The 57,671-nt window shown below is 47.3% G+C and carries 50 protein-coding genes, 1 tRNA gene, 1 other RNA gene, 2 pseudogenes and 1 riboswitch (1 of these 55 running past the window's edge); of the genes and pseudogenes, 39 read left to right on the forward strand and 15 right to left on the reverse strand.

The annotated features are described in order from the left end of the window. The first annotated feature begins 382 nt into the window (after positions 1–382). The 10 genes from OCV63_RS13070 to OCV63_RS13115 all read left to right on the forward strand — a co-directional run bounded on the left by OCV63_RS13070 (position 383) and on the right by OCV63_RS13115 (position 12,093). On the forward strand, positions 383–1,024 hold the full coding sequence (locus OCV63_RS13070; protein WP_158364546.1) for a hypothetical protein: 642 nt from the start codon (positions 383–385) through the stop codon (positions 1,022–1,024). A gap of 16 nt (positions 1,025–1,040) precedes the next feature. Further along, the gene (locus tag OCV63_RS13075; protein ID WP_158364548.1) at positions 1,041–2,480 is read left to right on the forward strand and encodes a DUF5677 domain-containing protein; all 1,440 of its coding nucleotides are present in this window, start codon (positions 1,041–1,043) and stop codon (positions 2,478–2,480) included. Between the two features lie 23 nt (positions 2,481–2,503). After that, positions 2,504–3,571, forward strand: a complete 1,068-nt coding sequence (locus OCV63_RS13080; RefSeq protein WP_158364550.1) for a hypothetical protein — start codon at positions 2,504–2,506, stop codon at positions 3,569–3,571. A gap of 31 nt (positions 3,572–3,602) precedes the next feature. After that, positions 3,603–6,557: a TOTE conflict system archaeo-eukaryotic primase domain-containing protein gene (locus tag OCV63_RS13085; protein ID WP_158364552.1), complete on the forward strand. Its 2,955-nt coding sequence runs from the start codon at positions 3,603–3,605 to the stop codon at positions 6,555–6,557. 393 nt (positions 6,558–6,950) lie between these two features. Further along, on the forward strand, positions 6,951–7,307 hold the full coding sequence (locus OCV63_RS13090; protein WP_158364554.1) for a hypothetical protein: 357 nt from the start codon (positions 6,951–6,953) through the stop codon (positions 7,305–7,307). Then, positions 7,292–8,545, forward strand: a complete 1,254-nt coding sequence (locus OCV63_RS13095) for a S1C family serine protease (protein ID WP_158364556.1) — start codon at positions 7,292–7,294, stop codon at positions 8,543–8,545. Before OCV63_RS13090 ends, OCV63_RS13095 begins: the two co-directional genes overlap by 16 nt. A gap of 149 nt (positions 8,546–8,694) precedes the next feature. Further along, complete coding sequence (gene clpX, locus OCV63_RS13100) at positions 8,695–10,122, forward strand: ATP-dependent Clp protease ATP-binding subunit ClpX (RefSeq protein ID WP_158364558.1); 1,428 nt, start codon at positions 8,695–8,697, stop codon at positions 10,120–10,122. Positions 10,123–10,125: 3 nt separating this feature from the next. Then, positions 10,126–11,106 carry an acyltransferase family protein gene (locus OCV63_RS13105; protein WP_158364560.1) on the forward strand — a complete coding sequence of 327 codons (981 nt, stop codon included), beginning with the start codon at positions 10,126–10,128 and terminating at the stop codon, positions 11,104–11,106. Continuing rightward, complete coding sequence (locus OCV63_RS13110) at positions 11,107–11,406, forward strand: hypothetical protein (RefSeq protein WP_158364562.1); 300 nt, start codon at positions 11,107–11,109, stop codon at positions 11,404–11,406. Positions 11,407–11,418: 12 nt separating this feature from the next. Then, positions 11,419–12,093 carry an NUDIX hydrolase gene (locus OCV63_RS13115; RefSeq protein WP_158364564.1) on the forward strand — a complete coding sequence of 225 codons (675 nt, stop codon included), beginning with the start codon at positions 11,419–11,421 and terminating at the stop codon, positions 12,091–12,093. A gap of 97 nt (positions 12,094–12,190) precedes the next feature. Here the strand turns inward: OCV63_RS13115 and OCV63_RS13120 are convergent, their stop codons facing one another. The 4 genes from OCV63_RS13120 to OCV63_RS13135 form a co-directional block, all read right to left on the reverse strand. Then, the gene (locus OCV63_RS13120) at positions 12,191–12,823 is read right to left on the reverse strand and encodes a bifunctional 4-hydroxy-2-oxoglutarate aldolase/2-dehydro-3-deoxy-phosphogluconate aldolase (RefSeq protein ID WP_158364566.1); all 633 of its coding nucleotides are present in this window, start codon (positions 12,821–12,823) and stop codon (positions 12,191–12,193) included. 18 nt (positions 12,824–12,841) lie between these two features. Further along, positions 12,842–13,789 (reverse strand): sugar kinase, encoded by a 948-nt coding sequence (locus OCV63_RS13125; protein ID WP_158364568.1) that lies wholly within the window; start codon positions 13,787–13,789, stop codon positions 12,842–12,844. 185 nt (positions 13,790–13,974) lie between these two features. Continuing rightward, positions 13,975–14,268, reverse strand: a complete 294-nt coding sequence (locus OCV63_RS13130; protein WP_158364570.1) for a hypothetical protein — start codon at positions 14,266–14,268, stop codon at positions 13,975–13,977. Positions 14,269–14,294: 26 nt separating this feature from the next. Then, entirely contained in the window at positions 14,295–14,801 is a 507-nt protein-coding gene (locus OCV63_RS13135; protein WP_158364572.1) for an aminotransferase class I/II-fold pyridoxal phosphate-dependent enzyme, read from the reverse strand. Between the two features lie 373 nt (positions 14,802–15,174). Here OCV63_RS13135 and OCV63_RS13140 point away from each other — a divergent pair. The 7 genes from OCV63_RS13140 (at position 15,175) to OCV63_RS13170 (ending at position 21,310) form a co-directional block, all read left to right on the forward strand. Beyond that, positions 15,175–15,248: transfer RNA gene (locus OCV63_RS13140), tRNA-Pro, on the forward strand. Positions 15,249–15,581: 333 nt separating this feature from the next. Further along, positions 15,582–16,928, forward strand: a complete 1,347-nt coding sequence (glnA, locus tag OCV63_RS13145; RefSeq protein WP_158364574.1) for a type I glutamate--ammonia ligase — start codon at positions 15,582–15,584, stop codon at positions 16,926–16,928. A gap of 46 nt (positions 16,929–16,974) precedes the next feature. After that, a complete protein-coding gene (locus OCV63_RS13150; protein WP_158364576.1) occupies positions 16,975–17,523 on the forward strand; it encodes an ANTAR domain-containing response regulator in 549 nt (182 codons plus the stop codon). Between the two features lie 15 nt (positions 17,524–17,538). Next, a complete protein-coding gene (dapF, locus tag OCV63_RS13155; protein ID WP_158364578.1) occupies positions 17,539–18,402 on the forward strand; it encodes a diaminopimelate epimerase in 864 nt (287 codons plus the stop codon). A gap of 46 nt (positions 18,403–18,448) precedes the next feature. Further along, the gene (locus tag OCV63_RS13160) at positions 18,449–19,663 is read left to right on the forward strand and encodes an LL-diaminopimelate aminotransferase (protein WP_158364580.1); all 1,215 of its coding nucleotides are present in this window, start codon (positions 18,449–18,451) and stop codon (positions 19,661–19,663) included. 243 nt (positions 19,664–19,906) lie between these two features. Next, positions 19,907–20,851 (forward strand): carbohydrate kinase family protein, encoded by a 945-nt coding sequence (locus OCV63_RS13165; RefSeq protein WP_158364582.1) that lies wholly within the window; start codon positions 19,907–19,909, stop codon positions 20,849–20,851. 27 nt (positions 20,852–20,878) lie between these two features. Further along, positions 20,879–21,310 (forward strand): VOC family protein, encoded by a 432-nt coding sequence (locus OCV63_RS13170; RefSeq protein WP_158364584.1) that lies wholly within the window; start codon positions 20,879–20,881, stop codon positions 21,308–21,310. A 59-nt stretch (positions 21,311–21,369) separates the two neighbouring features. Here OCV63_RS13170 and asnA read toward each other — a convergent pair whose 3' ends face one another. Continuing rightward, positions 21,370–22,380 carry an aspartate--ammonia ligase gene (gene asnA, locus OCV63_RS13175; protein WP_158364586.1) on the reverse strand — a complete coding sequence of 337 codons (1,011 nt, stop codon included), beginning with the start codon at positions 22,378–22,380 and terminating at the stop codon, positions 21,370–21,372. A gap of 562 nt (positions 22,381–22,942) precedes the next feature. On the opposite strand from asnA, the gene aspS reads away from it, so the two are divergent. From aspS to gatB, 4 genes are all read left to right on the forward strand, one after another. Next, positions 22,943–24,274: an aspartate--tRNA(Asn) ligase gene (gene aspS, locus OCV63_RS13180; protein WP_158364650.1), complete on the forward strand. Its 1,332-nt coding sequence runs from the start codon at positions 22,943–22,945 to the stop codon at positions 24,272–24,274. Positions 24,275–24,426: 152 nt separating this feature from the next. After that, entirely contained in the window at positions 24,427–24,720 is a 294-nt protein-coding gene (gene gatC / locus OCV63_RS13185) for an Asp-tRNA(Asn)/Glu-tRNA(Gln) amidotransferase subunit GatC (RefSeq protein ID WP_158364588.1), read from the forward strand. Positions 24,721–24,733: 13 nt separating this feature from the next. After that, positions 24,734–26,197 (forward strand): Asp-tRNA(Asn)/Glu-tRNA(Gln) amidotransferase subunit GatA, encoded by a 1,464-nt coding sequence (gatA, locus tag OCV63_RS13190; RefSeq protein ID WP_158364590.1) that lies wholly within the window; start codon positions 24,734–24,736, stop codon positions 26,195–26,197. 15 nt (positions 26,198–26,212) lie between these two features. Further along, positions 26,213–27,646, forward strand: a complete 1,434-nt coding sequence (gatB, locus tag OCV63_RS13195) for an Asp-tRNA(Asn)/Glu-tRNA(Gln) amidotransferase subunit GatB (RefSeq protein WP_158364592.1) — start codon at positions 26,213–26,215, stop codon at positions 27,644–27,646. A 201-nt stretch (positions 27,647–27,847) separates the two neighbouring features. Here gatB and OCV63_RS13200 read toward each other — a convergent pair whose 3' ends face one another. Continuing rightward, entirely contained in the window at positions 27,848–28,048 is a 201-nt protein-coding gene (locus tag OCV63_RS13200) for a cold-shock protein (RefSeq protein ID WP_158364594.1), read from the reverse strand. Positions 28,049–28,248: 200 nt separating this feature from the next. Here OCV63_RS13200 and OCV63_RS13205 point away from each other — a divergent pair, with 200 nt between their 5' ends. Beyond that, the gene (locus tag OCV63_RS13205; RefSeq protein WP_158364595.1) at positions 28,249–29,124 is read left to right on the forward strand and encodes an amidohydrolase family protein; all 876 of its coding nucleotides are present in this window, start codon (positions 28,249–28,251) and stop codon (positions 29,122–29,124) included. Between the two features lie 93 nt (positions 29,125–29,217). Here OCV63_RS13205 and OCV63_RS13210 read toward each other — a convergent pair whose 3' ends face one another. After that, positions 29,218–29,688: a hypothetical protein gene (locus tag OCV63_RS13210; RefSeq protein ID WP_158364597.1), complete on the reverse strand. Its 471-nt coding sequence runs from the start codon at positions 29,686–29,688 to the stop codon at positions 29,218–29,220. Positions 29,689–29,779: 91 nt separating this feature from the next. On the opposite strand from OCV63_RS13210, the gene truA reads away from it, so the two are divergent. Next, complete coding sequence (gene truA / locus OCV63_RS13215; protein ID WP_158364599.1) at positions 29,780–30,520, forward strand: tRNA pseudouridine(38-40) synthase TruA; 741 nt, start codon at positions 29,780–29,782, stop codon at positions 30,518–30,520. A 167-nt stretch (positions 30,521–30,687) separates the two neighbouring features. Next, entirely contained in the window at positions 30,688–31,164 is a 477-nt protein-coding gene (locus tag OCV63_RS13220) for an ABC transporter substrate-binding protein (RefSeq protein WP_158364601.1), read from the forward strand. A gap of 313 nt (positions 31,165–31,477) precedes the next feature. Here the strand turns inward: OCV63_RS13220 and OCV63_RS13225 are convergent, their stop codons facing one another. Then, positions 31,478–32,449 carry a DUF3644 domain-containing protein gene (locus tag OCV63_RS13225; RefSeq protein WP_158364603.1) on the reverse strand — a complete coding sequence of 324 codons (972 nt, stop codon included), beginning with the start codon at positions 32,447–32,449 and terminating at the stop codon, positions 31,478–31,480. A gap of 456 nt (positions 32,450–32,905) precedes the next feature. Then, positions 32,906–33,439 carry a hypothetical protein gene (locus OCV63_RS13230; RefSeq protein WP_262670870.1) on the reverse strand — a complete coding sequence of 178 codons (534 nt, stop codon included), beginning with the start codon at positions 33,437–33,439 and terminating at the stop codon, positions 32,906–32,908. A gap of 543 nt (positions 33,440–33,982) precedes the next feature. Between OCV63_RS13230 and OCV63_RS13235 the strand changes: the two genes are divergently transcribed. The 9 genes and pseudogenes from OCV63_RS13235 to OCV63_RS13275 form a co-directional block, all read left to right on the forward strand. After that, on the forward strand, positions 33,983–34,177 hold the full coding sequence (locus OCV63_RS13235) for a helix-turn-helix domain-containing protein (RefSeq protein ID WP_158364605.1): 195 nt from the start codon (positions 33,983–33,985) through the stop codon (positions 34,175–34,177). A 113-nt stretch (positions 34,178–34,290) separates the two neighbouring features. After that, positions 34,291–36,902: pseudogene (locus tag OCV63_RS13240) on the forward strand (type I restriction-modification system subunit M). Beyond that, positions 36,896–38,143 carry a restriction endonuclease subunit S gene (locus OCV63_RS13245; protein ID WP_158364607.1) on the forward strand — a complete coding sequence of 416 codons (1,248 nt, stop codon included), beginning with the start codon at positions 36,896–36,898 and terminating at the stop codon, positions 38,141–38,143. Before OCV63_RS13240 ends, OCV63_RS13245 begins: the two are co-directional and overlap by 7 nt. Positions 38,144–38,158: 15 nt before the next feature. Continuing rightward, positions 38,159–41,338 (forward strand): type I restriction endonuclease subunit R, encoded by a 3,180-nt coding sequence (locus tag OCV63_RS13250; protein WP_158364609.1) that lies wholly within the window; start codon positions 38,159–38,161, stop codon positions 41,336–41,338. Continuing rightward, positions 41,338–43,893 (forward strand): YgjP-like metallopeptidase domain-containing protein, encoded by a 2,556-nt coding sequence (locus OCV63_RS13255; RefSeq protein WP_158364611.1) that lies wholly within the window; start codon positions 41,338–41,340, stop codon positions 43,891–43,893. The genes OCV63_RS13250 and OCV63_RS13255 overlap by 1 nt, the downstream gene beginning before the upstream one ends. 52 nt (positions 43,894–43,945) lie before the next feature. Beyond that, on the forward strand, positions 43,946–44,980 hold the full coding sequence (locus OCV63_RS13260) for a virulence RhuM family protein (protein ID WP_158364613.1): 1,035 nt from the start codon (positions 43,946–43,948) through the stop codon (positions 44,978–44,980). 36 nt (positions 44,981–45,016) lie between these two features. Then, positions 45,017–45,277 carry a hypothetical protein gene (locus OCV63_RS13265; protein WP_158364615.1) on the forward strand — a complete coding sequence of 87 codons (261 nt, stop codon included), beginning with the start codon at positions 45,017–45,019 and terminating at the stop codon, positions 45,275–45,277. Positions 45,278–45,861: 584 nt separating this feature from the next. Next, on the forward strand, positions 45,862–47,811 hold the full coding sequence (locus tag OCV63_RS13270; RefSeq protein WP_158364619.1) for a recombinase family protein: 1,950 nt from the start codon (positions 45,862–45,864) through the stop codon (positions 47,809–47,811). After that, a pseudogene (locus OCV63_RS13275) lies at positions 47,786–48,358 on the forward strand (ABC transporter substrate-binding protein); the annotation flags it as partial. The gene OCV63_RS13270 and the pseudogene OCV63_RS13275, both read left to right, overlap by 26 nt. 349 nt (positions 48,359–48,707) lie before the next feature. Here OCV63_RS13275 and OCV63_RS13280 read toward each other — a convergent pair. Continuing rightward, entirely contained in the window at positions 48,708–50,156 is a 1,449-nt protein-coding gene (locus tag OCV63_RS13280) for a purple acid phosphatase family protein (RefSeq protein ID WP_158364621.1), read from the reverse strand. Between the two features lie 160 nt (positions 50,157–50,316). Here OCV63_RS13280 and OCV63_RS13285 point away from each other — a divergent pair, with 160 nt between their 5' ends. Both OCV63_RS13285 and OCV63_RS13290 read left to right on the forward strand, forming a co-directional pair. Next, complete coding sequence (locus OCV63_RS13285) at positions 50,317–50,613, forward strand: YerC/YecD family TrpR-related protein (protein WP_158364623.1); 297 nt, start codon at positions 50,317–50,319, stop codon at positions 50,611–50,613. Between the two features lie 11 nt (positions 50,614–50,624). Beyond that, positions 50,625–51,062 carry an RrF2 family transcriptional regulator gene (locus OCV63_RS13290; RefSeq protein WP_158364625.1) on the forward strand — a complete coding sequence of 146 codons (438 nt, stop codon included), beginning with the start codon at positions 50,625–50,627 and terminating at the stop codon, positions 51,060–51,062. Between the two features lie 54 nt (positions 51,063–51,116). On the opposite strand, the gene OCV63_RS13295 is transcribed toward OCV63_RS13290, so the two are convergent. Beyond that, positions 51,117–51,995, reverse strand: a complete 879-nt coding sequence (locus OCV63_RS13295; protein ID WP_158364626.1) for a homocysteine S-methyltransferase family protein — start codon at positions 51,993–51,995, stop codon at positions 51,117–51,119. 193 nt (positions 51,996–52,188) lie between these two features. Between OCV63_RS13295 and rnpB the strand changes: the two genes are divergently transcribed. Further along, positions 52,189–52,672, forward strand: an RNA gene (gene rnpB, locus OCV63_RS13300) — RNase P RNA component class A. 92 nt (positions 52,673–52,764) lie between these two features. On the opposite strand, the gene OCV63_RS13305 is transcribed toward rnpB, so the two are convergent. Continuing rightward, complete coding sequence (locus tag OCV63_RS13305) at positions 52,765–53,169, reverse strand: PH domain-containing protein (protein ID WP_158364628.1); 405 nt, start codon at positions 53,167–53,169, stop codon at positions 52,765–52,767. A 216-nt stretch (positions 53,170–53,385) separates the two neighbouring features. Between OCV63_RS13305 and pyrB the strand changes: the two genes are divergently transcribed. Together pyrB and OCV63_RS13315 are read left to right on the forward strand one after the other, a co-directional pair. After that, entirely contained in the window at positions 53,386–54,303 is a 918-nt protein-coding gene (gene pyrB / locus OCV63_RS13310) for an aspartate carbamoyltransferase (protein WP_158364630.1), read from the forward strand. Further along, positions 54,303–54,737, forward strand: a complete 435-nt coding sequence (locus tag OCV63_RS13315) for an aspartate carbamoyltransferase regulatory subunit (RefSeq protein WP_158364632.1) — start codon at positions 54,303–54,305, stop codon at positions 54,735–54,737. The genes pyrB and OCV63_RS13315 overlap by 1 nt, the downstream gene beginning before the upstream one ends. An 87-nt stretch (positions 54,738–54,824) precedes the next feature. Here the strand turns inward: OCV63_RS13315 and OCV63_RS13320 are convergent, their stop codons facing one another. The 3 genes from OCV63_RS13320 to OCV63_RS13330 form a co-directional block, all read right to left on the reverse strand. Beyond that, positions 54,825–55,898: a sensor histidine kinase gene (locus tag OCV63_RS13320; RefSeq protein WP_158364654.1), complete on the reverse strand. Its 1,074-nt coding sequence runs from the start codon at positions 55,896–55,898 to the stop codon at positions 54,825–54,827. A 46-nt stretch (positions 55,899–55,944) separates the two neighbouring features. After that, positions 55,945–56,646, reverse strand: coding sequence for a VanR-ABDEGLN family response regulator transcription factor (gene vanR / locus OCV63_RS13325; RefSeq protein ID WP_158364634.1), 702 nt, complete (start codon positions 56,644–56,646; stop codon positions 55,945–55,947). Positions 56,647–56,772: 126 nt separating this feature from the next. Continuing rightward, positions 56,773–57,165 carry a putative ABC transporter permease gene (locus OCV63_RS13330; RefSeq protein WP_158364656.1) on the reverse strand — a complete coding sequence of 131 codons (393 nt, stop codon included), beginning with the start codon at positions 57,163–57,165 and terminating at the stop codon, positions 56,773–56,775. 101 nt (positions 57,166–57,266) lie between these two features. Beyond that, a riboswitch (FMN riboswitch) is annotated at positions 57,267–57,393 on the forward strand. Positions 57,394–57,505: 112 nt separating this feature from the next. Here OCV63_RS13330 and OCV63_RS13335 point away from each other — a divergent pair. Continuing rightward, positions 57,506–57,671, forward strand: the 5' portion of a protein-coding gene (locus OCV63_RS13335) for an ECF transporter S component (protein WP_262670871.1). It continues 557 nt past the right edge of the window; 166 of the gene's 723 nt are visible here — the first part of the coding sequence; its start codon is at positions 57,506–57,508; the stop codon falls past the right edge of the window.

Raw genomic sequence — 57,671 nt, forward strand, 5'->3', positions numbered from 1 at the left:
CATAGCTGTGGCTTATTCACTGAGATATGAAAGGTTGAAAAACCTTGAATTTTCAATAAAAAACACTTGATTATATGAGGAGGAAAATATCAGGAGTTTGAAAAGAAAAAGGGAATGTCCCCAAGTGAATACTGTAAATCTGTTTTGAAAATGAAAAATGTGAAAAGTGTTGCGTTTGTTAAAGAATATTTTTCAGATATATTTGTGCTCGAAAAAAGTCTTCAGGAATACAAAAGATTATCTAAAGTTCGGAAAAATGAAAAAACAATATATGATCTGATTAAATAATAAAGGTTTTAATGGATCTAAGAATATAGTTTGACTTAATGAGGAAAACTATATCAAAGATGTTTATATTGTAGTGGATTGGAGTTGAAAAAGCATGAAAGTTTTTAAAGAAACAGGGTATATGGAGCAATCTGCACATTTTGGTTGGCAGAATAAAGATTTAGCATTGTATGGATTGAGAGAAGGATACAAAAATAGTGCAGATACTTTGGTGGAATATGTGTTACAGCACGGGGAAAATCCTAAAATATTGGATACGTATATTTTCCCTATTTTATTTTCATATAGACATTGTATTGAGATATCGTTAAAGCATATTTATCGAAGAGCCCTAGGGGAAATGCCATCAGGGGGTCACAATTTGTTGATTTTATGGGAAAATGTTAAAACTAAGGTTATAAATGAAATGATATGTTCAGAAGAGTTTTTGAAGTATATCAAAGAGTATAAAGAAAATTACATACATTATTCTCTTGATGGGATAAAATTAACGGAGATAAAAGCAATGTTAAAGGAGATACAGGAAGCTAACCAATACAGTGAAGAAATTAATCCTAGTAATAAACAAATAGATCAAAATGCAGAGGTATGGCGTTATTTAATTAGTACAGATGAAAATCTATTTTTTTCATGCGGACATACCATTGATTATACGGTGTTGAGAGATAGTATAAATCATATTTATGAAATTTTAACTTATTTGTATGATGTAGTAGATGAATATTTGAGTTGGTAAAATGGGAGGTTATTCGGTGGACAGGGTACAGCTTTCAAAGCACGTGAAGAAAGGGGACACATTATATACGCCATTTACTGATCCAGGAGGAATAGGTTCTACATTAAAATTATCAAGTTGGTCTCAGAAGAGCTTGCCAGAATTTTTATGGATAGGATTAATAATATTTAAACAAGGGCGAAAGCGTGGCTTAGAAAATTTATACAAAATTATTGATGAGTTGAATAATAATGAGATGTGTATTCCTCAATTTTCAAAAATACATAAGATGGAAAAAGCAAAGAAGGAAAAGTATTGGTCAATTGTCTTAAAATATGTTTCGGTAGAGGTATTAGCACCGTTTACAATCGTTGTAACACCAGATATAGATGATGTATTTTATAATGTTTTCTTTGATTCTGGCATGGAGATTGACAAGGGTATTTCGGAAATGTTTTCCATTGTTAAAGAGTGCAATAAGTTTCATGATGAGCTTACAACAGATATTTGTTTTGCAGTTGATTGGTTCTATGTGAAAAGAGGAAATGTATTTATTTCAAACAAAATAGATATACTTCCTAAAGCGCTAACTGATTACTATAAATATGAACATTTTGATGAAGAAATGAGAATGTATAGACCAGTAATCAGATCAACTTTTCAAGCTTTAGGTAATAGGGATTGCAGCAACGAGTTTTCGACGGTGGTATGGGAACGTTTGGGCGAAATATCAGAATGTAATCCATTGATGGTCCTGTGGAAAGAAAATGATGATATGATTTTTTATGAAAAAACAACAAAGGTTATGGATTATATAGCGGCAACTAATGAAGATAAAAAGATGGATATTAAGTATGCTGTTGTCATGGGAATTACGTGTTATATTTATAAGATATATAAAGAAATTATGGAAAGAAATTTACAAACAGATATTAGTGGAAGAATATTGTTTAGAACAATGATTGAATCATACATTAATTTAAAATATATTATGCTTCAGGAAACGGAAGTCCCAGATGTTTATGAACGATTTAAGGCTTACGGGATCGGAAAGTACAAGCTTATTATGGCAAAAATGAGAGAAGAAAAATATGCTGTTTCAAGCGAAGCACAGATAGAGCAAAAATTGATGGAATTATTAGTCAATGAGGATATGGATGAGAGCTTTGTTGATATGAGTTTAGGATATTTTGATAAAACCCAAATTAATAAGAAATTTTTAAAGTGTGATGAACAGATGTTATATGAAATGTATTATGAGTATGACACTAATTATACACATGGATTTTGGGGAGCTATTAGAGAATCATCAATGTTAATATGTGATAATCCGTCGCATAATTATCATACGATTCCTGATTATTACGCGGAACAGAAATTAAAAAGTGTTTATGCGGATTGCGAGATGCTTATGAAAAAAGTATTTGCTCTTATTTCGGACTATATTGAACTGCCAAGTTTTTATTTAAAGGAGTAATTATTTCTAGGAGATGATTTGCTTTGATAGAGAAAAAATATATTAATAAAATAATGGCTGAATATCTTTCAATACTCGAAAAATATGAGGATCCCATTAAAGAGTTCAAACAAGAAGATATAAAAAGATTTATAGGGGAAGTACGATTGTTCTGGTATCGAAAACGGAGATATATTAGGTATTTTATGGCTAATATAGAAAAGAAGGATGCAGTGGCTTATTTGGCTGGTGCCATGAGAGTAGATATTGCTACTGGGGGACATTTTGATTATGTATTGGTGGGAAAATATAGAATTGTCAATGAGCCTATCATGAAATTATCTACATTCTACAAAGGTACTGAAAAGGAAATAAATTTTGAATATACGAATCAATATTTGAAGGATTGTGTAGAGGATTTGTTATTAATTTTAAGGAAATATTCACGAGATTTTTGCGTCTTGCCAATAGAGCCATTTATTGCTTCAAATATGGAAGAATATAATTCAATACTAATAGATGCGGCAGAAAGAATGGTAGCAGCAATGTTTGGAATAGATGATTCTGAATTGAAAAGCATAATAGAATCGGAGTGTTCATATGAAGAAATAGAATCTAAACTTTTACCTGGTATGCGTGAAAAATTGATTTTTGTTTCGTGGAAAGATTCGCAATTGTCGTTGAGAGACAAATGTAAGCGATACTTGGAGGTGAATGGAGATGTAATGCCGGTTATAAAAGAGTTCTCGGAATCGCAAATATTTTATGCGATTGCTCATCAATATTGTATGCAGGGACTCGCAATTGCGAATCTGATGCATAACTATAAGATGATTCCGTTTATTAGAAATGATGTGACGTTTCAGTTTTTTGCATTAATTTTCTATTCAAATATAATGGATGATTTATCGAAGCATGATTATTTACAGGTTTATGTTCCGTATGTACTTCAGCGAACAATAGATTTTTCAGATAAAGCATATGATGAATTAGTTGATGTAGCTGGAAATGGAAAATTAGTAAATTATATTATTGATTATTGTGAAGAACAAAACATCAATTCCCTTACGGCGGAAGATATACTACATTGTGTTGACAGGTTCTATTACTAGTTGTTTAGAGAAATACGAAGGAAGATATTATATGAACATAGAAGCATACAATCTGGACACTCTGCGTAAATTAGTCCGTAAATTGGAAAAAGAAAATCAAAGTCTAAAAGAAAAACTGGATGAAGCCAATATTCCATATAATTCAGAGGATGTTTTCAATGAATTTTCCGAAGAAAACACAGAGTACGATCTGGATCAGGGTGGGAGAATTATAGAACGCTATATTACAGAAGATATGGCTAAATGGTATTTTTCTATGTTCTGGGGAAGAAATGATGTCTATGCGAAACGGGGAAGTAAAGGCGGTTATTTTCCGCAATGCAATAATCGGTGGAATAATGCCTTATGTCCGAAACAAAGGAAACTTAAAATGACCTGTGATGAGTGTGAGTACAGGGATTGGACAAAACTTACATTAGATAAAATAATTGCGCATCTGGTAGGATATAAAGAAGATGGATCGGATGTCCTGGGAATATATCCGCTTTTCCCGGATGGAACCTGCAGATTTCTGGTATTTGATTTTGATAATCATGAAAAGGGTGCGCAGGAAACAGATTTCGCGAATACAGACAATGAATGGAAGGAAGAAGTAAGCGCATTACGGAGGATGTGCGAACTAAATGGGATAAATCCGTTAGTAGAGCGTTCACGTTCTGGTCGTGGGGCTCATGTTTGGATATTTTTCAAAAAGCCGATACCGGCATCTCTGGCAAGAAATTTTGGTTATATGCTGTTGGATAAAGGCTCGGCATCCGTAAATATGAAATCATTTCATTATTACGATCGAATGTATCCTTCACAGGATGTGACAAGCGGTATCGGAAATTTAATTGCACTGCCGTTGCAGGGGCAGGCATTGAAAAGAGGAAACAGTGCATTTGTGGATGAAAGCTGGAATGCATATCCAGAACAATGGGACACATTGCTGAATCATACCAGAAAGCTGGAACAGAAAGAGATTGAGCAATGTATAGAAAAATGGAAAACAGAAAATAGGCCGCTGGAAAAGGGCAACGAAGAGAAAGTTTTTGAAAATAGGCCAAAGCCATGGAAGAGGAGGGAGAAACTTTCTGCAAATGATATTACAGGTAAATTACATCTGGTATTCAATGATGGTATCTATATAGATACTTTAAATCTCACGCCTAAAATTCAAAATCAAATCAGAAGTAGGGCGGCCTTTGATAATCCGGTCTTTTATAAAAACAGGAGACTGGGATATTCCAATTATTATAATTTCAGCACAGTTTATATGGGAAAGGATGTGGATGGATATATCCGTATACCGAGAGGCCTGAGTGAAAAATTAATAAGTGAATGTATGGATGCTGAAATTGCGTACGACGTTGAGGACATACGTGAAAAAGGTCGGCCCCTCCGAGTATCGTTTAAGGGAGATTTGAGAGTGCAGCAGGATTTGGCGGCACAAAGATTATTAGCGTATGACAATGGAATACTAAGTGCAGCTACGGCTTTTGGAAAAACGGTAGTTTGCAGTTATCTGATTGCGGAGAGAAAGGTAAGTACATTAATATTGCTTCAAAGCAAAGATTTGTTGGAGCAGTGGGTGGATGAGCTGAATCATTTTTTAGATATTGATGAAGAATTGCCCACTTATAGGACAAAAACCGGGCGGATAAAGAAGCGTAGTAGTGTGATTGGCGTATTACACGGAGGAAAAAATACGCTGACTGGAATCGTAGATGTAGCAATGGTGGGCTCCATATACGGCAAGGGTGAGTTCAACGAACTACTGAATACATATGGAATGGTGATTATGGATGAATGCCATCATGCGGCAGCGAATACAGCAGTGGAGGTCCTGCAAAAAGTAAATGCCAGATATGTGTATGGCGTGTCGGCGACAATAAAGAGGGATGATAACCTTGAGAAGATCATTTATATGCTTTTGGGGCCGGTGCGGCACAGCTTTACGGCAAAAGAGCGTGCGATAGAACAGGGAATAGAGCATTTAGTTTACCCGAGATATACCAGAATTGTTGATACACTGGAATCAGGAAAAGATGTCACGGCAGCTTTCAATGTTATAAGCAAGAGTAAGTTAAGGAATGAGCAGATAAAATCGGATATACAAGAGTGCGTTGTTATGGGAAGAACGCCCGTTGTTTTGACGCGTCAGAAAGAACAGGCAAAAATGCTATATGATGAATTGCAGGGAATTGCAGAATATGTATTTCTTCTATATGGCGGTAACACAGATAAGGCCAATAAGGAAATAAGAGAAGAAATAAAGAGGGTTGCACCGGATAAAAGTATGATTTTAATTGCGACAGGACAGAAAATAGGGGAAGGCTTTGACTGTCCCAGGCTTGATACTCTGATGTTTGCAGCTCCGGTATCATTTCCGGGCAGACTGGAGCAGTATGTGGGCAGATTAAACCGTGATTACCCGGACAAAAAAGATGTCATTGTTTACGATTATGTGGATTCACATATGTACTATTTTAACAAAATGTATGCGAAACGATTGCGGACATATAAGAAAATGGGTTTTAAGGTATTAAGTAATATGACGGAAAATAAACAATCCGTTCATGCAATTTACAGTTCTGACAATTATGTGGATGTATTTGAACAGGATCTGGCAAAAGCGAATCATAATATCATAATTTCAAGCCCGACAATTACAGCAGATAAGATGGAACGCTTTCTTTATATTTTAAAGCCACGGCAGGAGGCGGGAGTAAAAGTAAGCGTAATGCTTACAGATCCGGAATACAAATGTTATGGAAATGTAGATTTTTATTTGAATTTGATAGCGCAGATGCGGGCAGTTGGCATTCAGGTGACTCGGACAAAAGAAGATAAAGAATGCTTTGCTGTCATTGATAATGAGCTGGTATGGCATGGTGGAATGAACTTATTGGGAAAAGTCGATGCCTGGGATAATCTGATAAGGATAAAATCGGAAAGTGTGGCACAGGAATTAATGGGGATGATACAGGAAGAACTGCGACAATAGATAGGATGGTATAGCTCGGATAGAGCATCAGTATTAAGGCGAGGTTGAATAAAATCAATTTATAGCAAGAACATAATTCCAAAAGATTATTTTTGTAACAAGTATATAACATCCTCTGCTCATAAACATGCGGTTTTAAGCCATCCCAAAGGCTTAAAAACCGCATATTTTTTGTAGCAATGACTTGACATCCCCGGGGACATTGTGTGTTTTAGGAAGTATTCCCCAATAATTACTTCTTAAAAAGAAGTTTTAGCAATGGAAGAGATGCAGAGGGTGGAACGTCTGTGACAGAAAGTAATACAAATTTTATTCTTTGCTCACAGTTTGAACACAATTGCCTGCTACACTACAGAATAATGGAACCAAATGAGGAGGAAGGAGTGCATCAGTATGTACGAAGAAGAGAACAGAAATCTGTCTGAAAACCCGACGCCGGAACATGGAGCCGGAACAGACGCAGTGAATACAGAGCATACAGAAAGCAGTGCGGTGGAGAACGGCGCTGAAAGTAATGTTACGGAGAGTAATGTAACAGAAAATAATGCTGCGGAGAGCACCGATACAGAAAGCAGCAGTACTGAAAGCCAGTACCGCTACACCGGCCCGTTCTATGAGGATACCGATTATCAGAGAACGGAGAGACGCAGAGAAAGCACCGCTCATGCGGAGACAGGAAATGCCTCCTGCGGAAAGAAAAAAAGAAAGGCTTTGGCCGCACCATCGCGAAGACCGTGTGCATCGCGTTGATATTCGGCGTGGTGGCCGGTGCGGCCTTCCAGGGAACCAATTTTGTGGGACAGAAGCTGTTCGGCGATAAGGTGACCGCGGCTGACAGCCGGGATACTGCGGATGTCACAGATAACAGTACAGTGTCCGATGGGGCAGCCACAGAACCCGAGACCAACAGCAGCGCCGGTACGGAGGACAACACCGCTTCCGTATCCGCCATTGTAAAGCAGTGCATGCCTTCCCTGGTGGCCATCACCAATGTGAGTGTGAAGGAAGTCCAGAGCTACTGGGGCTTTGGCTGGTACAGTCAGCCGGAGCAGCAGGAGTCCACTTCCACAGGAACTGGTATCATCATCGGCCAGAACGACAGCGAGCTTCTGATTGTTACCAACAATCATGTGGTGGAAGGCGCCACCAACCTGTCTGTGGTATTCAGCGCGGATGAGGGCAAGGACGGATCTAATGCAGTGGAAGCGCAGATCAAGGGAACGGATGCGTCCAAGGACATCGGCGTTATCGCCGTGAAGCTTTCTGATATTCCGGAGGAGACCCTGTCTGAGATTAAGACGGCAGCCATCGGTGATTCCTCCAGGATGCAGGTAGGCGATCAGGTCATTGCCATCGGCAATGCCCTGGGCTATGGTCAGTCTGTTACCAAGGGCATCGTCAGTGCCCTGGACAGAGAGGTTACATTGCAAAATGACGACGGCAGCACCATCAGCAACAAGCTGATCCAGACCGACGCGGCCATCAACCCGGGCAACAGCGGCGGCGCGCTTCTGAACATGAAGGGCGAGGTCATTGGCATCAATGAGGCCAAGCTTTCCTCCAACTATGTGGAGGGCATGGGCTATGCCATCCCCATTTCCGATGTGGAGGGCATCATCGGCGACCTGCAGAATCTGAAGACACGTTCCACAGTGGACAGTGAGAAGATGGGATATCTGGGCATCACCTGTCAGGATGTGACCAGCGAGATTGCCCAGCAGTACGATATGCCGGAGGGCATTTATCTGAAATCCGTAGTATCCGGCTGCGCAGCGGACAAGGCAGGCCTGAAGAAGGGCGATATCCTGACCCGCTTCGACGGTGTGAGCGTCACCACCTACGACAGCTTACGTGGGCGGCTGCAGTACTATGAGGCAGGCGAGACCGTGGAAGTGACTGTGCAGTCTCCGGAGGACGGCAGCTATGTGGAGAAGACCGTGACACTGACCCTGAGTACCAAGGCTGAGGTGGAAGCTGCGAATCAGTAAGGATTTCCTGAAAAGAGAGAAGGAGTTGGACTATCCTATATGGACAGGTTCAGCTCCTTTTTCTAAACGATTTATATAAAATATGAAATTTTAATTCTTCCTACAAATTTGAAAATTATATGGTATACTGTTTGAAAAGGAGATTTCATATGCAGGATAAAGATTACTTAGAAAACGAAAACGAGAATACCACGCCGGACAACGTGGGACAGAATACAATGGACACAAAGGATGACGGACAGGAATATGAGCGTTTCTGCTTCCTCTGCCGCCGACCGGAGAGCCAGACCGGGAAGCTGATTACCCTGACGGACGGCATCAGCGTCTGCCCGGACTGCATGCAGAAGACCATGGACACCATCCAGAACGGCAATATTGACTTCTCCAGACTGCAGGGCGTCAACTTCCTGAACCTTTCGGATCTGCAGAACATGATGCCCAATCAGCAGCAGGTGAAGAAGAAAAAACCGAAGAAGGAGGAGCCCAGGCAGGAGTTCGATATCCGGACTATCCCGGCTCCCCATAAGCTGAAGGCCAGCCTGGACGAGTATGTCATCGGACAGGCTCATGCCAAGAAGGTTATTTCCGTGGCCGTATACAATCACTATAAGCGTGTGGCCACAGGAACTCAGGACGATATCGAGATCGAGAAGTCCAACATTCTGCTCATCGGTCCCACCGGAAGCGGCAAGACCTATCTGGTGAAGACCCTGGCGAAGCTTCTGGACGTGCCCCTGGCCATTGCGGACGCCACATCCCTGACTGAGGCGGGCTATATCGGTGACGACATCGAGAGCGTCATCTCCAAGCTTCTGGCTGCGGCAGACAATGACGTGGAGAAGGCTGAGCGGGGCATCGTTTTCATCGATGAGATTGACAAGATTGCGAAGAAAAAGGACACCCATCACCGGGACGTCAGTGGCGAATCTGTGCAGCAGGGGCTCTTAAAGCTTCTGGAGGGCGCGGAGGTGGAAGTGCCGGTGGGCGCCAGCAGTAAGAACGCTATGGTTCCCCTGACCACCGTGAATACCCGTAATATCCTCTTTATCTGCGGCGGCGCGTTCCCGGATCTGGAAAATGTCATCAAGGAACGTCTGAACCAGAAGTCCTCTATGGGCTTCCAGGCGGATCTGAAAGATAAATACGACAAGGAGCCGAACCTGCTGTCCAAGGTGACCGTAGAGGATCTGCGGAACTTCGGTATGATCCCCGAGTTTTTGGGACGTCTGCCGATTATCTGCACCTTAAGTAAGCTGGACAAGGATATGCTGGTGCGTATCTTAAAGGAGCCGAAGAACGCCATTCTCAAGCAATACCAGAAGTTGCTGGCCCTGGACGAGGTGGACTTACAGTTTAACGACGGGGCGCTGGAGGCCATCGCGGAAGAGGCATTGAAGCGGGATACGGGAGCCCGGGCGCTGCGGGCTATCATTGAGGAATTTATGCTGGATATCATGTACGAGGTGCCGAAGGATGACAATATCGGCCGCGTGACGATTACCAGAGAGTATATTGAACATCGGGGCGGCCCGGTTATCGCCATGCGGGGCGTGCTGGAGCTGGAGCAGCAGGACTAAGCGATGAAGGTAAAAAATCATTGCCTGAACCTGTGGAAGGGAGCGGCAGCATTTGCGGTGATCCTGATTCATTGTCCACTGCCGGGAGCTCCAGGGCGGATGGGGGAGGCAGTCGCCCGGTTCGCGGTGCCGTTGTTCTTTCTTATCAGCGGGTATTTCGCCTGTGACCGGGACACCGGGGTGATCAGGCGGCGGGCAGTGCATATCTTCCGACTGTATGTCGGGGCTGTGGCAGTCTATTATCTGTGGGCCGCGGCACAGTATGCGCTGTCTCAGCATACGTTCGTGGGAATGGCTGCGAAGCTGTTCCCGGAGGGCGGCAGGACCGTGCCGGAACTGCTGCTCTGGAACCGGACGGCCATGGCGCCTCATCTGTGGTTTATGGGCGCACTGGTGTACTGCTACCTGTTCGACATGGTGCTGGTGCGGACTCGCCGGGAAGAGAAGGCATATTGGTTGATTCCGGTGCTTCTGGCGGCCAATCTGCTGCTGGGTGAGGGCCGGGGACTCATTGGCGTCGCAGTGCCGGTGCGCTGGATCCGAAGTTTCTGGCTCACCGGATTGCCCTTTTTCCTGTGGGGAAGCTGGTTTGCCAGACAGGCGAAGAGAGAAAAGCTTGTGCTGCATACCGGGTGGCTTGTGGCCATCGTGGCAGCGGGCATGCTCCTGACGGTAATGGAATGCAGGATGACCGACTACAGAGAGCTGTACCTGGGAAGCCTTCTGACGGCGGGCGGCCTGTTTGCCCTGGCGCTGACGTCTCCGGACTTCGGGAAGGGTGCGGTGCTGACCCGGATCGGGGAACGGGATTCGGCGCAGATGTATCTCTGGCATCTGCTACTGCGCAAGATGGCTGCTGTGATTTTCAGGACAGTCGGATTATATGGAACAACAGCCTGTCAGATGCTGACGCCCTTCCTGGTGGGAGTGGCTTCGGTGGCTCTGGCGGAGCTTATAAATGTATTCACCAAAAAGGAGGTATAGATGATGAACAGCAATTTCTGGGACAACATTGGAAGAACCGTGACAGGAGCGGCGGACACTGTGGGACGCAAAGCCACCGAGGTGGCAGGTGTGGCAAAGCTGAAAAATCAGATCTACAGCCTGGAGCGCGATATGAAGCGGGATTATGAGGCCATTGGCAAGATTGTGTATGAGCGCTACGCGGCGGCAGGAAGTCTGGAGGACGAGCCCCTGCAGCAGCTCTGCGAGGAGATTGCCCGCAAGGAAATCTTGATTGACGAGTATCAGGGCGAAATCGACGAAAAGAAGAAAGAACTTTAATGGAGTAAGAGAATGAGCGAATTACTGGATCTGAGAAATGCGGATGGAAGCCGGACGGGGGAAGTAAAGGAGCGTGCGTTGGTACACAGGGACGGAGATCTTCACGGCACGGCCCATGTGTGGCTGGTGCGTTACCGGCCGGATAAGGGCTCGGCGGAGGTGCTGCTGCAAAAGCGGAGCGCCAACAAGGATTCCTACCCGGGCTGCTATGACATTTCCTCGGCGGGGCATATCCCGGCGGGGCAGGACTTCCTGGAATCGGCAATGAGGGAGCTTCGGGAAGAACTGGGCGTAGAGGCGAAGCCGGAGGAGCTTCACGAGGTCTTCACCCATGTGGGATATGTGGAAGATGTATTTTACGGAAAAAAATTCATCAATCATGAGTACAGCAAGGTCTATCTGCTGGAGTATACAGGCCGTGTCGAGGATCTGAAGCTTCAGAAGGAAGAGGTGGAGAGTGTCCGATGGATGGACTACCGCGCCTGTCTGGACGGCATCCGGAACGCCACGCTGAAAAGCTGTATCTTTGAAGATGAATTTGAAAAGCTGACGGCGGCTATCGAGGAGTATTTCCGGAAGACCGGACGGCCCCTGTCCTGCGCGGAGAAGACCGGGACCTGGGCTGAGGACGCCCAGAACGATCTGCAGGACTGGATCGAGGAACAGGGAATTTATCTGCGACAGTAGAAGAAAGTTAAAAAAGAACCTGAGAGCCCGGGGACAGAGAAAAACTGTCCGGGGGTTTCAGGTTCTTTTTATACACTCATGATTGTGATGCCAGGCCTTATCCCTGTACCTTAGTCAGGGCTGTGCGGCAGGCTTCGGTGACCTTGGCCCAGTCCTTTGCTTTGACAGCAGCGGAGGGCGTCATAAAGCTTCCGCCGATAGCAACCACATTGGAGAGAGCCAGGTAGTCGTTCATATTGTCCAGGCTGACGCCGCCGGTGGGCATGAAGCGGATGTCCGCGTAAGGCCCCTTCAGGGCCTTCAGGGTCTTTACGCCGCCATAAGCCTCAGCCGGGAAAAACTTGCAGACGGAGAGTCCGAAGGAGATGGCCTGCTCAATGTCGCTGGGCACGGCGGTGCCCGGTACGATATCCATCTGATGCTCCACACACCAGCGCACCACATCCGGCTGGAAGCCCGGCGTTACGATGAATTTCGCGCCTGCTTCTACAGCAGTCTGAGCCTGGGCTACGGTGTGGACGGTTCCGGCGCCTACCAGGATCTCCGGCACCTGTTCGGCCATGGCCCGGATGACGTCGGCAGCCGCGTCTGTCCGGAAGGTAACCTCCGCCACGGGAATGCCGCCCTCTACCAGGGCTTTTGCCATGGGAACCGCGTCAGTCGCGTCGTCCAGCACCACCAGGGGTACCAGTTTCAGATCAAAGATTTTCTGCATGGATTCACTTGTCATAGTTCGTATCCTTCTTTCCTAATGTGTATGGGTGTCCAGAAAGGCCTGAAGCTGTTCCGGTGTGGGAAGTCCCTCGTTATCGCCACGGTTCATGACTTGCATGGCTCCGACGGCATTTCCGATGCGGACGGCCTCCGGGAGGCTTAAGTCTTCGAGAATTCCATGGATGGTTCCGGCCGCAAAGCCGTCGCCTGCGCCCACGGTGTCCACGACTTTCTCTACCCGGAAGCCCTCAGACCAGAAGGAGCCTTCCGGTGTGGAGACGTAGGCGCCCTTGGAACCGCACTTGGTGATGACGGTCTTTACGCCGAGTTCCAGATAGAAGCGATTGATTTCTTCCGGATCTGAGCTGCCCATGAGGAGCTTTCCCTCGGCAGCACCCGGAAAGACGTAGTCAGCCCTGGCCGCCAGCGCGTTGATAACCTGCGCCATGGTCTCCTGATCCGGCCAGAGCTGGGGACGGAGATTGGGGTCGAAGCTGATGGTCAGACCGTGCTCCCGGGCCTTGTCCATCAGGTAGAAGGAAGCCTCCCGGGTACTGTCGGAGAGCGGTGGCAGAATACCGGTCAGATGGAGAAAGCCGTAGTCGTCAAAGGGAAGACATTCCACATCCTCCACCGACAGTGTGGAAGCGGCAGAGCCCTTCCGGAAATAAAAGATACTGGGATCGCCTTTGGACACCCGGCCCTTCATCATGAATCCGGTCGGACGGGTATCCGACCAGGAGACCAGCTCTGTGCCGATCTGATTTCCCTCGATGGCGCGGAAGATCCGCTGGCCAAAGGGATCGTGGCCAAGCTTGGTCATGTAAGCGGCCTTATTTCCCAGTCTGGACAGGCCGACAGCCACGTTGAATTCCGCTCCGGCTACGGCCAGAGAGAAGCCGGATACAGAGTCCAGAGGTCCCTCCTCCTGAGCAATCAGGAGTCCCATGGGTTCTCCGATAAGAATTACACCCTGTTTCATAATACTCCTTTCCCGCGCGAAAAACGCCCGAAGGCGTTTCTTCTATAGGAAATACTATGTTACGCGAAAGCACGAAAGTCATGCTTCCTATAGAGCAAAGAACCCTCCGGTGGATGCGCACTCTTTCATGGTAGTTCCGGTTACATCCAGATAGAAGAATACAGCGGCAATCCAGCCTACGGCCTCTACCGGAAGTCCGAATGCGTTGACCAGGATGACAGCGATAGCAAGTCCGCCGCCCGGAACGCCTGCGCAGCGATGGAGAATGCTACGCCCATCAGGGCAAACAGAATCAGCTGTCCCACATTGGGAGCAGTGCCTACGGCGTACATACCAAGCAATCGGGTAAAGACGGTTCCAAAGGGTGAAAGTACAGCCGCTTTTTCTCCGAATATGATACCTACTATAATACCAAGAACAGCGGAAACGAGCAATAGCACAGCAAAATTTTTAAAAATTTTTTTCAGTGTGTCTTTCATAACCAAATCCTCCTTCGTATAATATTTTATTTACAATATTCTTTTACATATTCTTCGATGAGATCCATGCCTTTCTGAATCTGCTCCAGGGAGGTAGCGTAGGAGATACGGATATAGCCTTCTCCGCCGGGACCGAAGGCGGTTCCGGGCACTACGACCACCTGCTTCTTATCCAGCAGATCGTGGGCGAATTCATCGGAAGTCTTATGGGTTCCCTTGATGTTCACAAAGGAATAGAAGGTTCCCCTGGGTGCTTTACAGCTTAAGCCCGGGATCTTGTTGATGCGTTCTACCAGAGTGTCCCGACGGATGCAGTACTGCTCCACCATATAGTGGTTGAAGTCCTGGGGCCCGGTGAGGGCCTCCAGAGCCGCATACTGATAGGGCATGGAAGCACATGCAGCCACATCCTCCTGCAGCTTGGTGACACAGTCGATGAGGGGAGCAGGTCCGGCAGCGTAGCCGACTACATGCCTCCTTTGGTTTGAAACGAAAAAGGAGGAGCATCCACATATATAAAATAATGGAATGATCCTCCTTGATCGCTATTTCTCGAAACTGCAGTATTTTGAAATTGGTGCTATTTTAGCACGGCGACGTTTTGAAATCAATATTATTAGACTATTTGCTCTTTTTATTACGATATAACAAAAACATATTTAAAAAGTAATGAATGAATTAAAATAATAATGCATACACAAAAACAAATAAAGCAAACGAAACGAGAAAAGGGGAAAATATCATGGCGGACATCGCTTTGTGAAGTGTGTTTGGCATTTTAACAGGATAAGACATGAAAACAGGCTGTAAGTGAGCCGATGAAAAAACTGGTGAAAATTCTTGAAAATTTTCAAGAAAAATCTTGACAAAACACAAAGAATATCATAAAATAACATATGCGTTTGACGGAGTATGGCGTAGTTTGGTAGCGCGCTCGGCTGGGGGCCGAGAGGTCGCAGGTTCAAATCCTGTTACTCCGATTTATGATATAGAAAAGGTCAGGATCTTAAGATTCTGGCCTTTTTTATTCTATAGGAAATACTGCGTTACATTAAAGCATGAAAGCTATGATTCCTATAGAGCAAAAAGTGTGTTACTGTGAACAGTAACGAGATGGAAAAAGGCCAGGAAAACTTTTGACCGAAAACATTGACAAAAAAAATCCCACCTGCTATATTTTTTACAGAACAATGACGTTCTCCAAGGGGAAAGTCTGCGAAAAGGGAGTCCCGTGGGGACTCCCTTTTCGTATTTATAATTAGAAGCAAAAGAAATACGCATTCAGAAACACTCATAGAAAAAGGAGAGAGTATATGAGTCACTATACAAAAAAAGATATCATGCGTCTGGTAGAAGAGGAAGATGTGGAGTTTATCCGCCTGCAGTTCACCGATCTGTTTGGCAATCTGAAAAATGCGGCCGTGACGGCCAGCCAGCTGGAGAAGGTGCTGGATAACCGCTACGTCTTTGACGGCTCCTGCGTGGAGGGCTTCCTGCACGACAACGACATGGACATGTTCCTGTGCCCGGATCTGGACACCCTGGCCATTTTCCCGTGGCGGCCCCAGCAGGGCAAGGTAGCCCGCCTCATCTGCGACATTCAGAAGCGGGACGGCGCGCCCTATGAGGGAGATTCCCGTTACATATTGGAAAAGGTATTGAAGGACGCGGAAAAGCTGGGCTACCGCTTCGACGTGGGTCCTGAGTGCGAGTTCTTCCTGTTCCACACCGACGACAACGGCAATCCCACCGTATTCAGCCATGAAAAAGCAGGCTATTTTGACATGAGCCCCATCGACCAGGGTGAAAATGTCCGTCGAGACATTATCCTGACACTGGAGGAAATGGGCTTTGAGGTGGAATCCTCCTATCATGAGGTGGCTTCCGCCCAGCACGAGATCGATTTCCGCTACGACGAGGCTCTTCTGTCTGCCGACAATATCATGACCTTTAAGCTGGCGGTGAAGACTATCGCCAAGCGCTTTGGTATGCACGCCACCTTTATGCCCAAGCCCCTGGCCGGCGTCAATGGCTCCAGCATGCATACGAACATTTCCCTGAAAAAGGAGGGAAAAAATGTTTTTGCGGATGAAAATGATGAGTACGGTCTGAGTCAGGAAGCCTACTGGTTTATCGGCGGCCTGATGAAGCACGCCAGAGGCTTGTCTGCTATCACCAACCCGCTGGTAAATTCTTACAAACGTCTGTTCCCGGCCCAGACTGGCGCGGGATTCACAGCTCCGGCTTATATCTCCTGGTCGCCCATCAATCGCAGCCAGATGATCCGGATTCCGGCCCAGCGTGAGGAGAATACCAGAATTGAGCTTCGAAGCCCCGATCCGTCCTGCAATCCCTATCTGACCCTGGCAGTCTGCCTGGCAGCCGGTCTGGACGGCATCAAAAATCACATCGAACCGCCGAAGCCGGTCAATGAGGATGTGCGGAAAATGACAGATGCGGAGCGCACGGCCCTGGGCGTCGAGCCTTTGCCTCGCAGCCTGGCGGAGGCTGTCACAGCTCTGGAAGAGGATGAGCTGGTGCGCGGCGTTCTGGGCGAGGAGCTCTGCAAGGGCTATATTGCGGCCAAAAAGCAGGAGTGGGAGAGCTACTCTGCCCAGGTATCTCAGTGGGAGACCGATCAGTATCTGTATCGTTTCTAACATACGCCTCAGGATAACGTAATTCGTAATTCCGGGAGGTGTAAGTGTGACGAATGTAATTGTATTATTTCCGAAAATAGAAGACGCGAAGAACATCCGCAATCTGCTGGTTCGTCACGGCTTCCGGGTTTCGGCAGTCTGTACCACAGGGGCACAGGCCCTGGCCAGCGCCAATGGCTTGGGCGATGGCGTCCTGGTCTGCGGCTACAAGTATCCGGACATGATGTACACGGAGCTGGCGAACTGTCTTCCGACCCATTTTGAAATGCTGTTGATGGCGTCCCAGAGGGTCTTGAGTGAAGGCGTGGGATCTGGTATCATGAGTGTGGCCATGCCGCTGAAGGTTCAGGACCTGCTGAATACGCTGGAAATGATGGTGGCAAACGCAGAGCGTCGCAGGAAGAAGCGAAAAACCATGCCGAAGGTGCGCTCTGACGAGGATCGCAAAGTCCTGGACGAGGCCAAAGCCCTCCTGATGGAGCGAAACGGCATGACCGAAGAGGAGGCTCACCGCTACATCCAGAAATGCAGCATGGACAGCGGAACGAACCTGGTGGAGACGGCAGAGATGGTATTGAGCATGATGAAATTCTAGGGAGGAAATATTTTGATGAAATTTACAAAAATGCATGGAATCGGCAATGACTATGTATACATGGACTGTACGAAGGAGCGTCTGGAAAATCCGGGCGAGATCGCGCGGCTGGTCAGCGACCGGCACAAGGGCATCGGATCCGACGGCCTGATTCTGATCCAGTCCTCGGACGAGGCAGATTTTGAAATGGCCATGTACAACGCGGACGGTTCCTACGGAAAAATGTGTGGCAACGGCATCCGCTGCGTGGCGAAATACGTCTACGACAACGGTTTGACTGACAAGACCGAGATCAGCGTCATATCCGGCGGTGCAGTGAAATATTTGAAGTTGACCGTAGAGAACGGCAAGGTGAAAAAGGTTCGCGTGAATATGGGCGAGCCGATTCTGAAACCATCAGAGATCCCGGTGGTGGGCGATGGCGACAAGCTGGTAGCTGTGCCGATCGTGGTGGACAATCAGGTCTACGAGATGACCTGCGTCTCCATGGGCAATCCCCATGCGGTAGTATTCCTGGACGACGTGGAGAACCTAAAGATAGAAGAAATCGGCCCCAAGTTCGAGCAGCACGAGCGTTTCCCGGATCGGGTCAATACCGAATTTGTAGAGCGCATCGACCGTAAAAACTTGAAAATGCGTGTCTGGGAGCGCGGATCCGGCGAGACCATGGCCTGCGGAACCGGCGCCTGCGCCACAGCCGTGGCGGCCATTCTGAACGGCTATGCCGAGCGGGACGTGACCGTGCATCTGCTGGGTGGCGACCTGGAAATCAGCTGGGATGAGACAGACAACTGCGTTTACATGACCGGCCCAGCAGCCACCGCATTTACCGGAGAATTCGATCCGGAGGAGCTGCGGAAAAGCATCCGGGAGCGATAACCGGGTTATTAATTTTTGTGCCAGTGGCACAGGAGGAGTGAATATTATGTATAAAGTAAATGAGAATTACCTGAAACTGCCGGGAAGCTACCTGTTTTCCACCATTGGGAAAAAGGTAGCGGCCTACTCTGCGGAGCATCCGGAGAAGACCATTATCCGTCTGGGCATCGGCGATGTGACCCAGCCCCTGGCTCCGGCCATCATTGAGGCGCTGCATAAGGCGGTGGACGAGATGGGCCATGCGGAGACCTTCCACGGCTATGCGCCGGATCTGGGCTATGAATTCCTTCGAAACGCTATTGCCAAAAACGATTATCAGGATCGGGGCGCGGACATCCAGCCGGATGAGATCTTTGTCAGCGACGGAGCCAAGTGCGATTCCGGTAACATTCAGGAGATTTTCGGCCTGGACAATAAGATCGCGGTTTGCGACCCGGTATATCCGGTGTATGTGGACACCAATGTGATGGCGGGCCGTACCGGCACCTATGATCCGAAGACAGAGATGTGGAGCGACGTGATTTATATGCCCTGTACCGCGGACAACGGGTTCGCGCCGGAGCTTCCGAAGGAGACGCCGGATATCATTTATCTGTGCTTCCCGAACAACCCGACCGGTTCCACGATTACCAAGGATCAGTTACAGGTGTGGGTAGATTATGCCAATAAGGTGGGCGCGGTCATCATCTATGACGCGGCTTACGAGGCTTATATTTCCGAGGAAGATGTGCCGCACACCATCTATGAGTGCGAGGGCGCGAAGAGCTGTGCCATCGAGCTCCACAGCTTCTCTAAGAATGCAGGCTTCACCGGCGTGCGTCTGGGCTACACGGTTATTCCGAAGGAACTGAAGTGTGGCGACGTGTCCCTGCACGCGTTGTGGGCGAGACGCCACGGTACCAAGTACAACGGAGCGCCGTATATCGTGCAGCGCGCCGGTGAAGCAGTTTACTCGGAGGCCGGCAAGGCGCAGCTGAAGGAACAGGTGGGCTACTACATGAACAATGCGAAAACCATCCTTATGGGCCTTCAGGATGCAGGCTACACGGTGTCTGGAGGCGTGAATGCGCCGTATATCTGGCTGAAGACGCCGGATAAGATGAATTCCTGGGAGTTCTTCGATTATCTGCTGGAGAACGCCGGCGTGGTTGGTACGCCGGGATCGGGATTCGGACCCAGTGGTGAGGGGTATTTCCGGTTGACGGCCTTTGGTTCTTATGAGAATACGGTGAAGGCATTGGAGAGAATTAAAGCGTTATAGGATGGATGATAGACATAGAAGGCCGCGGATTTCAGTTTTTGAGGTGTGATACCTCTCAGAAGTCAAAATCCGCGGCTTTCTGTGCACGAAGAATGTGAACGAAGCAGGGTAGATTGTGGAAAATTCCGGAAATTTTGGAAAGTAAAAAAACAGGGATTGACCTTTTACAAGGATATTGATATGATCGAAATATCAAAGGAAAACGGACACTTGTAATCTGAGTGCGGAGAGGTAGGAAAAGGTATGGATTTTATTACAATTGGTGAGATGCTGATTGATTTCCTTCCCGGACAGGAGGAAGGAAGCTACATACGCAACGCGGGTGGCGCGCCGGGCAATGTGGCAATCAGTGCAGCGAGAAACGGACTGAAGGCAGGCATGTACTGTAAGGTGGGAAATGATGATTTCGGAAAGTTCCTGCTGGATACTTTGCGCGAGAACCATGTGACGCCGCTGGCTCCGGAGATGACAGACGACGCAGTTACAACCATGGCGTTCGTATCCCTGAATGAGTACAATGACAGAAGCTTTACTTTTGCCAGAAAGCCGGGCGCGGATATGCTGCTTAGCAAGAGCGAAATTAAGGATGAGGATCTGAAGGACTGCCGTCTTTTTCAGGCAGGCTCTCTCACACTGTCTGCAGGCCCTGCTGTGGAGGCTACGGAGTATGCCATGGCCAGAGCAAAAGAACTGGGCTGTATGGTAGGTTTTGATATCAATTACCGCAATCTGATCTGGAAGGACGACAAGGATGCCTGCACCAGGAAAGTACTGTCTGTTTTGAAATATGTGGATTTTCTGAAGCTTTCTGACGAGGAAATTGATATGGTAGGCGGTCATGACAAGGTACCGGATGTGATGAAGGAGTATGATATCGCAGTGACTGTGCTGACATTGGGCGGCGATGGCGCGGAGGTATTTTACGATGGAAAATCCTATGTGATTCCGGGCTTCCCGGCCAAAGTGGCGGATACCACCGGAGCAGGCGACGCGTTCTGGGGCGGCTTCTTATCCTGCGTCCTGAATCACGGCGTATCCTCCGTGGATCAGCTGAACGCGGAGCTGCTTCAGGAGGCAGTCCGGTATGGCAATGTGAGCGGTTCCCTGTCTGTACAGCAGAAGGGCGCAATTTCGTCCCTGCCAACCAGAGAACAGGTAGAACAGTTTCTTGCGGAGCACAAAAACTGAGCAGGTTCAGAAAACAGGAGGGGTATTATGCTTACAAATTTTGTAGATGGTTATCAGCACATTGGAATTCCCACAGACGATATCAACAAGACTGCGGAGTTTTATGAGAGTCTGGGCTTCAAGCTGAAATGGGAGACCGTATACGGGGGCAATCCGGTCAAATTCCTGGAACACGGCAATATCATCATCGAGACCTATGAGAAGGACGGCGGCGCGACAAATGCCACCGGAGCTATCGATCATCTGGCACTGAACTGCACGGACATCGTGGCCTGTGTGAAAGAGGTACGGGAATCCGGCTATCAGATCAACGAGGGCCCGGCGTTCCTGCCCTACTGGGAGCATGGAGTAGCTTATGTAACGATTCTGGGACCGAACCATGAGGTGGTGGAGTTCATTCAGAAATTTGCTTCCGAAGAGGAAAAGGAAAAGGCTGTGAAGGCATTGGAACTGAAATAAAGGGTTTTGAAAAAGAGGATGTCATTTGATGACATCCTCTTTTATGCTTCGCGTATGATTTACAGCAGGTTAATGCCGCATTTCGCACATTTTTCCCGCACCTCATCGGGCCAGATGGACACCTGTACCTCGCCGATATGGGCCTTGCGGAGATAAAACATACAGATACGGGACTGGCCGATACCGCCGCCCACGGTGTAGGGCAGCTTCTTCTCCAGAATGGCCTTCTGGAAAGGCAGCTTCGCCCGATCCTCGCAGCCGGAGAGTTTCAGCTGACGGGCAAGGGAATCCTCGTCCACGCGGATACCCATAGAGGACAGCTCCAGGGCGTGGCCCAGAACCGGATACCACACGATGATATCGCCGTTTAAGTGCCAGTCGTCGTAATCCGGCGCGCGTCCGTCGTGGGGCTCGCCGCTTGCCAGCTTGTCGCCGATCTCCATGAGGAAGACAGCGCCTTTTTCCCGGGCAATGATATCCTCGCGCTCCTTCGGGGTCTTATCCGGGTAGAGATCCGCCAGCTCCTGGGTGGTGATGAAGAAGATTTCCTTCGGAAGAATCTCTTCGATGTAATCATAGCGGATAGCCATGTATTTTTCAGTCTTCTTCAGGGCCTTGTAGACCTTGCGGACGGTTTCTTTGAGATACTCCACATTGCGGTCCTCTTTCAGGATGATTTTTTCCCAGTCCCACTGATCCACGTAGATGGAGTGGATATTGTCGGTGTCCTCATCCCGGCGGATGGCGCTCATGTCAGTATAGAGACCCTCGCCGATGTGGAAACCGTACTGCTTCAGGGCGTTGCGCTTCCATTTCGCCAGAGAATGTACGATCTCGGCGGGACGATCATTCTGCTCCCGGATGCCGAAGGTAACGGGGCGCTCCACACCGTTCAGGTTGTCGTTGAGACCGGATTCCGGAGTGACGAACAGGGGCGCGGAGACGCGCAGCAGGTAAAGCTGCTCAGCCAGGGACTGCTGGAAGAAATCTTTGACCGTCTTGATGGCCACCTGGGTGTCGTAGAGCCCCAGGGCCGACATGTAGTCGGTCGGTATGTACAGATGTTCCATGATATGATACTCCTCATTCTTTAAGTTTTATCCGAGAAAACACAAAAATATTTTGGAAAAGAAAACTTGACACACAAAAATTTTAACAATGAAAAAGTGCCAGAAAAAAAGTCTTGCAATTCAAAATCAAGTGTGCTATATTTCTCGCATAAAAAGTTTGTAATTGTTACAAACGATTATACTATAACGAAATGCAAAGAACAAGACTCGGATTTTCAGAGGCCGACAGGAATATGGCGTCACCGACTGAGAGCGCTATTTGGATTAGGAAATTCAGGGAACACTTGGGAGCAGATCGGTCGAATCCCGAACACATTTATCAGATTCGGATGTAGGCCGGTACGGAACTGTCCACGTTAAGGGCATAAAAGAGGAAATGTGAGCCTGACGAAAGAGCGGACGCATTTCAATGCGGGTGGTACCGCGGGATTTCTGATGAATACGAAACCCCGTCCCGGAATAGGAATATTCCGGGACGGGGTTCTTTTTGGATTCTATCTGATACCTGCCCGGAAGAGCTTTAGGCCTGAAAAGGTAAATATTCGAAAGGTAGGTAAAAATGATGGAATTCATGACAGGCGTGAAAGAAAAAGAAACCGTAGATCTGACGGCAGTGACCGCAGAGGGCATGGAAGGCAAGACCGTGAAAATTGAGGGAACGGTTCACACAATTCGCGACATGGGCGAGGTAGCCTTCGTGATTTTAAGACGGCGGGACGGATTATTACAGTGTGTCTTTGAGGAAGGCGTGACCGCTTTCGATCTGAAGACTCTGAAAGAAGCCTCCAGCATCGTAGCAGAGGGCACCATTCATAAAGAGGAGCGCGCCCCCCACGGCGTAGAGCTTCGTCTGACCGGCATCACCGTATTATCCGAGCCGGCCGCGCCCATGCCCTTGCCCATCGCCAAATGGAAGCTGAATACATCCCTGGACGCCAAGCTGAACCGCAGATCCATTTCCCTCCGGAATGTGAGAGAGCGGGCCAAGTTCCGGATTCAGGAGGGCGTGGTAAGAGCCTTCCGAGATTTCCTTTACAGCCAGGGCTTCACCGAAATTCACACCCCGAAGATCGGAGCCAAGGGAGCCGAGGGCGGTTCTAACCTGTTCCGTCTGGATTATTTCCATCATCCGGCAGTGTTGGCCCAGAGCCCCCAGTTCTATAAGCAGATGATGGTGGGCGTGTTCGACCGGGTCTTCGAGACCGGCCCGGTGTTCCGCGCGGAGAAGCACAATACCAAACGCCACCTGAACGAGTACACCAGCCTGGATTTCGAGATGGGCTACATCGACAGCTTTGAGGATATCATGGCCATGGAGACCGGATTTATCCAGTATATGCTGAAGATGCTGGAGAACGATTACGCACAGGAGCTTCAGATTCTCGGCATTACCTTACCGAAGGCTGACAAAATTCCGGCGGTTCGCTTCGACGAGGCGAAACGCCTGGCTTCCGAAAAATACGGCCACAAGATCCGTAACCCTTACGACCTGGAGCCGGAGGAGGAAGTACTGATTGGACGCTATTTCAAAGAGGAATACGGTTCTGATTTCGTATTTGTTACCCATTATCCGTCCAAGAAGCGTCCGTTCTACGCCATGGACGATCCGGCGGATCCGAAGTTTACCTTAAGCTTTGACCTGCTGTTCGACGGCCTGGAGATCACCACCGGTGGCCAGCGTATCCATGATTATCAGATGCTGCTGGATAAGATCGCGGCCAGAGGTATGACCGAGGAGGGCATGGAGCAGTACCTGGACACCTTCAAATACGGCATGCCGCCCCACGGTGGACTTGGTATCGGCTTAGAGCGTCTGACTATGAAGCTGATAGGCGAAGACAATGTACGTGAAACAACATTATTCCCGCGCGACTTAAGTCGTCTGGAGCCTTAGCGTTGGCAATGAGCAGTGCAGCCTGCCGTAAAAAGGCAGTGCGCCTGCTTGCAGGAAACAATGACTTTTTATGGCAGGCTATAGGGCGAAGCCCGTAAAGCGAGGTTTTGCGAAGCAAAATCGAGCGTGCACTGCGGAGTAAAGGAGAAAACATGGCAAATATAATTTCCGATGAAACGATTGAATATGTAGGCATCCTGGCGAAGCTGGAGCTGTCCGACAAAGAGAAAGAGGCGGCCAAGAAGGATATGGGCCGGATGCTGGATTATATCGATAAATTGAACGAACTGGACACCGCAGGCGTGGAACCCATGTCCCACGTATTCCCCGTGAGCAATGTATTCCGGGAGGACGAGGTGGAAAACGGGGACGAGCACGAGGAGATGCTGGTGAATGCGCCCAAGGTCAAAGACGGTATGTATATGGTACCGAAGACTGTAGAGTAGGAGGTGACAGGAAATGGAATTTCGTGAAATGACAGCGGCGGAGATCGGACAGACGATCAAAGCCGGAGAAATGACAGCTGTGGACGCTGTGAAGGCAGCCCTGGCTGAGATCAAAAGACAGGATGAGGTTCTGAACAGCTTTGTCACCGTGGATGAGGAAGGCGCACTGAAAAGAGCGGCCGAGGTGCAGAAGCGCATCGAGAGCGGCGAGCTCACCGGCCCGCTGGCAGGCGTTCCCATTGCCATCAAGGACAATATGTGTACAAAAGGTCTGAAGACTACCTGCTCTTCCAAAATCCTTTATAACTTTGAGCCGACCTATTCCGCAGAGGCTGTGTTAAATCTGGAAAAAGCCGGAATGGTCGTCATCGGCAAGACCAACATGGACGAGTTCGCCATGGGAAGCACCACCGAGACTTCCGCCTTTGGCGTGACCCGCAATCCCTGGGATACCGAACACGTACCGGGCGGTTCCTCAGGCGGTTCCTGCGCGGCGGTGGCTTCCGGCGAAGCACCCTGCGCCCTGGGTTCCGACACAGGCGGATCCATCCGTCAGCCCAGCTCCTTCTGCGGCGTCACCGGCATCAAGCCCACCTACGGAACCGTATCCCGTTACGGTCTGATTGCCTATGGCTCTTCGCTTGATCAGATCGGACCGGTGGCAAAGGATGTGACGGATTGCGCTCTGCTTTTGGAGGCAATCGCTTCCTATGATAAGAAGGACAGCACTTCTGTAAAACGCGAGTCCTATGACTTCACTTCTGCCTTAAAGGATGATGCAGAGGGGCTGCGCATCGGTATTCCGCGTGATTATTTCGGTGAAGGCCTGAATCCGGAGGTGGCTGCGGCAGTGAAAGCGGCTGCGAAGGTTCTGGAAGAAAAAGGTGCTGTCGTGGAGGAGTTTGACTTAAGCCTGGTGGATTACGCGATTCCCGCTTACTATATCATCGCTTCCGCCGAGGCCAGCTCGAACCTGGCCCGTTTCGACGGCGTAAAATACGGCTACCGCACCGAGGAGTACGAAGGCCTCCACAACATGTACAAGAAGACACGTTCCGAGGGCTTCGGCCCGGAGGTGAAGCGACGGATTATGCTGGGCTCTTTCGTCTTAAGCTCTGGTTACTACGACGCTTATTATCTGAAGGCCCTGCGCACCAAAGCCCTGATTCGTCAGGCCTTCGACCGTGCCTTTGAAAAATATGATGTGATTTTGGGACCGGCGGCCCCGACCACCGCGCCGAAGCTTGGCGAGTCCCTGTCCGATCCGCTTCAGATGTATCTGGGCGATGTCTACACCATTTCCGCGAACCTGGCCGGACTTCCCGGAATCTGCCTGCCCTGCGGCATGGATTCCAAGGGACTGCCCATCGGCCTGCAGCTTCTGGGCGACTGCTTCAAAGAGGAGCATATTATCCGGACGGCTTACGCTTACGAGTGCAGCCGGGGCCGGGCGGCCTTTGCAGGCAAGAGGGATTAGGAAGGAGTGGAGAAAATGAGTAAACAGTATGAGACCGTCATCGGTCTGGAGGTCCATGTAGAGCTGGCCACTAAAACCAAGATTTTCTGCTCCTGCAGCACCGCATTTGGAGGAGCGCCCAACACCCATACCTGTCCGGTGTGTACCGGTATGCCCGGTTCCCTGCCGGTGCTGAATAAGAAGGTGGTAGAGTACGCTATGGCCGTGGGTCTGGCCACCAACTGTACCATCACCCGTCACAGCAAATTTGACCGGAAGAATTATTTCTATCCGGATAACCCCCAGAATTACCAGATTTCTCAGCTGTACGCGCCCATTTGCCGGGATGGCTATGTGGAAATCGAGACAGAAACTGGTTCCAAGAAAATTGGTATCCATGAGATTCACATGGAGGAGGATGCAGGAAAGTTGATTCATGACGAGTGGGAGGACTGCTCGTTAGTGGATTATAACCGAAGTGGCGTGCCGCTGATCGAGATCGTGTCCGAGCCGGATATGCGAAGCGCCGAAGAAGTCATTGCCTATCTGGATAAGCTGCGTCTGATCATCCAGTATCTGGGGGCATCCGACTGCAAGCTCCAGGAGGGTTCCATGCGTGCGGATGTGAACCTGTCCGTCCGTGAGGTGGGCACGGAGAAATTCGGCACCCGTACCGAAATGAAAAACCTGAACTCCTTCAAGGCCATTGGCCGCGCCATCGAGGGCGAGCGCCAGCGCCAGATCGAGCTTCTGGAAGAGGGCAAGAAGGTGATACAGGAGACTCGCCGCTGGGATGATAATAAGGAAAGCTCTCACGCCATGCGTTCCAAGGAGGACGCCCAGGATTACCGCTATTTCCCGGAGCCGGATCTGGTGCCCATCGACATCAGCGAAGAGTGGCTGGACGAAATTAAAGCCCGTCAGCCGGAACTTCGGACGGAAAAGCTGAAGCGTTATAAGGAAGAGTTTGAAATTCCCGATTACGACGCGCAGATTCTGACTGGTTCCAAGCAGATGGCGGACATGTTCGAGGCAGCCACGGACATCTGCAAGAAGCCGAAAAAGGTCTCCAACTGGCTGATGGTGGAGACCATGCGCCTCTTAAAAGAGGCCGGACAGGAGCCCGAGGATATGAAATTTTCCCCGGAGCATCTGGCGATGCTCATCGAGCTTGTGGACGCCGGAACCATCAACAGCAGCGTGGCGAAAGAGGTCTTTGAACACATTTTCCATGAAGATGTGGATCCGAAAGAATATGTGGAAGAAAAGGGTCTGAAGACAGTCAACGACGAGGGAGCGCTTAAGAAGACCATCGAGCGCATCGTGGCAGCGAACCCGCAGTCTGTAGCCGATTACAAGGGCGGCAAGGAGAAGGCGCTGGGCTTCCTGGTGGGCCAGACCATGAAAGAGATGAAGGGGAAGGCAAACCCGGGCAAGGTCAATGAGATTTTGAAGGAATTATTGAAATAATGTAACTGGTCAGGTACTGAACAGTTGTGAAATAATCGCGAAAATTCAGATGAAGTTCTGCAAAGAAAAAAGGGGAGCTGCTTTGTGAGTTATCACAGAAGCGGCTCCTCTTTTCTAATCTGCTTTTAATTACGATGCTTTCTTTCTAGTCAGAAACTGTTCAGTCTGTATATTAGAAAAAGGCACATGATTTACGGCTGATTATAACTTGGTTACGTTGGTAGCCTGCGGTCCCTTTGCTCCGTCAACAACGTCAAACTCTACAGCCTGACCTTCCTCGAGAGACTTGAATCCATCAGAATTGATACCGGAGAAGTGTACGAAAATGTCATTTCCCTGCTCGTCAGAGATGAAACCGTAACCCTTCTGATTGTTGAACCACTTAACTGTACCCTTGTTCATTGTGATACCTCCAAAATAATTAAAAAAAGGTTATTTACCGTATCATTACGGCTGGGTTTAGAGTATCACAAACGGCAATCGGTGTCAATCAAAAACAGCGCGAAAGATTGACTTTTTTCCGGCCTTTGATTACACTTGACAGAGAAGAAAAAACAGGGTTTAGAATTGGAAATGAGTGGGAAATGGGAGGTGGATTTTCGTTGTTTGGAGAGTGTCATGCCCATGTGATCATGGATGGAAAAAATTATAAGGCGGCGGTGGCGCTACATAAGGAAAGGCCAAATGAGGCGGTTATCCGGGAGCATCTGTCAGCCTGGCAGCAGGCAGATATCACCTTTGTGCGGGATGGAGGAGACGCTTACGGGGTGTCGGAACGGGCCAGGGAACTGGCCGGGGAGTATGGCATCGATTATCGAACGCCCATTTTTGCCATTCATAAGAGAGGACATTACGGCGGTATCGTTGGCCTGCCCTATGACGACCGGCAGGGATACCGGGAGCTGGTGCAGGAGGCTCGGAAGCGGGGCGCGGATTTTATCAAGATTATGATCAGCGGGATTATGGAGTTTGATACGTTTGGGAAACTGACGGAAGAAGGGCTGGATGGAGATGAGATCGCTTATCTGATCGAGACGGCACATGACGCCGGTCTGCGGGTCATGGCCCATGGAAATGGGGGTGCAGTCGCCCGGGCGGCTATCGGCGCAGGTGTAGATACCCTGGAGCATGGCAATTATATGGAAGAGGAAACCATCTGTCAGCTGGCGGAAAGCGATACCATCTGGATACCCACCTTCGCGCCCACCGGCAACCTTATCGGCTGTGGACGATTCCCGGACGAGCAGGTGAAGGCGATTCTTGTGCGGCAGCAGAAAGCAGTGCGCTTTGGCTTCGAACAGGGCGCACGGATCGGCCTTGGCAGTGATTCCGGCGCTTATCTGGTGCCCCATGGACAGGGACTGATGGATGAGTATACGTTTATGAAAGAGGCTGTGGGGCGGGAAAATGCGGAGGCGCTGGATCGGAGACTGGCGGAGTCAGAGGCGTGGATTCGGGAGAATATGAAGAGGGGATAAAAACTGAGGTTATAGGGTGGAGAAATGGAAGGATAGAAAAAGAGATGAAGCAGACCACAAGAGTTTGGCTTCATCTCTGAAATTCTTAAATGATCACAGTTCTTCTCTGCAGAAATAGCAGGTATAATTTCCAGGATCCGCGCCCTTCGGAATCAGATTATCCGCAGCACAGTAACCGCAGCGGCAGACACGTTTTCCTTCAGGAACCGACATCCATTCTTCGTAGCGTTCCCCTGCATTGTGCGGCGCGCGGTAACGCTTCGTAGGCTCGATAAAAGAACGGGTAGGGGTTTCCGCAGAGGAGAGAGCCTTGTCCGGGTTCGGCCGGTTGGGAACTGCGGTTTTCGTCTTTTCAGGTTTTGGCGTCCAGCCGGTCTTCTGCTTCTTGGAGGCCGGTTTATTCGGCACCGACGGCTTATAGGGCGTAGCCGTAGGCCGGTTCAGTACAGGAGGCGGCGTGGAGCCTTGGGAGCCTTGTTGTCTCCGCTGCCGGTTCTTCCTGGAATCCCGGAAAGCCCGGATAATCACGATAAATATAATAAGTTCAAAAAGCAGACCAAACATATGGATTCACCTCAGTATAAAATGAATAGAAAGCTATCTATATTCTAAGTCTTATAATACACGAAAAAACAGGAAAGGGAAAGTACATTTTATGAGAAATATAAAAATCATAGTGCAATACGACGGTACCCGCTACAGCGGCTGGCAGAGCCAGGAGCATGATGAAAATACCATACAGGGCAAGCTGACAGCCGTGCTTACCCGACTGCTTGGCGAAGCGGTGGAGCTGGCCGGATCCGGCCGCACAGACGCAGGCGTCCACGCTCTGGGGCAGGTGGCGAATTTTAAGACGCGCTCCGAGATGTCCTGCGTAGAACTTCTGGAAAATCTGAATCATTATCTGCCCGAAGACATCGGCGTTATTTCCATCGAGGAAGTGGACGCCCGCTTCCACAGTCGCCTGAACGCCGTGCGGAAGACCTACCGCTACCACATCTGGAATAGCCCGGTTCACGCAGTTTTTGATCGCCGCTACACCTGGTCCATCGAACAGCCCCTGGATGTGCCCGCCATGCGCCGCGCCGCTGCAGAGCTCACCGGAACCCATGACTACAAGGCCTTCAGCTCCATTAAACGCGGCAAAAAGTCCACAGTCCGCACCATTGAAGCCATTGAGATCGAGCAGACCGGCGCGGATATTACCATCGCCTTCACCGGCAACGGCTTCCTTTATCACATGGTCCGAATCCTCACCGGAACCCTGGTAGAAGTAGGCTTGCGCAAGAAAACCCAAGAGGATATGCAAGCTATCCTCGCCTCCCTGAATCGTGAACAGGCCGGCGTCATGGCTCCGGCCCAGGGATTGTTTCTGGTAAACGTGGAATACAGCTAACGCGATCCCGGTGAAATGGAAAGCCTGCCGAGAGAGCGTTGGCAATCGAAAAGCAGGAGCATCAGCGCTGTTCAATAAAAGCTTTCACAAGATGCTTGAAGAATAGAACGCACCTTTTTCCATTGCCTGTATACTATATAGTATTCGGAAAAAGGAGGATTCCCATTATGAAAAAGCAACATTCCATCCTGCTGACTGCATCTTTGGCAGCCGTACTTCTGATTGGAAGCCTGGCCGCCGCAGGCTGCGGCGGTTCGGACAGTACAGCATCCGACGGCCTGACCAAGGTTACACTGAACGAAGTAGCCCACTCTATCTTCTACGCGCCTCAGTACGTAGCCATTGAGAAAGGCTACTTTGCGGAAGAGGGTATCGAGCTGGATTTGGTCACCGGTTTTGGGGCCGACAAAACCATGACCGCCGTCCTTTCCGGTGAAGCCGACATCGGCTTCATGGGCTCTGAGGCTTCCATCTATGTCTACAATCAGAATCCTGACGATTACATCGTGAACTTCGCCCAGCTCACCCAGCGGGCCGGAAACTTCCTGGTGGCGAGAGAGGAGATGCCGGATTTCGAATGGGAAGATTTGAAGGGAAAGGATGTTTTGGGAGGTCGGAAGGGTGGCGTACATATATCCATGTAAATTTGGAGACGATTGTGATTTTGTGTCATTGGGTGGAGGGGATGAACAGCGCGAGGACAAGATAGAATATGGTGAATATATAAGAAGCTTTGAGAAAAACATTACCGAACAAACATTGCAACCACGTATATTTTAGGGGCGATAGGTGCAATGTTTGCCGGATATTTAATGTATAGAGCTATTTTTGAGTATAATTTGACAAAAACTGAATAACATGGTATAGTACAAATAAGTTAACTCGTGAAGGATAAGGCTGGGTTCCTGAATAGGAGTAGGTCGTAAGACTGAGAATTCCTTTGCCCCTGGGGTTAGCTTATTTTTTTATGTTGTTCAAAATATTCTTAGGATCTTTTTTCAATTCATCAAATATAAAATCCACAGCCTGTTGTGAATATGAGTATTGAGGCTGGGAAAATTGTTTGTGTATATAGCAAAACTTTTCATTCCCTTTAAGGTCGAAATGCTTTACAAAATTTTGAAAATGGAAGCTATTAAATTTGACTTCATTACCATTATAAATCAAAACGATATTTTCCTTAGAGAGTCGCTCACGAATAGTATTAATACAAAGCTTTGCAGGGTATTTATGTGTATTATTCGGATCCTTCAGCTCTTTGACAATTTTTACTTTAGCATCAGCTAAGTTGTCTATTCCCACAAAAGATGTTGCAGCTTCCTTTTTCTTAGTGATGTAATGGAAGTGCTCAATGCGGATGGCAAATTTGGCATTGTTACCCTCAGAAAGTTCATCCAGATTGTTTTTGGCATCCAGAAGTTTTGTAGCGATTTCTTCAGGATATTTAGCGATGATTTCTGATTCATCCAACGCTTTCATACTAGTTGAGAGAGTTAAAAAGTTTTGAGGAATGAGCGTGGTCATATCGACACTATGGAAGGCCATCATTTTTTCATTAAAATTGAAAACACAGGACTGGAATAATGGGACGTATACCATTTCATATTCTTCAGTGATAAAATGCGTACTTGTATTGCGCAATTCAATAATTTTTTCAAGATTCAGACGAAGAGGATCTTTGTTGTTGGTAAAGACTTTTTGAATACAATTCTCAAGTGTCAGAGTTCTGTTCGGGTTGTCACGGTAATAAATACTTTCGGGACCAAAAATGTTTATCATATGAGCCTTTAGCATGAGTTCCCAAGCATTGCAAATAAAAAGGCTAAATCCCTCTACCCGATACTTGATAGTTGGTTTGTTGTATAATTCAATAGCCATGATAAAGGCTTCTTGAGATTTTGCTAATAAACGTGTGCTTATATTTTCCATTTGGATACCTCCTTTCGGGTTTTATGTAAAAAATTATATCTTTATTAATACGTAAAATTTTACCATAAAATCTGAGAATTTTCAATGTTGCAAGGTGAGGTGGAAATGCGATAACATATAGTTAGAAAGCTTAAAGGCATTTCATAGATATAAAGATGTTATTTACAAAAAATAATAATTGAGTTATGATGTACGAAACAGGAAAGAGATTATTTGAGGTGGTAAATTTCGTTGCAACCACGCACCCGATGGGTTAAAAGAGATGCAGGAGCCGCGACGCCTGCCAAGTAATCTCTTTCATTCTTAAATAATTATTGCTTAGGATAATGTGGCTGTTGACTTCTGAAGTCAGCGGCTATTTTTGTGCAATTAAGCATAGCTTTTCATAGTTTGTCTTTTCGCTCAAAAAGGTGGCGAAATTGCTTCCGCCACCTCGACTAAATTATTGCACTTGTTTTATTTGCAATATTCCTTTTTATGAGATTCATGATATTCAAGATTATGTTTAGAATGGTCCTGCTTACGGATCATATGTTTGCGGTCATACATGAACTCTTGGCTCACAGCGATAAGGAATACTATACTGAATATGAGCCAGATGGCAAGAAGAATAACAACGAGAATAACCTGTAACATTTCTGTAAGGGCACATTTATTAATCAAGAAAATCGTTATCTTCGTTAGAGGTGCAAGCAGATTGAGCATTTGCATTAACAAGGCCTGATAGTGTCTTGGTTCAACACGGGATGGATTGGAAGTGCTATGCTTCTGAAGCAGTGTACGGATAGAGGTAGTATGCTTGGCATGAGACTTCATAGATAGGGCCACTCGTACATCTTTAAGCTCTAGTTTCTTTTTTCCATTGATAGAAGACATCTTGGCAGCAGTGTTATCAAACTGTTCGACTAACCAGTTGATTGCCTTAATAGTAGTGATGGCTGCAGCGTGTGGTTCTTCAAGAGTCATAGCCATATTGGTCGTTTTTTTCATAGTGACTTTCTCCTTTTAATTGTCGTTGATTATCATGATATTTATCGTCTTTTAACATTCAAACTGAAACGGAGATGTCTATCATGACTGGGGGTAATATTTGTTGCAGTTGGTTATCTTTTGCGGATAACTCTGCTTCAAAATAGGTGCGCATCCGTTCGCAGTCAGCGCGCTATTTATTTGTGAGGTCGTTCCAACAACTGCGAATGTACCTCGTGGCCACAGAAGGTGAGTTATTGGTTGGATATAGCAGTTTAACGTCTTGTCTGAGACGGGTTTTCCTTACCTGTCTTAAATATGCCAGAAATTGAAATGAAAACCTCGGACATAGCTGTGTCCGTTTTGGTAGAACAAGAAGTTGGAGAGCCGTTCAGCATTGAAAATAAGCAAAAAAAACAGGACATAATCATGTCTGGGGGATTTATAAAAACGCAGAAATAAAAAATAATATCAGCAAATAACAATAAACTCTTTAAAAATTCACGTACATGATGTATGCTAAAATAATAAAATTATATGTAGATTTAACCACGAGGTGAGAGCATGGAAGAAATCATGAATGACAAATGGATAAGCATAGATGAAGCTGCAGAATATTTAGGAATCAAAACAGTCACTCTTCGTAGCTGGATCAGAAATGGAAAAGAAGATTTGCCTGCTCAGAAAATCGGAAAACAGTGGAAATTTAAAATTTCCGAACTCGATAAATGGGTTAAGAGCGGTAAAAGTGCTGACTGATTCATGGGAAAAATTGAAGAAAATCATTAGACAAGGAGCAGACAAAGATGGCTGTCAAGAAAACGCAATTATATGCATCGCTGTGGGCGAGCTGTGATAAACTTCGCGGAGGCATGGATTCTTCAGAGTATAAGGACTATATTCTGACACTTTTGTTCATGAAGTATGTCACTGATAAATTTAAGAATAAAGGAGCCTATGAGGACATTAAGGTATTTGATAAAGCACATGATAGAGAGACTGATCCAGAGAAGCGGACGGGCTGCTCCTTTGACGATTTTATTGCTTTGAAGGGAAAGAAGAACATCGGCGAGGGCATGGATAAAATCATAGCTCGCCTTGCTGATGAGAACACTGAACTGAAGGGTGTTATTGATATTGCCCATTTCAATGATGAGAAGAAGTTGGGAAGCGGTAAAGAAATGGTCGATAAATTGACTGATCTTATCTCTATTTTCCAACGTCAGGAACTTGACTTCTCTCGAAACAAAGCAGAAGGTGATGACATCATTGGGGATGCCTATGAGTTCCTGATGCGTAAATTTGCTACGGAGAGCGGAAAGAGCAAAGGACAATTCTATACACCTGCAGAGGTTTCCAGAATTCTTGCCAATGTAGTAGGCATTAGTCACTGCACGGATGTCAGCGCCACGGTATGCGATCCGGCTTGTGGTAGTGGTAGTTTGTTGATTCGGGCTATCGATGCAGCGCCATTTTCAATTATGGGTTATGGTCAGGAAAAAGAAAGCACAACAGCTGGTCTTGCTAAGATGAATGCTGTTCTGCATCGTAAGGCTGAAATTATCATCAAGAGTGGTAACACATTTTCAAATCCGCAGTATATGGATAAATCGGATAACTCCGTACTTGAGCGTTTTGATTACATAGTGGCAAATCCGCCTTTTCCATGAAAAACTGGCGCGATGGAATTGCCGGTAAAGAATATGGTCGGTTTGAGGGCTATGGGGATATGCCTCCGGAAAAGAACGGAGACTATGCCTGGCTTATGCATATTCTTAAAACTCTGAAGTCAAATGGCAAGGCTGCGGTTATTTTGCCTCATGGAGTCCTCTTCCGTGGAAACACAGAGGCTACCATCAGAGAAACTATTATAAAGAAGCATTGGATCAAGGGTATCATCAGTCTTCCGGCAAACTTGTTTTATGGCACTGGAATAGCTGCATGTGTACTTGTGATTGATAAAGAAGGTGCTGCAAACCGACAGGGCATCTTTATGATTGATGCCAGCCGTGGGTATGTTAAGGATGGCAATAAGAATCGTCTGAGAGAACGCGATATCTATAGAATCATTACTACCTTTAATGAGCAGATTACTACAGATTCTAAGTATGCACGTTTCGTACCCAACGATGAAATTGAGAAGAAGAATGAGTATAACCTGAACATCACCCGTTATATTGATTCCACAGATCCGGAGGATATTCAGGATATTTATGCTCATATTCATGGCGGCATTCCTGCGATTGACATCGACGGTCTATCTAAATACTGGAAAGTATTTCCTTCGCTGAAATCTGAGCTGCTGTCAGCTATTAGCGAAGAATACTACAACTTGAATGTTGAGCACGAAAGTATTCGAAAAACAATATATAAAAACACTGAATTCTCGGAGTATGGTGAGAAACTCGACGAGGCATTTGCTGCATGGAAGGCAAAAGAATATCCGGTTCTTTCTGCCCTTAATGAAGAAGTGGTTGCAAGAGAGCTGATTGTAAGTCTTGCTGAAGATATCATTGCCGAATTTGAACACCTGACACTGATTGACAAATACGATGTATATCAGGTGTTGCTGGCCTATTGGAATGAGGTCATGAACGATGATGTGTCACTTATCATAAGCGAACCGGATGGCTATACCAATGCCAGAGTGACAGACAATATCGAGGAAGAAATTACGCAGGGAAAGAATAAGGGTGAAATGAAGGTCACTGGATGGGAAGGTCGTTTGATCCCGAAATCTATCGTAATAGATGCCTTTTTCCGTGAAGAGAAGAATGCCATAGAAGAAGCCGAGATCATTGTTGCGGAGACGGAAGCTCAGCTTTCTGATCTGATTGAGAGTGCGGACGAAGAATCTGCTCTTGCTGATGTGGCTGAGAATGGAAAAGTTAAAGCAAAGGATATCGAAGTCAAAATTGTTGAGCTGACAAGCACGATTGAAACAGAGGAAACCATAGAGCTGGAAGTGATCCGCATGGATCTCCAGCTTGTAAATACGAAGAAGCGACTGGAAGCATACTTGGTGGGGCATCCACTTTGCAAGAGTGCAGTCAACGAAAATGGAAAAATCACAAAGAGCTCTATTGACTATCGGTTACGTATTATTCGTACAGAAGAATGTGTACCTGAGAGCTTGCAGGATGACGTAAACCAGTTGAAGGGAGCTCTAGACCTTTGCGGGAAGGTATCTGATTACAATAAGATTGTTAAAGATCTAAACAAGGCTCTGGATGAAAAGTGCCGGGCAAGATATGAAAAATTCACAGATAATGAAATTTTAGATCTGCTTGTGAACAAGAAGTGGTTTGATGGCATTTTCTCTGGTATCAGCGATTTGTATGCTGAGATTTCCCATCGCTTGACGAGTAGGATTATTGAACTTGCTGAGCGATACGAGGATACACTTCCAGAGCTTGACAAAGTCACTATTGAATATGAGACAAAGGTAAAGTCTCATCTGGAAAGGATGGGATTTAAATGGTAAATGAAATTTTAAGAACAGATATTCCGGATGACTGGAATATTAAGAAACTTGAGCCAGATGTTGGATTTGTTAGAAGTGGGAAACGCTTACCAAAAGGATATTACGTAACTCCGATACCTACACAACATCCATATATTAGAGTTGCAGATATGAGACCAGGGTATGTGGACGTTGATGGACTAATGTATGTCCCGGACGAAGCCTACTTTCGGATACAAAAATATAGAATATATAGAGATGATATTTATATTTCTGTTGCTGGAACACTTGGTATTGTGGGGCAGATATCGGATTATCTTGATGGAGCTAATCTAACAGAAAATGCAAATAGAATTACAGACATTAAATGCAATATAAAGTTTTTAATGTATTGGTTAATGAGCTCAAAGATTCAAGGACTGATTAATCAGACGCAAACATTGGGAGCACAACCCAAGTTGGCTTTAACACGAATTAGAAACTTTCCAATCATCCTTCCTCCAATAGAAGAACAAGAGCAAATTGCTGAGGTATTGTGTAATGTAGACACTCTTATCTCTAATTTACGAAAACTCATTCGTAAGAAAAAGGATATTCGCCAAGGAACAATGCAAATGCTTGTAACCGGTAAGAAACGGCTGGATGGTTTTTCGGGAGATTGGGTAAAAATTAATCTGGCGAAAAACTCAAGGCTTAAAGCGCGTATAGGTTGGCAGGGATTAACTACAGCTGAATATTTGGATGAAGGTTATTCTTATTTGATTACAGGCACGGATTTTAAAGATGGTCGCATCAATTGGAATGGTTGTCATTACGTGAATTATGACAGATACGTGCAAGACCCAAACATTCAAGTCTCAAATGGCGATCTTCTTCTTACAAAAGATGGCACCATAGGTAAGGTTGCGTACATATCAGATTTAAATAGACCGGCAACATTAAACAGCGGTGTATTTGTTGTGAAGCCGATAACTGATGCGTATACAGCTCATTTCATGTTTTATGTGCTGGAATCTTCAGTATTTAAAGAATTTCTTCAGCAGTTGTCGGCAGGATCAACGATTAATCACTTATATCAGAAGGATCTTGTAAAGTTCGATTTGTATGTTCCGCCTACTACAGAAGAACAAGAAGCTATTACTGGTATCCTTTTCGATATGGATTTGGATATCTACAAACTCGAAGAAAAACTATCGAAATATCAGAAAATAATGCAAGGTATGATGGAAGAATTGCTGACCGGCAAGGTCAGATTAGTGTAAGGAGGTGCCTGTCAGATGAGTATTGGCGATGCCGAAATTAAAACACAGGAAAGAGTGCTCCGCTTCTTTAAAGATCCGGAGACCTTGGGCTACCAGTATATTGGTAACCTGTCAGATTATCAGAATAAGAACATCAAAGAAGATCGTCTGCGCCAGTATCTTCGACTGAAGGGCTATGCAGACAAGCTGATTGATGCTGCTGTTATGCAGCTTCAGCAGGAAGCTGGGAATCTTTCGCGTGGGGTTTATGACGCCAATAAGACTGTATATTCACGGCTGAAGTATGGCATTTCAGTCAGCGAGAGTCCAGAAAAACCTCCGGTGACGGTAGAGCTCATTGATGAGGCTAATCCGTTGAATAACGACTTTGCCGTCGCCGAGGAAGTGACGGTCGTTGAGCAATCAGAAAAGAGACCAGATCTTGTTGTTTATTTGAATGGAATAGCGGTGGCTGTTATCGAGCTGAAGCGAAGCAGTATCTCCGTCTCTGAGGGTATTCGACAGAATCTGACGAACCAGAAGAATTCATTTATACAGAGCTTCTTTACCACGATGCAGTTTTGTATGGCAGGAAACGAATCGGAAGGACTGCGCTATGGAACGCTTCTGACAGGCGAGAAGTTCTACATGGAGTGGAAAGATGATGGCTTTAAGGAACATGAGGACGAACGTGATCCTGTTGATGTTCGTATCAGTGAAACATGTGCAGGTATCGAGAATAAACTTCGTAGACAGATTTATGCCATGTTTGATAAGGAACGGTTCATTGATCTTATCATGAATTTTGTCGTCTTCGATAAAGGCATCAAAAAGGTATGCCGATACAATCAGTATTTTGGTATCAAACGCACTCAACAAAGGCTCAATAATCTGAGACCGGAGCTTCATGATCCTAATAGGGATCCGAATAAGCCACTGGGTGGCATTTTGTGGCATACGCAAGGCTCAGGTAAGACTTTGACGATGGTATGGCTTGCTAAGTGGATTCTGACGCATTGGGCGGAGCTTAATGCTCGTGTCCTTATCGTGACAGACCGAGATGAATTAGATGAGCAAATAGAAAAAACATTTACTGGGGTGGATGAGAATATCGTTCGAACTAAGAGTGGTAAGGACTTGCTGAATCGTCTGAATGTATACGATGATTCGCTGATCTGTTCCCTGGTACATAAGTTTGGCCGTCGTGGCGGAGAAGCAACAGAAAATGACTATGATAAGTATATTGAAGAGCTGAAAGCCTCCCTCCCTGCTGATTTTGAGGCAAAGGGGAATCTTGTAGTATTTGTTGATGAATGCCACAGAACACAGTCCGGAAAGCTCCATACTGCGATGACGACTATCATGCCAAATGCTGTATTTATCGGCTTTACCGGAACTCCATTACTGAAGAAGGATAAAAAGATCAGCATTGAAGTGTTCGGTACCTATATCCATGCCTATAAATACAATGAAGGTGTGGCCGACGGTGTCGTGCTGGATTTGCGTTATGAATACCGTGATGTTCCGCAGGATTTGTCGTCACAGGATCGTGTTGACCAGTGGTTTGACATAAAGACCAGAGGTCTCTCTTCTCGTTCTAAGGCAAAGCTCAAGGAGAAGTGGGGCACGATGCAGAAGGTATATAGCTCCCGCTCTCGTCTTGAAAAAGTGGCGTGGGACATCATTCAGGACTTTAATATGAAGCCGCGTTTGATGGATGGAAACGGTAATGCGATTCTTGTAGCTGATGGTATTCCTACAGCTTGTAAGTATTACGAAATTTTTCAACAGATGGGCTTTAAGAAGTGCGCTATCATATCTTCCTATACTCCTAACAAGGGAGAATTGCGAACTGACACCGTCAGAGATGAGGATGATACTGAAACCTTCCTCAAATACGAGACGTATTTGAAGATGCTGGGGCTTGATCCGTCTGACCTTCCGAACGCAGGGTCGGTTCAGGCTAAGGTTGAGGAATTTGAAAAGGAGGCAAAGCGGAAGTTTGTGGAGGAGCCTGCAAATATGAAGCTCCTTATTGTCGTGGATAAGCTGCTCACCGGGTTTGATGCGCCTCCTTGTACCTACCTTTACATCGACAAGAAGATGCAAGATCACGGCCTGTTTCAGGCGATATGCCGCGTCAACCGTCTTGATGATGATAGTAAGGACTTCGGCTATATCGTAGATTACAAGCAGCTGTTTGGACAGCTCCAGACAGCAATGAAGGACTATACTTCCGGTGCTTTTGAAGGATATGCTCCGGAGGATGTAAAAGGACTTGTTAAGGATCGCCATGATGCTACTGTATCCTATTTTGAGGAAGTGTATGATGCGGTTGAGGAACTTTGTGAAGGTGTCGAGGAGCCTCGTGGTGAGATCCAATACATCCATTATTTTTGTGGTGTCTCCGGTCAATCGGAAGAGAGTGACGAGATATACGTTCGCCTACGAGACAAGCTGTACAGGTTGATCAGCAGCCTTGTTAGGGCGTTTGCAGAGGCAAAGCCTTATCTGGTTGATGATATTTCATCCGGAAAGTTGAATGAGTACGAAAAAAAAGTTACTTTTTACATTGAATTGAAAAAGACCATAGGCACTGCTAGCGGTGATTTTCTTGATCTAAAAGCTTATGAACCTGATATGCGGAAGATGATCGATAACTATATCACAGCAGCAGATGCAGAGAAGATTGGCGATTTTGATGATCTTACTCTGCTGGATTTCGTAATAAAGCAAGGCGAAACACTTACTGGTGAAGGCGATACCGGCCACAAGGAAGGGGCAGCAGAGACTATCGAGAATAACATTCGTAAGAAGGTTATCGAAAAGGTTACTGTCAATCCGCGCTACTATGCAAAGATGTCAGAAATCCTTGATAAGCTCATCGAAGAACGTAAGCAGGGAGTTCTTGACTACGCTGAGATGCTTGAAAAATATATAAAGTTAGCCAAGGATGTTGATTGCCCGGAGGATAACGATAAATATCCGGAAAGCATTCGTAAGAGTAAGGCGCTCATGGCCATTTATGACAATATCGGAGAGGATGAGAAACTTGTTATTCGAATTCACAAGGCCGTGAAAAAGCAAGCACTGTCTGGCTTTAGGGATAATCAGGTAGTAGTCAGAAGAATCAAAAAGGCTCTTTTTGAGATTTTGGGTGATGATTCTGAGGTGGAGCGCATCTATAAGATCATTGAGAAGCAGGAGGAGTATTAATGCGCATTGTCATTTCTGGGATTCCGATTGATGTGCAAAAAAAGAATATAAAGAATATGCACCTTCAGGTGAAACCACCGGATGGACATGTGGTAATTTCTGCGCCTTTAGCTGTTGATGATAAAGCAATAGAAGCTTATGCCAGAACTCAACTTGGCTTTATCAAAAAGTCTATCGCTCAATTTCAAGATCAGCCAAGGGCATCAAAACGGCAGTATGTTTCCGGTGAGACGATGTATATCTGGGGAAAACAATATTTTCTTGTATTCACGCCAGACAATCAAAAGAACAGCTTCGAGATTCAGAACCAGAATATCGTCTTATCCATGAATACTAAGAGTACCGTGAAACAGCGAGATGCTTATGTGAAAGAAGAATATCGGAAAATTCTAAAGGAAGAAATAGAAAAATGTCTGCCTAAGTGGGAGGCACAGACGGGACTTAAATGTGATTCTTGGCAAACGAAATACATGATCACAAAATGGGGAGCATGCAGTACAGATAAAAAGAAACTGTGGTTCAACTTGCAGCTTGTCCAGAAGCCGCATGCGTGCCTTGATTATGTTATTTTGCATGAATTGACGCACTTGTTAACAAGAAAACACGACGTCACATTCATTGCACATATGGATAAGTATATGCCCAACTGGCGAGAGGTTCGTAAGGAGCTCAACGACAGCAGGCTGGATTATTATGAGGCACAGGATGAGAGCCCTCTTCAAAAACTGATTGATCAGTCACGTTACGATGACATCCGAGATGCTGCTATTGCCTTCATTCAGGAAGAGCAATCAGGGGATGCTAAGAAATCGTCGGTCATTGATGCGGAAATCGAAAATGTTATTCATATTGAACAGCCGGAAGAGGGAATAATTGCATTTGATGTTATTGCATCATGTGATGTTGAAATGCCGCCTGTTTCTAGAAAAGGATACTTTATTGAGCGGTGGCTGAAAATCCATTGTCAGGTCACACTCGGTATTGACATGAGTGGCTTTCGTATCATGGCAGTTGGAGATTGTGAACCTCAGGAAGAATCTGATAATGATCGTCTTTCCGGGGAACTTGTGCCGCTCATTTCTCGTGATCAGTTTGAGTATGAGGCTGAAAAGTTCCTAGCGAGATATTGCCCTGAAACTTTAGACAAACCGATCAGAGTTCCGATTGAAAAAGTGGCCAGTGATATGAAGTTGCAGGTCATAGAAGATATTCCGTTGTCGGATGATCTTGCTTATTTTGGAACTGTTATCTTTGATAATGGAAATGTTCTTGATAAACATCGCAAGATTACAATTCGCAATGCTAAACGTGGAACAATATACCTTGATCCTCGTGTCTCCTATGAACGGTCTGTAGGGACAAAGCGTACTACTCTGGCTCATGAATGCTTCCATTGGTATCGCCATCAGCCTTATCATGTGTTGATGAAAATGATAGGTGCTAACGATAATCTTGGAATGGCTATCCAGTGTCAAATAGCTGCAAATAACACAGATTCAGATAAATGGAAGGCTGTAGATTGGATGGAGTGGCAAGCGAAAGGTGTTGCTCCCAGAATTTTAATGCCTGAAAAAACGACTCGCATGAAGGTGGACGAATTGCTTTCAGAGTATGGTGGTTCTGAAAAAGCAAGTATTATAGACTACGAGAATGTAATAGATGAGCTAGCGGAATTGTTCGACGTGTCGAGGCAGGCTGCAAAAGTTCGACTGATTGAGTTAGGCTATTCAAAGGCTGAAGGTGTATACCCATTCGTAGATGGAAAGTATATTTGTGGGTATTCATTTAAAATAGGAACATTGAAGAAAAACCAGACTTTTACAATTCCCTATGCAGACTTGTTCAAGGCTTACTGCTTCGATCGTAAATTTAAAAAGCTAATTGACAGCGGACAGTTTGTTTTTGTAGACCGTCACCTTGTAGTCAATAATAAGAAGTATGTAGGACACGATCAAGGCGGAAATGCCACGCTATCAGGGTACGCGCTCTCTCATATGGATGAGTGCTGCGTAGTTTTTTCGAAGGGATATAGCTATCAATCGAAATACCAAGGCGCGAGATATTACATACAGTTCATGAGAAACTCCGCTCCGGTTGAAAATCAGATAGAGTATTCCTTTGAATTCAATACGCACAACAAGGCGCTTCTTGAGCAGATTAAGAATGCAAAGCGCCGCTCTGAAGCATTGCGCAGATATCCCGGTTCTTTTGCGGAGACGCTGGTCGCATTACAAAAAGAGAGAAAACTCTCAAATAGGCAATTGGCAGATGCCTCCCTTGTTGGTGAAAAGACCATTCAGCGGTTAAGAAATGATGAGGAATACCCGACTTCAGTTCAGACAGTTTTGGCATTATGCATAGGGTTGAAGCTGCCCCTACCAGAGGCTGAGATGTTTCTTGGTAAAACAGATTTTAAATTGAATTCTATGAAAAAGGAAGGTTATGTTTATCAATGTGTTTTAGCAGCTTGCACTGAGAATTCGATTTATGAAATAAATGAGATGCTCAAAGAAAATGGAATTACACCTTTGGGAAGTGATCCATTATTGCAGTAATACAAGGAGAGCATGTAAGTTTAGAGGCGAGTCAGAAAGGGAGGCGCTTCATTTGGCAAAGAAAAAAGACGAAATAATCATTCGTTCCAGCGCAGCGGAATACTTAACCTATGTTGCCTCTGTTGGTGATCAGCAGGACAGCATTGAGATGCGCTACGAGGATGAGAATATATGGCTGACGCAGAAGATGATGGCCACACTGTATGATGTGGATGTTCGAACCATAAATTACCATGTCAAAAAAATTTTTAGTGACAGTGAATTGCAAGAAGCGGCAGTTATCCGAAAATTTCGGATAACTGCTGCTGATGGAAAAAGCTATAGCACAAATCATTACTCCTTGGAGATGATCATTGCTGTAGGTTTTAAGGTCAATTCTGAGCGTGCGGTACAGTTCCGTAAATGGGTCAATCAGATTGCAAAGAACTACACCATCAAAGGCTGGGTCATGGATGATGAACGGTTGAAACGCGGAACCTATCTGACGGAAAAGTATTTCGATGAGCAATTGGAGCGCATTCGTGAGATTCGGGCAAGCGAAAGAAAATTTTATCAGAAGATCACGGATCTGTATGCTACAGCCGTTGATTACGATAAAAATTCTGCAACCACGAGAAGATTTTATGCGACCGTTCAGAACAAAATGCATTATGCAGTTCATGGTCATACGGCAGCGGAGCTGATCGTGGAAAGGGCCGATCATACAAAGGAGCACATGGGATTAACCACCTGGGCAGATGCTCCGGAAGGAAAGATTAAGAAAAGTGATGTTACGGTTGCTAAGAATTATTTGAGTCAGAATGAAATGAAGCAACTGAACCGCATGGTTACGGCATACCTGGATTTTGCGGAAAACATGACGTTAAGGCATATTCCCCTTACAATGCAGGATTGGGAAAAAAGGCTTAATAGCTTTATCGAAATGTTTGATTATGGCATTTTACAGGATGCGGGGAAGGTGACGGCTGAAATTGCAAAGCTTCATGCAGAAACAGAATTTGAAAAATACCGTGTCATTCAGGATCGATTGTTTATGTCCGATTTTGATAAGTACATGCTTGAATTAGAGGAAAACGCAAAAAATTAGAAATATGACGGCAAAATGCGACGGCACTCTTCAAAAATGACGGCAAAAAGTGCCGTCAAATTCAAAAAAGTGACGGCAGAAAATGCCGTCATTCACAAAAAGCAGAAAATCATGACGGCAAAAAGTGCCGTCAAATCCAAAAAGTGGCGGCAAAAAATGCCGTCATATATTAAAAGTGACGGCAAAATCTGCCGTCATTTCACATTATCAGGGGTTTCAGGGGCTTTTCCCCTGACCAGAAGCATTTTGGCGGTGACGTCACAAATGCGTATCTGGCAAGAGACTCCGAATTTATGAAGAAAAATCCCAGCGTATCCGCCACGTAATTCTGCGTGCTTCCCGGTATAAAGAAATCTCCCACTCCATTCTACAATCATTTCATCCCACAAACAAAAATAAACAAGCGGACAGGCAAGCCCACCCCACAGCTTTCATACAAATAAAGCAAGCCCATCCGCACCACAGGATGTAGAATGGAGATGATACATGTAAGAAAACCAACATATTATTTCTGGAAATCCCCAGGTGCTTCGCAGGAGCAGATTCAAAGACAATATGACCTGCTAAAGCGCTGCGGCTTCCGGATTGCCCTTTACACAGACGGGCCGGAACAGAAGGACATACAGCAGGCGCTGAAAACCTTGATACGAAACCACTGGAAGGATTCCTGAATTTTTGATTCCGACATTTGAACTGAGATTACCTAAGCATTCCAGGTAATTGGTCTATAGGGTTATGCAAAGTGTTTGAATGAAAATTTCTGTCATTTTCTATTTACAAACGAATATACACAATATATTATATAATTACATGAAGCTTAAATAAAAGAGTACAAACAAAAGACCAAGTAAAGAAAAATAGAAACAGAAAGGAAGACCAACATGATCGCAGGCTACGTCCGTCTCTCCCGCGATGACGATAAAAAGAACTACGTCTCCATCGAGAACCAAAAACTCATCATCACCCAGTACGCCACCGACCACGGCGCAGTCATCGACCGCTGGTATGAGGACGACGGCGTTTCCGGCTACATCTTCGACCGTCCGGGTTTTCAACAGATGATGGCGGATTTGGATCGGGACGTGGATACGGTCTATGTGAAGGATTTCTCCCGTCTGGGCCGCCACAATGCCAAGGTGCTGCTGCTTCTGGACGAGTTTCAGGAACGGGGAAAGCATCTGATTGTCATTGATGATAATTATGATTCCATGGATTCCAGCGATGACACGGTGGGAATCAAGACCTGGTTCAATGAGCGATATGTGAAGGATACCAGTAAAAAAATCAAGCGGGCCATCGGAGCCAGACAGAAGGAAGGGACACTGGTGACCCAGCCGCCCTTCGGATACTGTCGGGATGCCAAAGACAAAACCGTTTTGAACATCGTTCCCAAGGAGGCGGAATCTGTGAAGCTGGTCTACGACCTGTATCTGTCCGGCTCCGGCTACCGCAAGATAGCCGCCTACCTAACGGAGCAAGGCGTCCCAACGCCCTCCATGGCACGCCGGGAACGGGAGCTTGCGGAAGGCCGCATCAGTAAAAAGCGGATTGCTACCGAGTGGTCAGACAGTATGCTCAAGGATTTGCTGGACAATGATTTCTACATCGGCACCTTCCGCCTGAAAAAGCGCTCCAGAAATACCGTCCATGGCAAGGATAAGCGCGTCCCCAGGGACGAACAGTGTATTTTTGAAAATCACCATCCGGCCATCATCGACCGGGCGACCTTTTCGCTGGTGCAGGAGCTGAAAGAGAAGCGCAACCGCACCAATTACCGTGGCAGCCATGGCCAGTGGCTGGGCTCGGAGATTCCGAATCCCTTTGGCAGCTGCCTGTTCTGCAAGGACTGCGGAAGCCGTCTGACGCCCATTAAGCGGAAGAACAGCAGCGGCGAGCGGAAATATTATATCTGTACCACCTACAACACCAAGGGCAGGCGTTACTGTGAGAAAGCCCATCTCATTGAAGAAAATGATTTGATGGAGGACGTACTGAATTATATCCGCCTTTGCCGGAACGCCCTCTGCGAGGTGATTGCCGCCTATGATTTGAAGGATTTCGAGGCGGAAATCCAGTCGGTGGAGGAAAAGCGTCAGAGTATCCGGGCGGAGATAGGCGAGCGGAAGAGCCAGCTCAAGACGCTTCTGGCCCAGAAGGTTCGGGATTTGACTATGGCAGCAGGAAATGAGGAACTGGTGAGCGACACCTACGAGTCGATCCAGAAGGATTTGCTGGCCCAGATTCACGGTCTGGAGCTGCGCCTGAAGGAACTGGACGCAACCACACTGGAGACGCCGGACGTGAAGGATAAGTTGAGAAGCGCTCTGGATGTGGTGGATAAAATCATTGCCGGGGGCAGACTGGATCGCCGGGATATTGAGCTGTTGATCGAGCGTATCGACGTGGACGCCGACGGTCTGCCGGAGATTACCCTGAAATACGGCCTGTCCGGTCTTATCAGCTACAATCCTGCAGACGAGATGAACCGCCGGGAAAATACGATGATCGCTGTGGTTATGAAGCTCATTATGGAGGACGAACGGGGTTACACCTCCGCCAAGTATCTGTCTGAGCATCTGACCTCCCTGGGATTCAAGAAAACAAAGCAGAGCATCCTGCCCTACATCCGCCTGATGAAGGAACTGGGCATTTTAAAGGACACAGATAACCCCTTAAAGCCCTACGAGATCGTAAAGCCGAAAGCGGAGATAGGGCCTCTGATCCGTGATTTCCTCCCGGATATCCGGCCTGAAATCACCGCTGCGCAGCTATCCGAACAATATTTACATAGTATAGCGACTGACAGGTGGCATGCCACAGATGGTCTTTGAATATATCCTGAAAAAGAACAACCTGGACCCAGCCACGGATCTGCATATTGATCAGAGCATCGATTTTGGCTCCACTGCCGCAGCCTTCTCCGGCGGACAGGGAGATTTTACCGTAGAATTCGAGCCGGGCGCTTCGACTTTGGAAAAAGAAGGAAAAGGTTATGTGGTGGCGTCGCTTGGAGTGGATTCCGGGTATGTGCCTTATACAGCCTACAGTGCGAAGCAGAGTTACCTGAAAGCCCATCCGGAAGTGATCCAGGGATTTACGAATGCGCTTCAGAAGGGCATGGATTATGTGCAGAGCCACACCCCGGAGGAGATTGCGCAGGTCATTGCGCCCCAGTTCGCGGAGACGGATCTTGCGGATATCACCACGATTGTGACCCGTTATTATGAGCAGGATACCTGGAAGGATAATCTGATTTTTGAGGAAAAGAGTTTCGAGCTTTTGCAGGATATCCTGGCAGAGGCCGAAGAATTGGAAAGCCGAGTGCCCTATGAGGCGCTGGTCACCACAGAATTTGCCGAAAAAGCCGTAGAAAAATAAAGGATAAAAAGAGCGCTTCGAACTGCAAAATCGGTTCGAAGCGCTTTCTGATGGAATAGGAAATTCCGATAGAATTCCCTATTCCATAAAAGCAAGCAGAGCTTGCAAAGATGCGCACTCGGCGCAGTGGTAGATGGTTGCTGAAGCAACCGCGCCTCGGCGCGAGAATGTGCCAATGGCACATTCTTTTTCGCTCTATAGGAAATACCGTGTTACATTAAAGTGTGAAAGTCATAATTCCTATAGAGAAAAAAGCCCCTCCGGGGGATCGCACTGCGGCGGAATGGAATCATGTCGCTTATGCGACCCGCCGCAGGCGGAGAATCCTGCTTCGCAGGATTCTTTCTTATTAGCTGGCGGAATCGTCCTTTCGGATGGTATATTCGTCAAACATAGTCCAGGTGTCCACCAGGTAAGAGCGGATATGAAGCTCCTCCTCATTGACGTCGATGCGGATTCCCATGGGAGAATTGACCTGGCCCTGATATACGATGTGTTCCTCTGCTTTTGGAAAATGGTAGAGGCAGCCGCTGGAGGTACCGCAGGTCAGATACATGGGGCCGACGGGATTGATGGCCACAGCGCCACCCGCGTAATTATAATCTGTGAGGACATCACTGTCCCTGTTGGTGAAGGCGGAACGGGAGTAGACATGATCGTGGCCGGTGAGCACCAGGTCGATCTGGTAATCAGCAGCGATGCGGGGCAGATATTCGCCCACATTGGAGCCGGAATTCTGGGCGCCTGAGTAAGCAGGAAAATGTTCGGCGAGGATGCGCCAGCGGGTGTCGGGGTGCTCATTGACGATTTGCTTCACATACTGTTCCTGCTCGTCGCCGCCGGAGGCGGTCAGGCTGTTCAGGACGATGAAAAGCACGTCATTGCGGATAAAATAGTAGTTGCCATCCTTGTCCGATTCGCTTTGCCCCATTTCCGAGCGGTTGGGTACGTTAAAATGGTCGTAAAAATAAGTGTTGCCGGGACGCCCGTATTCCTCTGTCGTGTAGGAATTAGCCACATCGTGATTGCCGACCACAGGCGCGAGGGCGATCCGATACAGGGGCAAATGATCCAGAAACAGACGATAATGCTTCTCACACCCGAAATCCGCCACCTGATCGCCCAGGTGGAAGATAAAATTCGCCTCCGGGACATAGGTGGTGAGCCGGTTCAGAACCCGATCCCAGCGGTCTGCGGTCAGTTCAGAGATTTCCATATCAGACTGTCCGATCTGAGCGTCGGAGGTCACAAGGAACGTGAGGGTGTCCGTCTGCTGCGGAGCCTGATAGGAATAGACTGGGGACCAGGCGGTGTCATTTCCTACCTGATACCGATAAGTCACGCCTGGTTCCAGGCCGGTGGCGGTGGCTTTGTTCAGATAGCAGCCGGAGACTGTGGCGGAGACCTCGCAGTCCGCAGTGAAATCCGTGGTTTCGCCTGTGACGGTGTCAGTCCAGCGAACACATCCGGGTTCATCGCTGGGGGACATCCAGTTCATGCGGAGCTGGCTTGCGTCGGAACCGACCTCCAGAGACAGATCCTTGATCAGCGTAGTATTCAGAATTACGGCGCTGGTATAATCCGGAAGAAAGGCGTCCAGTTGTTCGGCGGCCGGACGGGAAATCATAGCCTCGAGGAGATCTGTTTCTTCGACAGAAGTGGTGGTATGCGCTGCGGAAGTATCTTCCGCTGAATCACGCTGGCCGATCAGCGTGCAGACGGTCAAAATCACCAGGGTAAGCAATACGGCTGCCGTGAAGATGATTCGGCCGGAAATACGTTTTCTTTTGTAAGACATGAAGTAATCCTCCCTTTGAGCTTGTATTATAACATAAAAATGTGGGGAAAAAAGAAAGAATTAAGAAAGATTTTAGAAAAAGAAAGCAAAAGATTTCTGGACTTTAAAATTTTACTGTGTTAAAATAGATATATTATGAAATAAAAAGAAGGGAAATGTCATGAACAAGAAAATTAGGACGGAAGCCGTTGATTTTCTGTTTGACGCGATTTTGAGTCTTCAGAATAAGGAAGAGTGCTATACATTTTTCGAGGATGTATGCACTATCAATGAATTACTCTCTCTTTCCCAGCGCTTCGAAGTAGCGAAGATGCTGCGGGAGCAGAAGACCTATCTGGAGATTGCTGAGAAGACGGGAGCTTCTACAGCGACCATCAGCCGTGTGAACAGATCGCTGAACTATGGCGAGGACGGCTACGATATGGTATTTGCGCGTTTGGAAAAGAAAGAAAAATAAGGGAGCATAAGATGAAAATTTCAACAAAGGGGCGCTATGCGCTCCGTTTTATGCTGGATCTGGCAGCTAATGGGGAAGGACGTTATGTGCCATTAAAAGAAATTTCGGCGCGACAGGGAATTTCCTTAAAATACCTGGAGCAGATCGTGTCCCAGTTCGGGAAGCTGGGCTTGCTTGAGAGCGTCCGGGGACCTCAGGGCGGCTATCGTCTGGCGAAGCTGCCGAAGGACTATACGGTGGGAGAGATCCTGCGGTATGCCGAGGGAGAGCTGGCGCCGGTGGCTTGTCTGGAGCAGGAGGTCAATTCCTGTCCGCGTCAGGCGGAATGCGTGACGCTTCCGTTCTGGCAAGGACTTTACAAGGCGATCAACGAATATGTGGACAGTGTAACCCTGGAAGACTTGCTGGAGCAGCAGAGGGAACGGATCAGCAGCGAATTTTATATCTGAGAAAATAGCGGAGAACAGGAAAACCCGGCAGCTGCCGGGTTTTCTTTGCGTTCGTTATGAATTTAAAGTTTTCTTTAATTCCTGGATAAACTCCGGCGTCGTTCCGCAACATCCGCCCAGAATGGAAGCGCCTGCCGCCTTCAGCTTTAGCATGCTCCTGGCGAACTCTTCCGGTGCCATGCTGTACACAGCCTCACCGGTTTCAGCGGAAATGGTGGGCATGCCCGCGTTCGGTTTTGCGATGACCGGGATGGATACCCGCTGCCGGATACCGGCGATGACGGATTCCAGCTGATCCGGGCCGGTGGAGCAGTTGCAGCCCACCGCAAATGCGCCCATAGCTTCCAGCTCTTCCACAGCGTCAAATACATTTCCACCGAAGAACAGGCTTCCGTCGGCCTCCATGGTCAGGGTGCAGAATACCGGCAGATCACAGACAGCCTGCGCGGCGTCCAGGATAACCAGGGTTTCATTGGAGGCCAGCATGGTCTCAGCCACCAGCAGATCCACGCCTGCGTCGGCCAGACAGGAAATCTGTTTCTTATAGGATTCATATAAATCTTCATATTTCATGGGTCCCAGCGGCTCCATCAGCTTGCCGGTGGTAGTCAGGTCTCCGGCCACCAGAACCTGATCGCCTACGGCCTTCCGGGAAAGTCCCACCAGCGTATGATTCAGCCGTTCGGTCTCAGCCGCCAGACCATGGGTGGCGAGACTGATGGGATTGGCCATAAAGGTGGGGGCATAGACGATATCTGATCCCGCCTCCGCATAAGTCTTCTGAAGTTCGATGATGGCGTTCGGATGCTCAGCCACCCACTGCTCGGTGCAGATGCCTTTGGGCATACCGGCTTTCATCAGATTGGAGCCGGTAGCTCCGTCCAGAATCAGGGTTCCCTTTCCAAGGCGTTTTGTCAGTTCTTCTTTTGTCATCCTGTGCCTCCTTATGTATCGCAAGGGTTCTTGTATGCGTTATAGTTAGATCTATCATAGTGGAAATGGGGGAACCCGTCAAGGAAAATTGATAAAATGGTTAAAAGTTTGTCAAACAAGAGCAGAATGAGAAATCAGAAAAGCCGGAAATCTTACTTGCAAGCCGGATTGCCCCGTGTTATACTGTAACACGCAGGTAAAGCAGATGTTCGCGGCTGGCAGGCCGAAAGGTGCCAGGTGAGGAAAGTCCGGGCTCCACAGGGCAGGACGCCGGATAACGTCCGGCGGAGGCAACTTCAGGGACAGTGCAACAGAGATATACCGCGTTAGCAATGAGCCGAGTATACCCGGCAGGCAGAAAGCCTGAATGAAAAATTTACTTTTCGAACAGGCTTTGTGGCTGTCGGGTTGCGCTGCGAATGCCGCGTAACCCGGGATTGCGCAGCAATCTCAGGTAGACTGGGCTCATTGCTAACGTAAGGGTGGAAAGGCAGTGTAAGAGACTACCGTCCGTCTGGTAACAGGCGGAGCCATGTAAACCCCGTTCGGAGCAAGACCGAAACGAGACTTAACCCGGCCCGGGTGTCTCAGGTGGGTCGCTTGAGCCTGTCGGCGACGGCAGGACTAGATAGATGAACATCCAATGACATAACCCGGCTTATCGCTTTGCCTGAAAGAGAGCCCCCTTGCGGGGGCTCTCTTTTAGGAATAGGAAATTTCTATAGAATTCCTTATTCCATAAAAGCAAGCAGAGCTTGCACATTCTTTTTCAGTGCATATGCGGCATTCCACAGTCATCGTGCATGTCGTGAAAATGATCCGGATCCGGCATGGCTCCGATATTCTGGGTGTTTAATGTCCGGCGCTTCATGCGCTGCTCCTCGGACTGCTGGAGGACAAAGTCTTTGATGGCGCGGGCATTTTTGATGTGGGTCAGTTCCAGCTTGGGGTGGGTGACGTCGCCGGTGTTGCAGATGACGGTGCCCAGGCCTGCGATACGCTCGAAAAGGCTGGCGGTCAGGGTGACGTCCTGGATTTTGTACATGTAGCAGTCGTCTTCCTTGCGGTTCAGAAAGCCCTCGTCGATGCGGACGATTTCCTCATTAATTGTATAGGTAGTAAAAGTAAAGGGCAGTCCTAAGAATACCCAGCGTTTTTTCTCTTTGAATTCCATAATGTATGCCTCTCTTTCTCTCTGGATGGGGGATGCTTTCCTGTGTCCCGAGCCTGAATCTCCGCAGCCGTTCTGCGGGCAAAACTGTTATAATCACTCTACCTAGAAGTATACTTGAAAAAATACAATTTTGCAAAAGATATTTGTTGAAATCCGGAAAACTTTGATGTAATATATTACAGGATAAAAATTGACAAAGCCAAGTAGGAGGTTATTATGAGACATCTTATGAGCCCGCTGGATTTTTCTGTGGACGAGGTGGCGAAGGTTCTGGACCTGGCCAGCGACATTGAGAAGAATCCTGCAAAATACGCGCATGCCTGTGATGGGAAGGTTCTGGCGACATTGTTTTATGAACCGAGTACAAGAACGAGACTTAGTTTTGAATCTGCTATGATCCATTTAGGTGGTCAGGTCTTAGGATTTTCCAGTGCGGCATCCAGTTCCGCTTCCAAGGGAGAAAGTGTTTCCGATACAATTCGTATGATTTCCTGTTATGCTGATATATGTGCGATGAGACACCCGAAAGAGGGAGCTCCGATGGTAGCGTCCGCAGTTTCCGGAATTCCGGTGATCAATGCAGGCGACGGCGGCCATCAGCATCCGACCCAAACACTGACAGACCTGATGACCATTCGTTCTCTGAAGGGACGCCTGGACCATATTACCATCGGTCTTTGCGGTGACCTGAAGTTTGGTCGTACTGTGCATTCTCTGGTGAAGGCGCTGGTTCGCTATGAAGATGTGAACTTCGTATTTATTTCTCCGGAGGAGCTGCGGATTCCAAGCTACATCCGCGAGGAGGTGCTGGACGCCAACGGTCAGAATTATAAAGAAGTGGAGCGCCTGGAGGACGTCATTGGCGAACTGGATCTGCTGTATATGACCCGTGTTCAGCAGGAGCGTTTCTTCAATGAGGAGGATTACATCCGTCTGAAAGATTTCTACATCTTGAATAAGGAGAAAATGGCACTGGCGAAGCCGGATATGCTGGTTCTGCATCCACTGCCCAGAGTCAATGAGATTTCGGTCGAGGTGGACAGCGACCCGAGAGCTGCTTATTTCAAGCAAGTACAGTACGGCGTCTACGTGCGTATGGCGCTGATTCTCACACTTCTGGAGGTGAATGTATAATGTCAATGTTAAGCGTAGGACGTATCTCCGAGGGCTTCGTCCTGGATCACATCCAGGCGGGCAAGAGCATGGAGATTTACAAATATCTGAATCTGGATAAGCTGGACTGTACCGTAGCCATCATCAAGAATGCCCGCAGTGAGAAGATGGGCAAGAAGGATCTGATGAAAATCGAGTGCCCCATTGATTACATCGATTTGGATGTGCTGGGCTTCATCGACCACAACATCACGGTCAATATCGTAAAGGATGAGAAGGTGACCGAGAAGAAAACTCTGACCCTTCCGAAGGAGATTCGAAATATCGTAAAGTGCAAGAACCCCCGCTGCATCACATCCATTGAGCAGGAGCTGGATCAGGTTTTCGTTCTGACTGATCCGCGCAAAGAGGTATACCGCTGCAAATACTGTGAGGAAAAGTACAAGAGAAAATAGAGTAAAATGTGTATAAAGAATACCGTTTATCGCGAATGTGTGGATAAACGGTATTTTTTATGGAACAGGAAAAAGAAAATTTTTGATTTAAGCGGCAGGCAGCACCATCGAAAAGGTCGTTCCCTGCTCGTCGCTTTCTGCTGAAATGGTCCCGTGATGGGCCGTTACAATCTCTCTGGCGATGGCCAGTCCCAGTCCGGCTCCGCCCTTCTCCGAAGACCGCGCGCTGTCCAGCCGGTAAAACTTTTCGAAAATCATGGCCAGCTGCTCTTTTGGAATCTGCGCTCCCTGATTCGTAAAGGTGATATGAATCTGCTCCGCTTCTTTCCAGGCGCGAATCTCGATAACCGTATTCGGAAGGCTGTACGCCGCGGCGTTTTTCAAAATGTTGTTGAATACCCGGGCCAGCTTGTCCGGGTCTCCGGGGAGAATCAGATCCTCGGGCACATTCAGATGCACTGATTTTCCACCGGGCGTCAGAATCGGGTAGAACTCCTCGGAAAGCTGCATGAGCAAAAAGGACAGAGGAATATTTTCCTTTGTCAATGGAATATTGTGCAGATTAAACCGGGTAATCTCAAAAAATTCATTGATGAGCTGCTCCAGCCGGTAAGCCTTGTCTAACGTGATAGACAGATATTTACCCCGCTGCTCCACAGGCAGATCCGGCGCCTCCTTCATCAGATCCAGATAGCCGATGACTGAGGTCAGCGGCGTACGGATATCGTGGGCCAGATAGACCACCAGATCATTTTTGCGCTCCTCGGCCTGGCGGGCATCCCGCTCCCGTTTCTCCAGAATATTCTTGCATTCGTTCAGCTTCAGCTCCAGAAATCCCATTTCCGGGGAAAGGGAGATAAGCTCCGTTTTTTCGTCCAACAGCGCGTCGCAGCCTGCAGAAATCTCGTCAAAATATTCGGTCATCCAGCGGATGGAATACCGGAATACCAGAATGATTGCGATGATGATTGCTCCGGCAATGATCACATTTAAATTATCCCGGAAAATCAGTTCGTAGATATAGAGGGCGTCGTCGTAATCCAGGCGGAACAGGCCGGTCAGAAAGCCCACCACCGTATTTCCGAAGCGGCCCCGGATCAGCTCCCGCAGCAGGATCACAGCACAGATGGCCACCAGCACCAGCGACAGGATTTTCCGCATCAGCTTTCGTTCAAAGAGGACATATTTACTGCCCCGCGACTGCTTCTTATTCAATTTTATACCCCACTCCCCAGACGGTCTTGATGTACTTGGGCTTCTCACTGGAATCGTTCATCTTTTCCCGGAGATGCCGGATGTGTACCATGATCGTGTTGTTATTACTGCTGTAATATTTTTCACCCCAGACGTCGTAGAAGAGCCGGTCGGAGCTTACTACCTGGCCCCGGTTCTTGCAGAGGCTCCAGAGAATCGAGAATTCCGTAGGCGTCAGCGCCAGCGGCTGCTCGTTCAGGGTACAGGTATGATCCCGCTTGTTGATGGTAAGGCCGGAGATGGTGACAGAATCCGGATCTTTTTCCTGGACAGGTGAATTGTTATACTTGGTAAAACGGCGCAGCTGGGCCTTTACCCGGGCAATGAGCTCCAGCGGGCGGAAGGGCTTGGTCATATAATCGTCGGCCCCCAGGGTGAGACCTGTGATTTTGTCGATCTCCTCGTCCTTCGCAGTCAGCATGATGATGGGAAAATTCTGTGTCTCTCGGATTTTCTGGCAGATGGAAAAACCGCTCATATCCGGCAGCATCACATCCAGCACCGCCAGATCCGGCGATTCCGTTTCTATATAACGCAGCGCATCGGTTCCATTATAAAAGGTATGAACTTCATAGTCCTCGTTGGTCAGGTACAGGGCGATCAGATCCGCGATTTCCTTCTCGTCGTCCACGACTATAATCTTAGCTTCAGCCATAGTAAAAACTCCGTTCTTTTCACAATAGAATGTAAAATTCTGGTAACTATCAAGCAGAACAGATTGCTTTCACTTAAGTATACCAGAAAACCGCGGAAAAGGATTTAATCTTTTGTGAAAAAAATTTTAAGAAGCCATAAATTTGTTCAGCAGCTTCTCATAGAGCAATCCGGTCAGGAACCACACCGGTGCGTAATCCAGTCTTATGACGCCATTTACATTAAGTTTCGCATGGCTGTAATCCCAGGGACATAGCCCCCGTTTCTTCAGAAACATGCCGCTCAGATATTCCGTCAGAAAGATCCCGCCCGCATACACGCTGCCCCGCACCCAGACACTTTTTCCATTCAGCAGCCGGGAAATGGGCGCGAAGAGAAACGCCATCCCGTAGATGGGGAACATCCAGATGGAGGAATGTCCCATCAGCTTCATCTGCCGCCGCTGGAGCGATTTCAGTCCCGTCCAGAAGATTTCCAGACACCAGCCCACCAGGCCGCAGAAAATAAATCGTTTTTTCATATTCTTCACCATAAAAGAGGATGTGCGGAATTTTAGAAAATTATACAGAAAAGTACTTGCAGAAATCCCGTAACAGGCTTATAATACACATCAGAATATGGTTAATTCTTCAGGGCAGGGTGTAATTCCCGACCGGCGGTAAAGTCCGCGAACCGTATCTATAGGAGATATGGCCGAATCGGTGAGATTCCGATACCGACAGTAAAGTCTGGATGAGAGAAGAAAAACAGAGCGTAGTTTTATTTGCTTTGCTTTTTTGCCCTGAGCATGGTTGTGCTCAGGGCTTTTTTTCGAAGAATTATCCTTTCTAATTTTTATTCAGAAAAGGAGAATCTGTAACATGTCAAATCTGATGCAAAGTGTAAAGGACAACGTAGCGTTTCTGGGAGTCTGCCTGCTGATTGCAGTGGCTATTTTTGTGGTGGCCAGCGTGATGGAGAAAGCTCTTCGCAAGAAAAACTCCATGCCCCGGACCAATTCCCCGGCTCGCCGGGTGGCATTGGTAG

Source organism: Laedolimicola ammoniilytica (assembly GCF_025567165.1).
Classification (GTDB): Bacteria; Bacillota; Clostridia; order Lachnospirales; family Lachnospiraceae; genus Laedolimicola; species Laedolimicola ammoniilytica.

Bases quoted from the DNA above. Each gene is read 5' to 3' on its own strand.
- OCV63_RS13070 (WP_158364546.1), top strand. From the start codon at position 383: ATGAAAGTTTTTAAAGAAACAGGGTATATGGAGCAATCTGCACATTTT.
- OCV63_RS13085 (WP_158364552.1), top strand. From the start codon at position 3,603: ATGAACATAGAAGCATACAATCTGGACACTCTGCGTAAATTAGTCCGT.
- OCV63_RS13090 (WP_158364554.1), top strand. From the start codon at position 6,951: ATGTACGAAGAAGAGAACAGAAATCTGTCTGAAAACCCGACGCCGGAA.
- clpX (WP_158364558.1), top strand. From the start codon at position 8,695: ATGCAGGATAAAGATTACTTAGAAAACGAAAACGAGAATACCACGCCG.
- OCV63_RS13105 (WP_158364560.1), top strand. From the start codon at position 10,126: ATGAAGGTAAAAAATCATTGCCTGAACCTGTGGAAGGGAGCGGCAGCA.
- OCV63_RS13110 (WP_158364562.1), top strand. From the start codon at position 11,107: ATGATGAACAGCAATTTCTGGGACAACATTGGAAGAACCGTGACAGGA.
- OCV63_RS13115 (WP_158364564.1), top strand. From the start codon at position 11,419: ATGAGCGAATTACTGGATCTGAGAAATGCGGATGGAAGCCGGACGGGG.
- OCV63_RS13120 (WP_158364566.1), bottom strand. From the start codon at position 12,823: ATGACAAGTGAATCCATGCAGAAAATCTTTGATCTGAAACTGGTACCC.
- OCV63_RS13125 (WP_158364568.1), bottom strand. From the start codon at position 13,789: ATGAAACAGGGTGTAATTCTTATCGGAGAACCCATGGGACTCCTGATT.
- OCV63_RS13130 (WP_158364570.1), bottom strand. From the start codon at position 14,268: ATGAAAGACACACTGAAAAAAATTTTTAAAAATTTTGCTGTGCTATTG.
- glnA (WP_158364574.1), top strand. From the start codon at position 15,582: ATGAGTCACTATACAAAAAAAGATATCATGCGTCTGGTAGAAGAGGAA.
- dapF (WP_158364578.1), top strand. From the start codon at position 17,539: ATGAAATTTACAAAAATGCATGGAATCGGCAATGACTATGTATACATG.
- OCV63_RS13160 (WP_158364580.1), top strand. From the start codon at position 18,449: ATGTATAAAGTAAATGAGAATTACCTGAAACTGCCGGGAAGCTACCTG.
- OCV63_RS13165 (WP_158364582.1), top strand. From the start codon at position 19,907: ATGGATTTTATTACAATTGGTGAGATGCTGATTGATTTCCTTCCCGGA.
- OCV63_RS13170 (WP_158364584.1), top strand. From the start codon at position 20,879: ATGCTTACAAATTTTGTAGATGGTTATCAGCACATTGGAATTCCCACA.
- asnA (WP_158364586.1), bottom strand. From the start codon at position 22,380: ATGGAACATCTGTACATACCGACCGACTACATGTCGGCCCTGGGGCTC.
- aspS (WP_158364650.1), top strand. From the start codon at position 22,943: ATGGAATTCATGACAGGCGTGAAAGAAAAAGAAACCGTAGATCTGACG.
- gatC (WP_158364588.1), top strand. From the start codon at position 24,427: ATGGCAAATATAATTTCCGATGAAACGATTGAATATGTAGGCATCCTG.
- gatA (WP_158364590.1), top strand. From the start codon at position 24,734: ATGGAATTTCGTGAAATGACAGCGGCGGAGATCGGACAGACGATCAAA.
- gatB (WP_158364592.1), top strand. From the start codon at position 26,213: ATGAGTAAACAGTATGAGACCGTCATCGGTCTGGAGGTCCATGTAGAG.
- OCV63_RS13200 (WP_158364594.1), bottom strand. From the start codon at position 28,048: ATGAACAAGGGTACAGTTAAGTGGTTCAACAATCAGAAGGGTTACGGT.
- OCV63_RS13210 (WP_158364597.1), bottom strand. From the start codon at position 29,688: ATGTTTGGTCTGCTTTTTGAACTTATTATATTTATCGTGATTATCCGG.
- truA (WP_158364599.1), top strand. From the start codon at position 29,780: ATGAGAAATATAAAAATCATAGTGCAATACGACGGTACCCGCTACAGC.
- OCV63_RS13220 (WP_158364601.1), top strand. From the start codon at position 30,688: ATGAAAAAGCAACATTCCATCCTGCTGACTGCATCTTTGGCAGCCGTA.
- OCV63_RS13225 (WP_158364603.1), bottom strand. From the start codon at position 32,449: ATGGAAAATATAAGCACACGTTTATTAGCAAAATCTCAAGAAGCCTTT.
- OCV63_RS13230 (WP_262670870.1), bottom strand. From the start codon at position 33,439: ATGAAAAAAACGACCAATATGGCTATGACTCTTGAAGAACCACACGCT.
- OCV63_RS13235 (WP_158364605.1), top strand. From the start codon at position 33,983: ATGGAAGAAATCATGAATGACAAATGGATAAGCATAGATGAAGCTGCA.
- OCV63_RS13245 (WP_158364607.1), top strand. From the start codon at position 36,896: ATGGTAAATGAAATTTTAAGAACAGATATTCCGGATGACTGGAATATT.
- OCV63_RS13250 (WP_158364609.1), top strand. From the start codon at position 38,159: ATGAGTATTGGCGATGCCGAAATTAAAACACAGGAAAGAGTGCTCCGC.
- OCV63_RS13255 (WP_158364611.1), top strand. From the start codon at position 41,338: ATGCGCATTGTCATTTCTGGGATTCCGATTGATGTGCAAAAAAAGAAT.
- OCV63_RS13265 (WP_158364615.1), top strand. From the start codon at position 45,017: ATGACGGCAAAAAGTGCCGTCAAATTCAAAAAAGTGACGGCAGAAAAT.
- OCV63_RS13270 (WP_158364619.1), top strand. From the start codon at position 45,862: ATGATCGCAGGCTACGTCCGTCTCTCCCGCGATGACGATAAAAAGAAC.
- OCV63_RS13280 (WP_158364621.1), bottom strand. From the start codon at position 50,156: ATGTCTTACAAAAGAAAACGTATTTCCGGCCGAATCATCTTCACGGCA.
- OCV63_RS13285 (WP_158364623.1), top strand. From the start codon at position 50,317: ATGAACAAGAAAATTAGGACGGAAGCCGTTGATTTTCTGTTTGACGCG.
- OCV63_RS13290 (WP_158364625.1), top strand. From the start codon at position 50,625: ATGAAAATTTCAACAAAGGGGCGCTATGCGCTCCGTTTTATGCTGGAT.
- OCV63_RS13295 (WP_158364626.1), bottom strand. From the start codon at position 51,995: ATGACAAAAGAAGAACTGACAAAACGCCTTGGAAAGGGAACCCTGATT.
- OCV63_RS13305 (WP_158364628.1), bottom strand. From the start codon at position 53,169: ATGGAATTCAAAGAGAAAAAACGCTGGGTATTCTTAGGACTGCCCTTT.
- pyrB (WP_158364630.1), top strand. From the start codon at position 53,386: ATGAGACATCTTATGAGCCCGCTGGATTTTTCTGTGGACGAGGTGGCG.
- OCV63_RS13315 (WP_158364632.1), top strand. From the start codon at position 54,303: ATGTCAATGTTAAGCGTAGGACGTATCTCCGAGGGCTTCGTCCTGGAT.
- OCV63_RS13320 (WP_158364654.1), bottom strand. From the start codon at position 55,898: ATGCGGAAAATCCTGTCGCTGGTGCTGGTGGCCATCTGTGCTGTGATC.
- vanR (WP_158364634.1), bottom strand. From the start codon at position 56,646: ATGGCTGAAGCTAAGATTATAGTCGTGGACGACGAGAAGGAAATCGCG.
- OCV63_RS13330 (WP_158364656.1), bottom strand. From the start codon at position 57,165: ATGAAAAAACGATTTATTTTCTGCGGCCTGGTGGGCTGGTGTCTGGAA.